The sequence below is a fragment of the Vibrio sp. 10N.222.55.B11 genome, assembly GCF_041473705.1.
Classification (GTDB): Bacteria; Pseudomonadota; Gammaproteobacteria; order Enterobacterales; family Vibrionaceae; genus Vibrio; species Vibrio crassostreae_C.
Genome location: NZ_JBFRST010000061.1, coordinates 1 through 57,671, shown reverse-complemented (window position 1 = coordinate 57,671; position 57,671 = coordinate 1). Strand labels below are relative to the sequence as shown.

At 44.5% G+C, this 57,671-nt stretch carries 56 protein-coding genes and 1 riboswitch (1 of these 57 running past the window's edge); of the genes, 30 read left to right on the top strand and 26 right to left on the bottom strand.

The features are described from left to right. Window positions 1–188 carry the 3' portion of a DUF2057 family protein gene (locus tag AB4503_RS20605; RefSeq protein WP_017060014.1) on the top strand. The gene continues 478 nt to the left of window position 1, outside the view, so only the last 188 of its 666 coding nucleotides appear in the window; its start codon lies beyond the left edge, outside the window; the stop codon is at window positions 186–188. A gap of 179 nt (window positions 189–367) precedes the next feature. Here the strand turns inward: AB4503_RS20605 and AB4503_RS20600 are convergent, their stop codons facing one another. The 3 genes from AB4503_RS20600 to AB4503_RS20590 all read right to left on the bottom strand — a co-directional run bounded on the left by AB4503_RS20600 (window position 368) and on the right by AB4503_RS20590 (window position 3,300). Beyond that, window positions 368–1,390: an adenosine deaminase gene (locus AB4503_RS20600; protein ID WP_017069858.1), complete on the bottom strand. Its 1,023-nt coding sequence runs from the start codon at window positions 1,388–1,390 to the stop codon at window positions 368–370. Between the two features lie 90 nt (window positions 1,391–1,480). Further along, window positions 1,481–1,580: riboswitch (purine riboswitch) on the bottom strand. A gap of 75 nt (window positions 1,581–1,655) precedes the next feature. Beyond that, window positions 1,656–2,150 carry a GNAT family N-acetyltransferase gene (locus tag AB4503_RS20595; RefSeq protein ID WP_017060016.1) on the bottom strand — a complete coding sequence of 165 codons (495 nt, stop codon included), beginning with the start codon at window positions 2,148–2,150 and terminating at the stop codon, window positions 1,656–1,658. A 166-nt stretch (window positions 2,151–2,316) separates the two neighbouring features. Continuing rightward, window positions 2,317–3,300: a DUF2860 family protein gene (locus AB4503_RS20590; RefSeq protein ID WP_102320969.1), complete on the bottom strand. Its 984-nt coding sequence runs from the start codon at window positions 3,298–3,300 to the stop codon at window positions 2,317–2,319. Window positions 3,301–3,521: 221 nt separating this feature from the next. Here AB4503_RS20590 and AB4503_RS20585 point away from each other — a divergent pair, with 221 nt between their 5' ends. Continuing rightward, window positions 3,522–4,019, top strand: coding sequence for a fasciclin domain-containing protein (locus AB4503_RS20585; RefSeq protein ID WP_017060018.1), 498 nt, complete (start codon window positions 3,522–3,524; stop codon window positions 4,017–4,019). A 127-nt stretch (window positions 4,020–4,146) separates the two neighbouring features. Here the strand turns inward: AB4503_RS20585 and AB4503_RS20580 are convergent, their stop codons facing one another. The 6 genes from AB4503_RS20580 to AB4503_RS20555 form a co-directional block, all read right to left on the bottom strand. Then, a complete protein-coding gene (locus AB4503_RS20580; RefSeq protein WP_017064710.1) occupies window positions 4,147–4,443 on the bottom strand; it encodes a hypothetical protein in 297 nt (98 codons plus the stop codon). A 131-nt stretch (window positions 4,444–4,574) separates the two neighbouring features. After that, window positions 4,575–4,832, bottom strand: coding sequence for a hypothetical protein (locus AB4503_RS20575; RefSeq protein WP_048611086.1), 258 nt, complete (start codon window positions 4,830–4,832; stop codon window positions 4,575–4,577). A gap of 165 nt (window positions 4,833–4,997) precedes the next feature. Then, complete coding sequence (locus tag AB4503_RS20570; RefSeq protein ID WP_371725074.1) at window positions 4,998–5,480, bottom strand: GNAT family N-acetyltransferase; 483 nt, start codon at window positions 5,478–5,480, stop codon at window positions 4,998–5,000. Between the two features lie 98 nt (window positions 5,481–5,578). After that, window positions 5,579–5,893 (bottom strand): cupin domain-containing protein, encoded by a 315-nt coding sequence (locus AB4503_RS20565; protein WP_065584628.1) that lies wholly within the window; start codon window positions 5,891–5,893, stop codon window positions 5,579–5,581. A 60-nt stretch (window positions 5,894–5,953) separates the two neighbouring features. Continuing rightward, on the bottom strand, window positions 5,954–6,457 hold the full coding sequence (locus AB4503_RS20560) for a YgjV family protein (protein WP_017060023.1): 504 nt from the start codon (window positions 6,455–6,457) through the stop codon (window positions 5,954–5,956). Window positions 6,458–6,580: 123 nt separating this feature from the next. Further along, window positions 6,581–7,381 carry a PhzF family phenazine biosynthesis protein gene (locus AB4503_RS20555; RefSeq protein WP_065584627.1) on the bottom strand — a complete coding sequence of 267 codons (801 nt, stop codon included), beginning with the start codon at window positions 7,379–7,381 and terminating at the stop codon, window positions 6,581–6,583. Window positions 7,382–7,956: 575 nt separating this feature from the next. Between AB4503_RS20555 and AB4503_RS20550 the strand changes: the two genes are divergently transcribed. Together AB4503_RS20550 and AB4503_RS20545 are read left to right on the top strand one after the other, a co-directional pair. Next, window positions 7,957–8,988: a PotD/PotF family extracellular solute-binding protein gene (locus AB4503_RS20550; RefSeq protein WP_372115669.1), complete on the top strand. Its 1,032-nt coding sequence runs from the start codon at window positions 7,957–7,959 to the stop codon at window positions 8,986–8,988. A 3-nt stretch (window positions 8,989–8,991) separates the two neighbouring features. Beyond that, window positions 8,992–11,424, top strand: coding sequence for a putative bifunctional diguanylate cyclase/phosphodiesterase (locus tag AB4503_RS20545; RefSeq protein WP_372115668.1), 2,433 nt, complete (start codon window positions 8,992–8,994; stop codon window positions 11,422–11,424). Window positions 11,425–11,654: 230 nt separating this feature from the next. Here AB4503_RS20545 and AB4503_RS20540 read toward each other — a convergent pair whose 3' ends face one another. Both AB4503_RS20540 and AB4503_RS20535 read right to left on the bottom strand, forming a co-directional pair. Beyond that, window positions 11,655–12,680: a GGDEF domain-containing protein gene (locus AB4503_RS20540; RefSeq protein WP_372115667.1), complete on the bottom strand. Its 1,026-nt coding sequence runs from the start codon at window positions 12,678–12,680 to the stop codon at window positions 11,655–11,657. Window positions 12,681–12,689: 9 nt separating this feature from the next. Then, window positions 12,690–13,145 carry a hypothetical protein gene (locus tag AB4503_RS20535; RefSeq protein WP_017066460.1) on the bottom strand — a complete coding sequence of 152 codons (456 nt, stop codon included), beginning with the start codon at window positions 13,143–13,145 and terminating at the stop codon, window positions 12,690–12,692. Window positions 13,146–13,607: 462 nt separating this feature from the next. Between AB4503_RS20535 and AB4503_RS20530 the strand changes: the two genes are divergently transcribed. From AB4503_RS20530 to AB4503_RS20505, 6 genes are all read left to right on the top strand, one after another. Beyond that, window positions 13,608–13,982 carry a cytochrome c gene (locus AB4503_RS20530; RefSeq protein ID WP_029235248.1) on the top strand — a complete coding sequence of 125 codons (375 nt, stop codon included), beginning with the start codon at window positions 13,608–13,610 and terminating at the stop codon, window positions 13,980–13,982. 37 nt (window positions 13,983–14,019) lie between these two features. Continuing rightward, a complete protein-coding gene (gene ccoN / locus AB4503_RS20525; RefSeq protein WP_372115666.1) occupies window positions 14,020–15,444 on the top strand; it encodes a cytochrome-c oxidase, cbb3-type subunit I in 1,425 nt (474 codons plus the stop codon). Next, the gene (locus AB4503_RS20520; RefSeq protein WP_017064719.1) at window positions 15,445–16,059 is read left to right on the top strand and encodes a cbb3-type cytochrome c oxidase subunit II; all 615 of its coding nucleotides are present in this window, start codon (window positions 15,445–15,447) and stop codon (window positions 16,057–16,059) included. It begins immediately after the preceding gene. Further along, on the top strand, window positions 16,056–18,212 hold the full coding sequence (locus AB4503_RS20515; protein WP_372115665.1) for a c-type cytochrome: 2,157 nt from the start codon (window positions 16,056–16,058) through the stop codon (window positions 18,210–18,212). The genes AB4503_RS20520 and AB4503_RS20515 overlap by 4 nt, the downstream gene beginning before the upstream one ends. Window positions 18,213–18,478: 266 nt before the next feature. Next, the gene (locus AB4503_RS20510) at window positions 18,479–18,706 is read left to right on the top strand and encodes a PAS factor family protein (RefSeq protein WP_004730426.1); all 228 of its coding nucleotides are present in this window, start codon (window positions 18,479–18,481) and stop codon (window positions 18,704–18,706) included. Between the two features lie 263 nt (window positions 18,707–18,969). Continuing rightward, window positions 18,970–19,152, top strand: a complete 183-nt coding sequence (locus AB4503_RS20505) for a hypothetical protein (protein ID WP_004730424.1) — start codon at window positions 18,970–18,972, stop codon at window positions 19,150–19,152. Between the two features lie 172 nt (window positions 19,153–19,324). On the opposite strand, the gene AB4503_RS20500 is transcribed toward AB4503_RS20505, so the two are convergent. The 7 genes from AB4503_RS20500 to AB4503_RS20470 form a co-directional block, all read right to left on the bottom strand. Beyond that, on the bottom strand, window positions 19,325–20,617 hold the full coding sequence (locus tag AB4503_RS20500; RefSeq protein ID WP_017064721.1) for an alpha/beta fold hydrolase: 1,293 nt from the start codon (window positions 20,615–20,617) through the stop codon (window positions 19,325–19,327). 396 nt (window positions 20,618–21,013) lie between these two features. After that, the gene (locus AB4503_RS20495) at window positions 21,014–21,751 is read right to left on the bottom strand and encodes a DUF3726 domain-containing protein (RefSeq protein ID WP_017064722.1); all 738 of its coding nucleotides are present in this window, start codon (window positions 21,749–21,751) and stop codon (window positions 21,014–21,016) included. Beyond that, complete coding sequence (locus AB4503_RS20490; RefSeq protein ID WP_372115664.1) at window positions 21,748–23,559, bottom strand: hypothetical protein; 1,812 nt, start codon at window positions 23,557–23,559, stop codon at window positions 21,748–21,750. The genes AB4503_RS20495 and AB4503_RS20490 overlap by 4 nt, the downstream gene beginning before the upstream one ends. Before the next feature lie 238 nt (window positions 23,560–23,797). After that, on the bottom strand, window positions 23,798–25,405 hold the full coding sequence (locus AB4503_RS20485; RefSeq protein WP_372115663.1) for a BCCT family transporter: 1,608 nt from the start codon (window positions 25,403–25,405) through the stop codon (window positions 23,798–23,800). 231 nt (window positions 25,406–25,636) lie between these two features. Then, on the bottom strand, window positions 25,637–26,632 hold the full coding sequence (locus AB4503_RS20480) for a membrane dipeptidase (RefSeq protein ID WP_372115662.1): 996 nt from the start codon (window positions 26,630–26,632) through the stop codon (window positions 25,637–25,639). Between the two features lie 165 nt (window positions 26,633–26,797). Beyond that, complete coding sequence (locus AB4503_RS20475; protein WP_372115677.1) at window positions 26,798–28,258, bottom strand: aldehyde dehydrogenase family protein; 1,461 nt, start codon at window positions 28,256–28,258, stop codon at window positions 26,798–26,800. Window positions 28,259–28,445: 187 nt separating this feature from the next. Further along, window positions 28,446–28,844 (bottom strand): RidA family protein, encoded by a 399-nt coding sequence (locus AB4503_RS20470; RefSeq protein ID WP_004741170.1) that lies wholly within the window; start codon window positions 28,842–28,844, stop codon window positions 28,446–28,448. 157 nt (window positions 28,845–29,001) lie between these two features. Here AB4503_RS20470 and AB4503_RS20465 point away from each other — a divergent pair, with 157 nt between their 5' ends. From AB4503_RS20465 to AB4503_RS20420, 10 genes are all read left to right on the top strand, one after another. Further along, window positions 29,002–29,886, top strand: a complete 885-nt coding sequence (locus AB4503_RS20465) for a LysR family transcriptional regulator (RefSeq protein ID WP_136978936.1) — start codon at window positions 29,002–29,004, stop codon at window positions 29,884–29,886. A 717-nt stretch (window positions 29,887–30,603) separates the two neighbouring features. Continuing rightward, window positions 30,604–31,005 (top strand): hypothetical protein, encoded by a 402-nt coding sequence (locus AB4503_RS20460; RefSeq protein WP_017060837.1) that lies wholly within the window; start codon window positions 30,604–30,606, stop codon window positions 31,003–31,005. A 1-nt stretch (window position 31,006) separates the two neighbouring features. Beyond that, on the top strand, window positions 31,007–31,777 hold the full coding sequence (gene atpB / locus AB4503_RS20455; RefSeq protein WP_017060838.1) for a F0F1 ATP synthase subunit A: 771 nt from the start codon (window positions 31,007–31,009) through the stop codon (window positions 31,775–31,777). Window positions 31,778–31,824: 47 nt separating this feature from the next. Beyond that, on the top strand, window positions 31,825–32,061 hold the full coding sequence (gene atpE, locus AB4503_RS20450) for a F0F1 ATP synthase subunit C (protein ID WP_004730405.1): 237 nt from the start codon (window positions 31,825–31,827) through the stop codon (window positions 32,059–32,061). Between the two features lie 54 nt (window positions 32,062–32,115). Then, window positions 32,116–32,586 (top strand): F0F1 ATP synthase subunit B, encoded by a 471-nt coding sequence (locus tag AB4503_RS20445; protein ID WP_017060839.1) that lies wholly within the window; start codon window positions 32,116–32,118, stop codon window positions 32,584–32,586. Window positions 32,587–32,597: 11 nt separating this feature from the next. Next, a complete protein-coding gene (locus tag AB4503_RS20440; RefSeq protein ID WP_017060840.1) occupies window positions 32,598–33,149 on the top strand; it encodes a F0F1 ATP synthase subunit delta in 552 nt (183 codons plus the stop codon). A 9-nt stretch (window positions 33,150–33,158) separates the two neighbouring features. Further along, window positions 33,159–34,700, top strand: coding sequence for a F0F1 ATP synthase subunit alpha (gene atpA, locus AB4503_RS20435; protein ID WP_104216112.1), 1,542 nt, complete (start codon window positions 33,159–33,161; stop codon window positions 34,698–34,700). 46 nt (window positions 34,701–34,746) lie between these two features. Continuing rightward, window positions 34,747–35,616: a F0F1 ATP synthase subunit gamma gene (gene atpG / locus AB4503_RS20430; protein ID WP_017064727.1), complete on the top strand. Its 870-nt coding sequence runs from the start codon at window positions 34,747–34,749 to the stop codon at window positions 35,614–35,616. Window positions 35,617–35,660: 44 nt separating this feature from the next. After that, entirely contained in the window at window positions 35,661–37,046 is a 1,386-nt protein-coding gene (gene atpD, locus AB4503_RS20425) for a F0F1 ATP synthase subunit beta (protein ID WP_017060843.1), read from the top strand. Window positions 37,047–37,060: 14 nt separating this feature from the next. Continuing rightward, entirely contained in the window at window positions 37,061–37,504 is a 444-nt protein-coding gene (locus AB4503_RS20420) for a F0F1 ATP synthase subunit epsilon (protein WP_017060844.1), read from the top strand. 184 nt (window positions 37,505–37,688) lie between these two features. Here the strand turns inward: AB4503_RS20420 and AB4503_RS20415 are convergent, their stop codons facing one another. The 5 genes from AB4503_RS20415 to AB4503_RS20395 all read right to left on the bottom strand — a co-directional run bounded on the left by AB4503_RS20415 (window position 37,689) and on the right by AB4503_RS20395 (window position 44,055). Continuing rightward, window positions 37,689–38,225 (bottom strand): RNA-binding S4 domain-containing protein, encoded by a 537-nt coding sequence (locus AB4503_RS20415; RefSeq protein ID WP_372115661.1) that lies wholly within the window; start codon window positions 38,223–38,225, stop codon window positions 37,689–37,691. A 117-nt stretch (window positions 38,226–38,342) separates the two neighbouring features. Then, entirely contained in the window at window positions 38,343–39,995 is a 1,653-nt protein-coding gene (gene yejF, locus AB4503_RS20410) for a microcin C ABC transporter ATP-binding protein YejF (RefSeq protein WP_372115660.1), read from the bottom strand. A 9-nt stretch (window positions 39,996–40,004) separates the two neighbouring features. Continuing rightward, complete coding sequence (locus tag AB4503_RS20405) at window positions 40,005–41,027, bottom strand: ABC transporter permease (protein WP_017068487.1); 1,023 nt, start codon at window positions 41,025–41,027, stop codon at window positions 40,005–40,007. A gap of 31 nt (window positions 41,028–41,058) precedes the next feature. After that, window positions 41,059–42,147 (bottom strand): microcin C ABC transporter permease YejB, encoded by a 1,089-nt coding sequence (locus AB4503_RS20400; RefSeq protein WP_004730359.1) that lies wholly within the window; start codon window positions 42,145–42,147, stop codon window positions 41,059–41,061. A gap of 12 nt (window positions 42,148–42,159) precedes the next feature. Continuing rightward, window positions 42,160–44,055, bottom strand: a complete 1,896-nt coding sequence (locus tag AB4503_RS20395; protein WP_372115659.1) for an extracellular solute-binding protein — start codon at window positions 44,053–44,055, stop codon at window positions 42,160–42,162. 412 nt (window positions 44,056–44,467) lie between these two features. Here AB4503_RS20395 and AB4503_RS20390 point away from each other — a divergent pair, with 412 nt between their 5' ends. Beyond that, on the top strand, window positions 44,468–45,511 hold the full coding sequence (locus AB4503_RS20390; RefSeq protein ID WP_372115658.1) for an endonuclease/exonuclease/phosphatase family protein: 1,044 nt from the start codon (window positions 44,468–44,470) through the stop codon (window positions 45,509–45,511). A 115-nt stretch (window positions 45,512–45,626) separates the two neighbouring features. On the opposite strand, the gene AB4503_RS20385 is transcribed toward AB4503_RS20390, so the two are convergent. Further along, entirely contained in the window at window positions 45,627–46,139 is a 513-nt protein-coding gene (locus AB4503_RS20385; protein WP_372115657.1) for an outer membrane beta-barrel protein, read from the bottom strand. A gap of 85 nt (window positions 46,140–46,224) precedes the next feature. Here AB4503_RS20385 and AB4503_RS20380 point away from each other — a divergent pair, with 85 nt between their 5' ends. The 7 genes from AB4503_RS20380 to AB4503_RS20350 all read left to right on the top strand — a co-directional run bounded on the left by AB4503_RS20380 (window position 46,225) and on the right by AB4503_RS20350 (window position 53,044). Beyond that, the gene (locus tag AB4503_RS20380; RefSeq protein WP_372115656.1) at window positions 46,225–46,539 is read left to right on the top strand and encodes a transcriptional regulator; all 315 of its coding nucleotides are present in this window, start codon (window positions 46,225–46,227) and stop codon (window positions 46,537–46,539) included. A 200-nt stretch (window positions 46,540–46,739) separates the two neighbouring features. Continuing rightward, window positions 46,740–47,159 (top strand): D-ribose pyranase, encoded by a 420-nt coding sequence (gene rbsD, locus AB4503_RS20375; protein ID WP_017060853.1) that lies wholly within the window; start codon window positions 46,740–46,742, stop codon window positions 47,157–47,159. A gap of 100 nt (window positions 47,160–47,259) precedes the next feature. Then, a complete protein-coding gene (gene rbsA / locus AB4503_RS20370; protein ID WP_017060854.1) occupies window positions 47,260–48,765 on the top strand; it encodes a ribose ABC transporter ATP-binding protein RbsA in 1,506 nt (501 codons plus the stop codon). Further along, on the top strand, window positions 48,762–49,748 hold the full coding sequence (rbsC, locus tag AB4503_RS20365) for a ribose ABC transporter permease (protein ID WP_017060855.1): 987 nt from the start codon (window positions 48,762–48,764) through the stop codon (window positions 49,746–49,748). The genes rbsA and rbsC overlap by 4 nt, the downstream gene beginning before the upstream one ends. 127 nt (window positions 49,749–49,875) lie before the next feature. Then, complete coding sequence (gene rbsB / locus AB4503_RS20360) at window positions 49,876–50,754, top strand: ribose ABC transporter substrate-binding protein RbsB (protein ID WP_017060856.1); 879 nt, start codon at window positions 49,876–49,878, stop codon at window positions 50,752–50,754. 191 nt (window positions 50,755–50,945) lie between these two features. After that, window positions 50,946–51,890, top strand: a complete 945-nt coding sequence (rbsK, locus tag AB4503_RS20355) for a ribokinase (protein ID WP_372104335.1) — start codon at window positions 50,946–50,948, stop codon at window positions 51,888–51,890. Between the two features lie 152 nt (window positions 51,891–52,042). Further along, the gene (locus tag AB4503_RS20350; protein ID WP_372115655.1) at window positions 52,043–53,044 is read left to right on the top strand and encodes a substrate-binding domain-containing protein; all 1,002 of its coding nucleotides are present in this window, start codon (window positions 52,043–52,045) and stop codon (window positions 53,042–53,044) included. 84 nt (window positions 53,045–53,128) lie between these two features. On the opposite strand, the gene AB4503_RS20345 is transcribed toward AB4503_RS20350, so the two are convergent. Both AB4503_RS20345 and AB4503_RS20340 read right to left on the bottom strand, forming a co-directional pair. Continuing rightward, window positions 53,129–53,920, bottom strand: a complete 792-nt coding sequence (locus AB4503_RS20345) for a carbon-nitrogen hydrolase family protein (protein ID WP_371725055.1) — start codon at window positions 53,918–53,920, stop codon at window positions 53,129–53,131. Window positions 53,921–54,094: 174 nt separating this feature from the next. After that, the gene (locus AB4503_RS20340) at window positions 54,095–54,505 is read right to left on the bottom strand and encodes a lysozyme inhibitor LprI family protein (RefSeq protein WP_372115654.1); all 411 of its coding nucleotides are present in this window, start codon (window positions 54,503–54,505) and stop codon (window positions 54,095–54,097) included. 354 nt (window positions 54,506–54,859) lie between these two features. On the opposite strand from AB4503_RS20340, the gene AB4503_RS20335 reads away from it, so the two are divergent. Beyond that, a complete protein-coding gene (locus AB4503_RS20335) occupies window positions 54,860–56,431 on the top strand; it encodes an EAL domain-containing protein (protein ID WP_372115653.1) in 1,572 nt (523 codons plus the stop codon). Between the two features lie 96 nt (window positions 56,432–56,527). Beyond that, window positions 56,528–56,926, top strand: coding sequence for a hypothetical protein (locus AB4503_RS20330; protein WP_372115652.1), 399 nt, complete (start codon window positions 56,528–56,530; stop codon window positions 56,924–56,926). Window positions 56,927–57,671: the final 745 nt, after the last annotated feature.

The window sequence follows — 57,671 nt, the reverse complement described above, 5'->3', positions numbered from 1 at the left end:
AAGGCGGCATCGCTGCACTTACAGTAGGTGCTAGCGCGGGCGTAGCAGCTGCTGTCGCACAACCGGTAACGCTTCCAGCAAAGATTGACGGAAATGCAGCAAATACAGCTGAAGAGATGCTCTATTTCTGGTACGAAAAAGCGGATGCTGAAACCAAGCAGAAATTCAAAGACTACGTGAACAAGTAGCTCAATGAGCTTAATTTAAAAATGAAAGAAGCTGGCAAACTGCCAGCTTCTTTTTTGTCTTCATCTAGATGATTTAGGCTTATAGAGATTAAGCAGACTCAGTCGATAACACTTTACCATCCACTTTAGTTGGCCATCCTAGCGCTTTATACTCAGCTGCTAGTAAATGGGCACAGCGGCTAGAAATTCTGGTCAAAATCAGCTTTAGCTAAGTAACCTTGAACAAGCTCTCGATATTGCTGCTTCAATGGCGCTTCAATAAAGCTCGCGTCTATCGCATTCAAACTAAACTGCGCTAACTCCTGATGCGTCATCTCATGAGCTTGGCTCACCGCATTAAAGTTATCCGACATGTAACCACCAAAATAAGCAGGGTCATCCGAGTTAATCGTTACAGCCACGCCCTTTCTGAGCAGCTCGACAATGTTGTGGTCTTCCATCACATCGAATACACGCAATTTAATATTCGACAGTGGGCACACCGTCAGTGGCATTTTGGTTTCAATCAGCTCTTCGATTAGAGCTTCGTCTGTCATGCACTGGACACCATGATCCACTCGACTCACGCTGAGCATTTCAATCGCATCGACAATGTTTTGAGCCGGCCCTTCTTCTCCTGCATGCGCCACCGTCAAGAAGCCCGCTTGTTTTGCTTGTTGGAATACACGCTTGAACTTCTCTGGTGGGTGTCCTAATTCAGAAGAGTCCAGTCCAACCCCGACGATCTTATCTTGATGCTTCAATACCTCTGCGAACGTTTGAATGGCGCTCTCTTCAGATAAATGGCGCAGAAAACATGCGATGATTTGAGAGGTAATGCCCAACTCTTTATGACCCTGTTCAAGCGCACGATGAATGCCGTTAATAGCGGTGTCGAATGCAATGCCACGATCGGTATGTGTCTGAGGATCAAAGAAAATCTCAGTATGGATAACATTGTCGGCTTTACAGCGTTCTAGATAAGCCCATGTTAAGTCGTAGAAATCCTGTTCTGTGCGCAGTGCATCAGCACCTTGATAATAGATATCCAGAAATGACTGTAAATCATCAAATTCGTATGCGCGTCTTAGTTGCTCTGGGGATGAATAAGGCAGCTCAATGCCATTGCGTTGAGCAAGCTGGAAAAGTAACTCAGGTTCGAGCGAACCTTCAATGTGTAAATGCAACTCTACTTTTGGGAGCCCTTGAATAAATGCGTTCATATTTCACCTACTATGGATTTTAGGTGTGCACTTACTCTGAATAATAGACAGGAGGTTTTCTTGAACGCCATTACAAAGAGTAAGAACACAATTGTGATCTAAACCCTTCGTAATCAGCACTTTGCGGGAGCTGGTAGAGACCCCCAAACCATATCATTGGGGTTATACGAAGCAAACGGTTGCTACTATACAGAGTTTAATGGGAATTTCACTAATCAATTGCTCATTAACCGATTTCTAAAGCCGGAACCTGTTTGGTTCGATCTCAACGGTAATCTGGTCGTATTCTCGACATCAGCAACATATCGATGTACTTACCCGCTTTGAACGTACTGAGTCTTTTTGTGCCTTCTAACTGAAAGCCTACACGTTCATACAAAGCAATAGCGGCGTGGTTATCGGCATGAACCTCTAACTCAAGACGCACGAGATTAAGCCAGTTATCCGCCTGATTGATCGCTTCTTGCATTAACGCCTTACCGACCCCTTTACCATGCATATCTGGGTGAATAGCAATACCAAGACCAGCGCAGTGCCTGTCTCTTACCTTGGTGGTCATGAATAAAGTAATGTGACCCACTACTTTGCCGGAGACTTCCGCAACCAGAGTGAAATGGTCTGAATGACCAAACAGTCGCTCCACTTGTTCAGAACTAAGATAAGGCTTTTGTGAGGTGTTTTCTGAAACTGAAGGGCGGCGATAAATATCGAAAATATCTTGGCTATCCGTTGCTTCTAAATGTCTAATTTGTATTTCCAAAGCGCTTCCTTATCCTATTATTTCTATCCATAAGCTAATTTTCATATTACGGATAGCAACGGGAACCTACAACCTTTAAAGGTGTAAGTGCCCGAAATAATTAAACAAATAGTAAGACTGAACTTAAACTTCTGCTTTGATGAGTATTTTTAAAATAGTGTGAATATCAGAATTTATAATCCACACCCACACTCGCTAATACTTGCTCGGAGTTATAGAAATCGATATTAGAATCTATGCTTCTTAAACCCAGTAAAGTAATGAACGCCCAATCTTTATAGCCCATCAAACCACCAAACTCATAAGCTAAGAATGCACCGAATTCATTCTCTTCACGTACTTGCCCGTAAATTGGATTCGACTCATCATATTCACGATCACTTGCATCTAGGGTGACAACAAAACCATGACGACCGATTCTCTTCGCGTAGTTTAATTCAATACCATAACTATCGAAGCTGAGTGCTCCTCCTTCTGCGTCTGAGTGGAAATACACCATTGAAGGAACAAATAGACCTGCGTGGTTTGGTAAGATAAAGCGGTATCCTGCTTTGGCGTACACATAGGTTCTTTCCCTATCCAGCAGCACAGTATCTTCCGGAGATAAGCCTTGGCTACCAGATAGCTCTTCATCAACATCTGATTGCCCAAATGCGAGATCCGTTCGAAAACCAGTTCCACCGATATTAGTGAGCTGCAGTCGTCCTACATTACCTTTCACATCCGTTTCATTTCGATTAACGCCAACAGCATACGGATCCGTCCAAGCCTTACCCGAGATAAGCGTAGGAAGAACAGAAAAATCCAATATGGTGCCACCAGAAAGTTGATATCGATAACCGATCTCAAACGCAATGGTACCTGTTGCAATATCCTCTCGTGTCGTACCCGCATACACTTGGTGAGTCAGCGATTCGCCAAAAGTATATTGAACAGTACCCAAAAAGCCGAGTAGCCCTTGGTTTTCACTCTCCCCTTCCTGGGTGTTGGTGGCTTGATTCGAATCTTGTTCAGTACTCAAATTACTACTGTCAGAGTAGAAACCGGCCAATACACTGAAGTTACCGCTGAAGCCTTCACTTGGAGCAAGGCCACTGTATGCAGGCATTGAAGCCAATGCAGAAAAGACTACTGGTAAAACAAACCTCATGTTCACATCCATTACTTGAATAATCACCAAATAACTATAAGCATCAAATAACTATAAGCATCAAAATGGAATTATAACAAGCATTTAACAATATAAATTTATTCGCTTGGCGCTGTCGATATCGCTAACCATTCACTCAAAGACACAACAAATTGATCTATCACGATTGGGCTTTCGTAATACCTCTCGAAAATAACGGACAAAACTCAAAGGAAGACAATATGTTTAATAAATTAATCAAAACCATGTCAGTGCTAGTTGCGACGCTTCTTTTTACGGCTTTTGCTCACGCTGATCACCACGGAATGAAGAAAGACATCGTTGACGTGGCGGCTGAAAACGGCTCTTTCAACACCTTGGTAGCAGCGGTAAAAGCGGCAGGCTTAGTTGAAACATTGAAAGGTGACGGTCCCTTCACTGTGTTTGCGCCAACGGATGAAGCGTTCGCTGCGCTACCAGAAGGAACGGTTGATATGCTGTTGAAGCCAGAAAACAAAGACAAGCTGATCGCAGTACTGACCTATCATGTGGTGCCAGGGAAAATAATGGCGTCTGAAGTGATGAAACTTGATAGTGCCGTAACAGTGCAAGGCGAAGCGGTAATGGTAGGAATTGATCACGGCAACGTGATGATCAACAAAGCGCAGGTCGTGATGGCAGATGTTGAAGCAAGCAATGGTGTTATCCATGTGATTGATGCTGTATTACTGCCTAAATAATAAAGATGAACACAAATCAAAGGTTCTTAGAGGGTGTGACAGGTTCACACCCTTTTGACGTTTAAATACCAAGTTAAGATCGGTATCAAACTAGCCAAGCCTGCCTTGATATAAGCAAGAACCCGGATTACATAAACAAGCGCCCGAATATCAGAAAGGCCGCCATCGATACCACCTTCGTGAAGACCACTACCCAGATGCAGTCACCAATACTAGAGTGCGTCGCTTTCCCGAGTAAGAACACAAACAGAATCAACCCTAACACCCAGCCCACTGTCGGAATCAATGACACCAGAGCAACAATTACAGCAATAGTAAGAAGGGATTTAAAATCTGCGACCACGAATGACATTTTAGAGGCGATATACATACAACATGCGGTGATTAATGCGTCCATCACAAACGCTAAAGCTTCAATACCCACTTTTCTTCCTTCACTGAAATTAGTTGAAGTGGATATTATCTCTAAAGTGATGATTTTTCTTGAAGAAGAGAACCAAAAACAGGTGAAAACTGTATCAAAAATGAGATTACCGTTCGCCTGAAGGCATAGGTTTATTTGCTCGAGTCTTCTAAGCCTTTGACCAGTGCTTCAGACCGAGTCTGATTTGCTTTTTGATAGGCATCAAAGCCATCTTCGCGTTTACCTCCGAACAAACAAAGAAACGAGTTAATGACGAATGAAAAAAATGAGATGACGACAACAAAGAGAGGAAATAACCCCGACACCCCAGCATCTAAGGCAAGAACGCCAACAGCGAAGGACAACATCGACACCAATGTATATAGTTTAGATCTACTCACATGACTCATGAACAACACTCCTTGTATTCATTCAATGTTTAGATTAGACAAATTATCTTGCACACAATTTGAACTCATCGACAATATCAATAGATCAGGAAAAGTTATCCTTAAAAAGGTTCATTAATATTTCAAACTCGGTTTCTGTATCCCTACGAACACTAGCCCGCCTATTCAACTGACTGTTCTATCTTCAACTACCTTTTCCATCACGTAATTGGTCAGCTTTACACCACGCATTTCGACTTCCTGTTCATTCACCACCTTAAAACCAAGATGCTCATAGAAAGGCCTTGCGGTAATACTTACTTCAGAGAAATATCTCGATATACCACGAACTCGACCCACAGTGAAAACATGTTCCATCAACGCTTTCCCTACCCCCTTCCCTTGATATTCGTGGTGACAGAAAAAGTGATCAATCAAGCCACTTGGTTGCAGGTCAGTATAGCCAACTACGCAACCATCGAGTTCAGCCACAAAGGGTTGTAACCCATTCATACGCTTTTGCCATAACGCAAAGTCAAAGCTACTGGGTGCCCAAGCTTCGACTTGCTGTTGAGAATAATCTCGAACATTCACGTTACGTACCGTATGAAAGAAGATCTCCCACAGTGCTTTGTCATCATTCGCTTGATAGTTTCGAATTCTAATCACAACATACTCCTTTTTGTCTTAAGTCCTTTCTGAGGTGAAAATAAACAGCTGAATCAGCAAGCTTTATAACCTAACAGCCTCAGCTTTAGAGCAAGATATCAACGATAAAACACAGCGAGCCAGATCGTCACCGCATCTTTATCCGTCCTCAGCACCTTGTGTTTTTCACCTGCGGAAATATTGAGATAATCCCCTTTAGACAAGGTAACAATGCGACCATCTTCAAACTCAATCACCCCTTGCCCATCGATCACCATTACCCATTCATTCTCATCTTGATCATACCAACCCTCGTCTGGTGAACTGTGACCATATGAGAGTATTCTCTCGATTCGAATGTTGTCGTTGGCAATCAGGTCATTGAATATTTCATTGGGTATTGATGAAGGAACATCATTGTAAATGTTTGGCATCAAGCTCTCCTAGCTAGCATTGAATTGATTAACAACTTGGGCCTTAGCTGTACTGTAAACCTAAGCAGCGGCACTCTTTTTGAAGTAAAAACGGTAATAACCCACCAAGTTACTGCAGATAAACAGCGCCTCCATAACAACCGCTGTTGGCGAACCAACTAAATAATTGTGAACCAACCAAAAGCTGGTTCCGATGATCATCAATTCTCTTAATCGACGGTCATCTTTATTGAAGGCTGCAAAGGTCTGAAATACGGAGGCAAAGCAACTCAATATGCTGGTCAGCCCTGAGTAAGTCACTGCGGTTGCGACCACCGACATCGAAGAAAACAAATATTTAAACTTAGACGAGGTAGAAAATACGCTCGTCAAATAGCGAATCGTGGCAATCGTCATTAAGCTCGCCGCTGTCCATTGTTCAAGAAGGATAAAGTGACTCGAAATAAGAACGCCAGCAAAGAACAGACAAGTGACGATTTTCTTCCTTTCCTTGAATTGGAATGACAGAAGATCAAAACAAATGGCTATCGCGACTAATACTTGGGAAAGATAAAAGGCAGACACGGTGATTCCTTCAATAATAACATTCCGCCCTAGCCGCTTCTTTCACGGTGAATAATCGAATAAAACATACTAGGCGGTTACAACAAAACAGAGCAAACAGCGCTCTAAAGCTTCTATAAAAATCTAAAGCTTCAACACACCACTAATCACAGTGGTCGCAGAGCCGATTAACTTTATTCGCCCATTAGCCAATAATTCAGTCGACATATAGCCACCACGACGAGACGCCTGATAAGCACTGAAACTGCTTTTGTTGAGCTTTTCTGCCCAGTGTTGCGTCAATGCGCAATGTGCCGAGCCAGTCACAGGATCTTCATTAACCCCAACCCAAGGTGCAAAGTAGCGAGAAACAAAATCAAGTTCCGTATTTGCTGCCAATGCTGTCACCACTACACCTCGCCCTTGAATACCTTTTAACGCATCAAAGTTTGGTGAAAGCTCCAATAACACTTGTTCGTTGGAAACTTCGATTAACTGCTTAGAGTCAAATTCTCTGAATGAAACTACTTGATGCGGATCTAAACCTAGGTGTTCAAGCAGCGTGAGGTTGGGTTCAGAACGCAATGATAGCTGTGTACTAGGAAAATCAAGCTCGATAGACGATTCACAAACGGCGGCAGATAATTCCCCAGATAAGGTGTTAAACACGACCTTATCACCTGTCTCAAGCAGTCCTTGTTCTTTCATCACATGAACCGTTGCCAGTGTGCCATGTCCACACAGCTTCACTTCGACTTCGGGAGTGAACCATTTAAGCGTCATAGTGTTAAGCGCGAGAAAAGCCGTTTCAGATACCGCCATCTCTTCAGCGATTGAAAACATTAACGACTCATCCAACGGCTCTTTGGAGATACAGACCCCGGCAGGGTTCCCTTTAAACGCTTGAGTTGTAAACGAATCTACTTGATATATCTCTAAATCCACAATGGCTCCTAAATGCACAACATTTCCCAAACCGGCAATCATGGCTCGTTGGGACATAACCTAGATATTGCTGCCCACAATAAGCACAATCACCTTGTGCTACAAGTCTTTAGCAACAACTTTATCGATACTTATTGAGAAACGAAACAAATGATAAACAAAACGTTATAGAAGTGTTTTTAGGGATAAAAGAACATTGAACATAAGAGTAAATCGCGATGGCAAAACAAAGGAATAACGACGATTAATACGAGCGAAAACCCGAAAAAGGTAATCACCGCATCATTATTTAATGCTTAATATTTGCATAATAACTTGTAAGAATGGATATTATGATGAATATTAATTTAAATAATCCATTCACGGACAATAAACTGGAATACGTACTTGTGTTGAATACGATACGAAGGAGTCATCCTTGCCTCACACGATAAAGGTTCGGTATCAAGTAGGAGTAGCAAGTTGCTATTTGCATGAAATGCATGAAGTTGAAGTTAAATTAAGTGCCTAAATTTGAATCATGTCGCAAATTTTGGGCTACGATTTAGTTATCACGTACGAAAGGGAATCCGTCAGTGAAAGCGTTTTGCGTATCAATACTTGCGTCAACATCCTTTTTGGCTAGCCCTGTATTTGGCCAGCAGCATGATATTTATCTCTACAATTGGGATGAATTTTTATCTGACAGCGTCGTTACCCAGTTGAGTGATACCTACGGCATCTCACTAAAGCAGCAATATTTTTCTGACGAGTCCATTCGTGATGAAGTGCTATTGAGTGAACGACGAGGTGCGTTTGAATTGGTTGTCATTGAAAGTATTAAACTGAAAGCGCTGGCTAAACAGAACTTATTCCACAACCTGAGCGACTTGCAGCAATCCCTTTCAAGCAACTTTGACTCAAGATGGGTGGGTGGGTGTGGCGAATATGGAATCCCCTACGCTTGGGGGACATCCGGCATCTTATACCGAAGCGGAAAAGTTGAGACTCCCAAGTCTTGGGGCGCTCTTCTAGACCCTGAAACCAAAACCAGCGGCCGAATCAGCATGTATTATGAGCCTACGGATTTGGTGAGTGCTGCGCTTCTGATGAATCAATTTGAGCCGTTTACCAACAACGAACAAGAACTTCGAGTCGCTTACAAAACGCTACAAGCACAGAAGCCTCACCTTGAAAGTAATGAATACGTTGTCGATTATATTCGTCATCCCGAACACTTAGCCAACATCGACCTCGCCTACGGATACTCAGGTGACAGCTATGTGCTTAATGATGCCGAACCTGAGGCATCTTGGGCCTACACAGTGCCTCTAGAAGGAACAACCTTATGGTTAGAGTGTATGGCTGCAATTAACAACGGAGAGCGATCTCCACAGGCAACCACGATTCTCTCCTTCTTATCGCAACCCGAAATCGCCGCTCAAAACGCAATGGATTCATGGTTTGCAACGCCAAGTTCAAAAGCAAAAGCACTCACTTCTCAGGAGTATCAAAACGATCCCGAGCTTTTCCCGAATAAAGAAGTATTAGATCGCAGCTACCTTTATCAGCCGTTAGAACCGAGTAGCATTCAAATTCGCAATCGTATTGTCGACAGTTTGAGATAACTCATGCCAGTATTGAAGAAGCTCTATTTTGTACTTTTACCAACGCTGACATTTGTGCTCCTGATAGCAGGAATCGTGATGTACAACTTCGCATCAAATCATGCTAAGCACATGTATTTGGACAAGGTGCAATCTGATGTGAACACCGCTTTAGTCGCGGCGGAATACGAGCAGCTCGGCTTGTCCTTACTAGTTAAAGATATCGGTTCTTCGTTGCAGTTCCTCCGCTACATTCAAAATCCTGGCGACTACACGACTCTATCGCTATTGGAAAAACGAGTACTCCGAGTATTAAGCCAGAATCACGTCAATCAATTTGGGCAACGCAATGTTTATATCGTGGACCCTAAGTTCAAATTAACGCTTTCGACTCTCAGAGCCGATCCTTTCGAGGGGCTAAAGATCCCTGACAAGATTTACGAAAGAGTCTTCGATATATACACCTCGTTAATCAGCAAAAATGAACTCTCCTACGAAGGCTTCTCTTATATCTCGATCAGTGGAGAGCTCAGATACTCGTATGTTGCAGCAATTGACCCTTACCTCCTTCCTCAAGACAAACGTGCAAGTAACAGTTTAAATCGCTACATCTTGATTGCTGACGGGCCTCTGATGCAACTCTCTAGCCTGCTAATCAAATACAATGACGATGACAATATTCAGTTCTTAATCGAGCCATCCTCAGACGCTGCCAACATTGAAAATACCCAATTCGTTATCAAATCAATTGAGCAAACCCAAGATAATATCAATGTGCAGATGACCAGCCGACATCTCATCGCGCAAGTAAATATTCGAGAACAAAAGTTCAACCATGAGAAAGCCATCATCGCTAAACAAACCTTGTTAGGTGGCTTTGGTACTCTCTTTACGATCATGTTGATCGTACATTTAGTGGTACGTTACCAACTCGTGCGCCCGCTTAAAGACTTACTGCAAGAGATATCGATCGGCGGGCTCAAACTTAGATACTTCAAACGCTCATCAGGGCAAAGTGAAGTTGATGGTTTAAAGAACGCGTACATAGACTCATTAACAGAGTTGAAGTTCGAAGCCGAATTCGACCAACTCACCAAGCTAGCTAACCGACGCTCTTTCATCAGACACCTTGATGTACGACTAAAAAGCTCGATGAGCCCACACTGCTATGTGGTTTGTTGGGACATCATCGATTTTCGTAAAATTAACGATCTCTACGGGGCAAAAGTTGGTGATAATGTACTGATAAGCTTAGCTAAAGCACTGAAAGAGACACTACAAAACCAACAAGCCTCTTTGGGCTTTAGTTGCAGTGATTACTCTTTAGCCAGACTGGGAGGGAATCAGTTTATCGCGATCTTGGAGATGGGTAAGAACCAAGTGATAAACGAAGAAATTGAGAACATCAACAATACGCTGACCGGCACCACCTTCCTTGACTACTATGGGTTTCGATTATCACTCGCAACAGGTGTTTTACCGCTCGACACGCCAAAGTTCGATGAGATTTGGCACCGATGCATCGATGAAATGTTAGCTAATGCGAAGTCTCATAGTGATGGCGAAAGTCGTATTGTTTATGGCGAAGAGTTGTTACATACCTTGGAACGCCATGACGTTGTAGAGAAAAGACTCTTAGAATGCTGCGAAAGTGACAACTTTGAACTTCGCTTTATGCCTATTTTTAACGCCAAGACACTTCAGATAGATGGCGCAGAGTGCCTGATTCGTTGCCGTGCCTTATTTGATATCGATGCAGGCCCTGAAGAATTTATCCCAGTTGCAGAAAAGAGTAACCTTATTGCCAGGCTCGATATGTGGGTCATTAGCACCGCTATCAAAAGCTATAAAGAGCTTTCAGAACTTCATAAGTACAATGGCACTCTGTCGATTAATATCTCGGCGATGGAGCTCTACAACCGTAATTTTGCCGACAACATCCGTAAAGTACTCGAACGTTATAAAGTGCCACCTGGCAATATTATTATAGAAATAACCGAAACCAGTTATGTGAAAAGTACCAAGCTTACAGTCCAGACAATCGAGAGCCTCAGAAGCTTAGGTTTAAAGGTTTCCCTTGACGATTTTGGTACGGGCTACACAGCGTTTAACCAACTTCTCCACTACCCTGTGGATGAGCTCAAAATTGATAAGAGCTTTATCGATAACATGGTAGACGACAAGGCCGACCGCAAGATGGTCGAATCTATGGTTAACTTAGGCCACTCTTGTGACACGCTAGTCGTCGGAGAAGGTGTTGAGTCGATAGAACAGTATCATTACCTCAGAAAAGCCAACTGTGACCTAATACAAGGCTACTTCTTCAGTCAGCCACTCACTTATCTGGAATTCATCGAGTTTGTTCGAAACCATAACCCGCAAGCAATTTTAAACCCGCAGTCTGTTAGCAGTTCGAGATCTAACGAGCGAATCGTTGCACTCACTCAAAAGCAGTAACCTTAAACCTAAACCTAAACCTCAAAGCCTCTCTTCCTATTCAAGCGCGGAAAGCCACTATAGCTATAACTAGTAGTAGAACTATCTTCATCAGAGCAGGAGCTCTCTATTGGCTGCACATTGAATGAGGAGGCAAATAAAGAATGGCAAAAGCCATGATAGTGAAGCGGGAGAATGGTGAGCGTACAGTCAACAAAACCTAATGATCTAACTTATCGCTGATGCGGGGATTAACTCTGCATTGTCGTTAGTAGCTCCATCATATCTTTAGAGCTGATGTTCTTCTTATGCCTGACTACAGCGTCAATCATCAATTCTAAATTCCCCGCAGAGATATAATCCTTAAGCACGCCATTGAATTTTTCCTGTATCTCATCACTTGTGTACAATTGCTCAGGAATGAAGAATAGAAACTGACTGCCACTACTACGAAACGAGATAGTACTTTCCGGTACCTTTGCCGTCAGGGACTTAGCAGCTGAACTCACCACCAAGTCTCCATATTCAAGTCCATACTTTTGGTTTATCTCACTAAGGTTTCTGATTCTTACAAAGTAAAGGTCGAAATTACCGTTTGTTGGATAGCTGTTCTTAACAAACTGCATGAGCGAGACTCGATTGCGAAAGCCAGTAATGAAGTCGGTAGAATGAAGTTTTCGTTTGATTGCAAAGTCGACGTAAAAAATCGCTCCTGTCACAAGCAGTAGCAACACCAGAAATACGCTGCTTATCTGATGCATCATCACCAACTTGTCGACCATTGTGGTGTTTTCTTCAATAACCGGGCTTTGAAGTCGAAACTTTTCGTTAATAAATTCGACCAGCGTGTTGTAACAAATATCAATTTTCTTCTGCAGTGATTCCTTAGGCAAAGCGCCTTGATTCACCAACTTAATTGAGGATTCTAGCGACTTAAATTTCTCAAACTCTCCGGTGAAATAAGGTTTGAAGTTGGCAGATTTAATGAAGTTAGAAGATTCGGTACTGTTGATCAGAATATCAAAGCGGCTCCACGTAATATCATAGGCTAACCACAAATCGTCGTAATTGAGATTATCCGAACGGCTCACCATCAAGAAATTCGCGTATTCCTTTACCAATTGGAAAACAAACCATGTTGCCTCATTTTGGCGATTAGAAAAGCTCTTGTTGATGTCATTAATTCGAGTAACGCTGTAGATATTGACGGATAGAACAACCACGGCCAAAGACAAAACAACGACTTTGATTGCGGCCATAGACAACAGCTTCTTCATAATTAGCCTCTACAGGTGAATATCACGAATCTGCCAAATCATCTTGGCATGGAAATCAGGGGTATTGGTTTCAGGGTTCGCAGAGATTGGGTAAATCAACCAAAACGGGCCTTTCTCTCTCACAGACATAAACTCCCCATTCTTTTTAATCGCAATGATGGGTTCATAGGTATCAAAATCTTCTTTGGGCACCGCAATTTTATAGTCATTCAATGCTACGAAAGTGACTTGTGATGATATCGGTAGATCCATATTTTCAAGCACCGTTTGTAACGTCACACCACTATAAACGGTCAGACCCTCGACCCAAGGCAAGGTGGTAGTAATTTCTGTCTGAGGAAGTGACAGGAGTTGCTCTCTACTAAAACCATGCTTTTGCCCGGAGTGGTCGAAAACCGTTAACTCTGAGGCTGCAAAAATCGAAAACGAGCAAAGCCAAAGCATCAACAAGAATACAGTTCTCATTCTAAACTCCATTTAAAAAGGTCACTAATTTGAGTCTAGTATAAATTGACCATTTAACTTGTACCGATACCACTCAGATTGATTGGTATCGCTTTATCCCTAATGCCCCTACACCTCGCTGTTTTTCAATAACTTCGCCGTTTCTCTGTCTCTTCCATCACCGCTCTCATTCAGCACTCCCTACCCGCTTGACGTATTCCTTCTCAACCGTCTAGTAACAAAAACTCGTATTTTACTCTGCGTAAGTAAACCAATAAGCCCTATGAATACGTATGAAACAACAAAATTAACAATAAATATGAGTAAGTCAGTAGCGAGAATGCTGGTTGCTGCATAACCTTTAATCGAACGTAAGCAGCTTTAAGAGACTTAATAACGAGTTCCAGTCGTTTCTACTTCACCAGTTGATCTCGTGTATTGATCTTAGAAAGCTTACTCATTTCATAATCAAGGGAATCTCGAATGAGTTTGAATATAAAAAAATTTAACCCCATGGCGACACTTTCTACCCTAGTAATGACGCTGGTCATGTTTCCTGTTTCTGCTGAAGTTAATCAAGAACAATTCGAATTAGGTAAACAAAAAGCTAAAGTGTGTATGACCTGTCATGGCGCTGATGGCATCTCAACACAAGATCCCTACCCGAACCTTCGCGGTCAAAAAGTGGGTTATCTCATCTCTTCATTGAAAGATTACCAGACTCGAGAAAGAACCAGTGGCTTAGCGATTCTCATGCAACAACAAGCCGACACGCTCTCAGACCAAGACATCCGTGACATTTCCTATTTCTATTCTGTGCTCGGCAACGAAGCAGGCTCGCTCAGCGATTCAAATTAAGTCAGCGATTCAAAACCTCTAGGCAAGGAGCCTTGTTATGGAACAAGTGACAACGCAATACAGCATTAAGGTCGTGAAGTACTTCATCATTGCATCCTTAGTGTGGGCGATTGTAGGTATGATCATCGGCGTGATTCTCGCCGCGCAATTATATTGGCCAGTCTTAAACTTTGATTCTCAGTATTTCCAATTTGGTCGACTGCGTCCGCTACATACCTCTGGAGTAATTTACGGCTTCGTCGTGAATATCTTGATGGGGACGTCTTTGTACATTGCCCAGCGAACAGGCCATTGTGACTTGTTCAACAAAAGCCTTTCATGGATGGTATTTTGGGGCTGGCAATTCATCCTGTTACTTGCGGTCATTTCCTTACCCACAGGCCACACTACCTCAAAAGAGTATGCGGAGCTTGAATGGCCAATCGACTTGATGATTGTGTTGGTTTGGGTGCTGTACGCGGTGTTGTTCTTTGGCACCCTTGCTAAACGAAAGGTCAGCCATATCTTTGTGGCTAACTGGTTCTTTGCTGCATTCATTATCGTCGTTGCAATGATTTTCATCGTGAACAACCTCGCGATGCCTGTGTTGGCGATGAAGTCCTACTCTGTGTTTGCAGGCGCTCAAGATGCGATTGTTCAATGGTGGTGGGGACATAATGCCGTCGGTTTCTTGCTGACCGCTGGTGTGATTGGTATGAACTACTATTTCATACCCAAAGCGGCGGATCGACCTATCTACTCGTACCGTTTGTCTGTGATCCATTTCTGGGGCTTGGTCGGCTTTTACACGTGGGCCGGAACGCACCATTTGGTTTATTCTTCTGTTCCCATCTGGATTCAGAATATCGGCATCGTTATGTCTTTGATCCTGTGGCTCCCTTCTTGGGCAGGCGCGTTCAATAGCGCAATGACCCTCCTACAAAATAAAGAAAAGCTGAAGTCCGACTACATTCTTTTATTCTTTTTCTCAGCGATTCTTTACTACTGCTTGGCAACATTCGAAGGTCCGCTACTCGCTATTCGCTGGTTCAACATGGTGGCACACAACACCGAATGGATCATCGGGCACGTACATTCCGCGGCTCTCGGATGGGTTGGGATGTCAGGGATAGCGGTTTTTTACTACTTCATTCCACGCTTATGGGGCCAAACCGATCTATGGTCACGACGACTGATTAAATGGCACTTTTGGCTTGCTCATGCTGGCGTCGCCATCTATGCAATAGCACTTTGGATCGCAGGCATCGGCGAGGGATATATGTGGCTCGCTCAAAATGAAAATGGCGAACTGATTTACAGTTTTGTAGAAGCTATGGACTTTAAAGCACCTTGGCTATTCATGCGTTTCTTTGGTGGCGCGCTGTTTGTACTTGGATTGTTCTTAATGGCTTTCAACTTGTACAAAACGGTTCGTATGCCCGTAACAAATGATGCTAAACACACTGTTAATGAAGGAGCTTAAATGATGAGTAAAGACTTTACACATTCAATCGTCATTTTAATTTTGACCACTGTTGTCGTGGCCTCCTTCTCTTTATTGGTCTGGGTAGTGCCAAGCATTGTCCGTGGCGATGATATTGCCAAAGGCAGCTTAGCGATGCCTCTCACACCGATTGAGTTAGCAGGCCGAGACATATACATCAGTGAAGGCTGCCATGTTTGTCACACACAAATGGTTCGCCCTCTAGAGCCAGAAGTGAAGCGTAATGGTCGCCCGAACCAAGAAGCAGACGATATCTATGAGTTTCCTAACTTGTGGGGCTCTAAACGTACTGGTCCTGACCTCACTAACTTAGGTAGAAAGTATTCTGACCAATGGCATGCTATTCACTTAATTGACCCTCGAAAAGTCGTACCGACCTCGATCATGCCCTCTTACCCGTGGCTATTTGAGCAGACTCTGACTGGCGATGATATTAGCGCCAAAATGGAAGTGTTACGTACCTTAGGTGTGCCTTATACCGATCAAGAAATTGGTGATGCCCGTTTGCAAGTAAGAGGCAAAACCAAAGGTGAAGCTCTGATTCGCTATTTACAAAGCCTGGGTAAAGATACGTCACAGGAGGTATCACAATGAGCACATTCTGGAATCTATGGGCGGTACTCTTAACCTTAATATTCTTTGTTCTGATGGTGTCTGTTGTCGTTAAATACTGGCGTAGCAATCACAAGGCCGATCACGACCACACCATTGGCACCTTTGATGGTATTGAAGAGAAAGATGCGCCTCCACCTAAGCTGTTATTTATCAGTTATGCAGTGGCATTTCTTTTGTCTGCGGGTTATTTGGTGCTCTACCCCGGGCTTGGAGAATGGGAAGGGTTAGTCGATTGGGAACAAAGCGACGATAAGCTCAGTTCACCATCCACCACTCTCAATGAGCAATTTGCACAAACCAGCGAAACCACGTTAGAGGGATTAGCTGCTGTCCCAGAGATCGTGAACAGCGGTAGGATTCTATTCCAAACTCACTGTGCCGCTTGTCACCGAGATAATGCACAAGGTCAGAAACACTTCCCTAATCTTATCGACCAAGAATGGTTATACGGCGGCAGTGATGAAGCTGTGATCCATTCGATTGCCAAAGGGCGAAATGGAGCGATGCCGGGTTGGAGTGAAATCATGCGCCCAGACGAGGTGGCAAAAGTCTCCTACTATCTAGCCTCCCTCAACCAACGTCATACCGATGTGCCGAAGATTAAAGTCGAGCTCGGTAAAACCTTGTTCGTCCAATACTGTTCGTCTTGTCATGCCGATGGTGCTGTCGCTAACCCAGCGATTGGCGTACCTGATCTTTCCGATGATATCTGGCTTCACGGAGGGAGTATTGAAGAGATTCAGCACACCATCAATTACGGTTTGAACAACCTAATGCCTGCGTTTGATGAGCAGCTCAGTGAGAACGAGATACTCGCGCTTGGGGCTTATATCCGACACGCTGGTGACGTAGAGCAACAACGGCTCGCGAGTTTGAAAGCATCATCTGTTGAGCGCGGAGAATATCTCGCTTATGCCGGTGACTGTGTGGCTTGTCATAGTGCAGAAGGTGGCGAACCCTTTGCTGGCGGCCTACCCTTTGTCACCCCCTTCGGCACCGTGTATTCAACCAACATAACGCCACACACTACCGAAGGTATTGGGACTTATGACTTCGATGATTTCCGAGCGGCGTTAGTCGCAGGTAAAGGCAAGAATGGTTACCTGTACCCTGCAATGCCTTACACCTCCTATCAATACCTCACCGACCAAGACATGGTGGATTTATGGGAATACATGCAGTCAATCACCGCCGTGCCGCGACGCAATGATGACAACAGCATGATGTTTCCATCCAATATTCGCTTAGGTTTGCTTGGCTGGAACATCGTATTCATGGATACCGACCCTATTGATTATGAAGTGCCAGAGGAACTCAAAGGAGAAATTGAGAATGTCGATAAGTGGCAACAAGGCAAATATTGGGTCGCAGGACTTGGTCACTGTTCGGAGTGCCATACACCTCGAAATATTGCTCAAGCACTGATACCAGAACGTATTTTCCAAGGTAACTTGATCGACGGTTGGAACGCGCCTGATATCACAGCTAATGAGCTCTACGTCGATGGTTGGGATGAAGCAACACTCACCGACTTTTTACACACCGGACATTCAGACAAAGGCACCGCTTTTGCGGGTATGGCTGATGTAGTGAAAAACAGCCTAAGCTTGATGACGCGTGAAGATATCGAGTCGATGTCCTATTACCTACTCAGTGGGGACATCAACAACACCATTGCCAGTGATGCCGTTCAGTTACAGCCTAAAGGGTTTGATGAAGCTGCGTATGCCAGTGAAATCTACACCACGTATCGTCAAACTTGTGGGGCGTGTCATGGTGACGATGGTAAAGGTCGCGACCCAATCGCCCCTACTCTGTTGAATAATGGCATTATCATGCACAGCGACCCATTCAACACCATTGCGGTAACCGTTCGCGGCTTGCAACCTACCTATCTCGACAAAGATCGAAACTTCATGCCGATGGCAAGTTTCGAGGATGTATTGTCGGATCAACGCTTAGCTGAGTTAATCACGTTTGTGCGTTTAAACCTTGGCGACCGAAATGAACCAGTCACGGCTGAACATGTTCGAGAGGTAAGAGAAACACTTGAAGCAGCGGGTTATGCGGGTGGATTACACACCACGCCTGAAATGTACGAAAATCGAGATAAGAACATTAACATACGATAGGCGCTGTAGCTGTGCGTAGCCGATTGGCTCAATAAACAGCGAACAGCACGTAACTTTTATCTTTGCTAACAAGCCAAAAGGAGACCACTGTGTCTCCTTTTCTTTTGCCCAAACCCAAGTTTTCGATACTTTGCCGTACAACACAATTGTAACTAACTGATTACACAATTAAGCAGAGCTGCACATAATGCGATCAATCTCGCAGAACAAAGATGACACCAAGTGCATAATATGCAAAATTTTCTAAAGATGTACTAAGGACAGTTATGGATACAACTACACTCATCTACGATACGTTGGAAGGCCTGTCGAGCGCAAAGCCTCAGCAACACGCTCAAATCCGCCAAAATCTATATAACCAATTAGATTTATCATTTGAGAAGCAGTTGGCTTTGTATTCATCAGTTCTTGGTCCAGCAAGTGCTGGTAGATTGACCGATTTGGATAGTGCAGTGATGTCTGCACGCAAGATTGTTGGCTTAGAAAACAGCTAAGCAATCTTCAACCTATCTCAACTTTAACGCTGCCATTGTGCAGCGTTTTTTTATGGACGCTATTTACGATAAGTAAGGTTGGTTACGATAAATGCTGTTAGTTGCGATAAACGCGGTTAAGAAGATAAGTGCAGTTGGGTCTGTTTTTCAAGTTACACGCATTCTCATTTGGTTAATCTTATGTTCCATTTTTAACAGGTGTGTAACCACAATAATGGCGCTAATGTTAGTAGCACGTTAACCACACATCGGATGGAAGAATCATGAGAGTACTTATTGAATATACACAGACAGGCAAATACCGTGATCATGCGTGGGAAGCATTAACGATTCGTTCAAAAGGCGAAATTCAAGCTGTGACTCCCTCTTATGCGGCTCAACTTATCGAACAGAACCGCGCAAGCTTATCGACCACTGAAAATCAAGATATCGTCATCCAACCTTAATGGCTTCAAGGGCTACCCCTCCTAGTTCCTTAAATCGAATAGTTCGATGACATAAAAAAAACGCTGCACGGATGCAGCGTTTTCTTGTTTCTGGCGTATCGTATTTCTAACGTAGATAGTTTCTAAAGTAGAAAGCTTCTAACGCATCTTGTTTCTAGTGCAAATAGCTTGATTACTTTGGCAGATTTTCTAACGCTTCAACCATCGTCATCAATTTATCGACAATCCTTTCGCCGTCTACTCGCAAGCCATTGTGTTCATATTCATTGGTGATCCACGCTTTCGAGTTAGGAATGTTCGCCAATGTTTCACGGCTGTAATCCAACTCAACGTACATGTCATCGGCGTAAACGGCACACGCCATTGGCACTGTATTCTTGCTCAACTGCTCTGCGTTGTACAAAGTGCCCCAGTCCGACTTTTCAGCCAACATGTTCGCGGCTTCACGCAGTGGCTTCAGCGTTTCAAGTTGGTCGAACATCCATGGGTACACCATTTCACCAGTAAACCAGAACTCACTGCCCGATTGGTAGTTGAAGTGTGGGTACTGCTCACGAACACGATGTGCAGACCAGTTAGACGCTGTACCTTGACAGTAAATCGATTCATGCAAGATTGCGTAAATTGGGTTAGTTAAGTAACCCTGCTCTTGCTGCATTTGATTTAGGAAGCTGTAGCTCAGCTGTCTGTTACCGTTCACTTCAACAAACGCACTCTCCAGTGTGAAATACATTGGAAGGTTTGCTTCGCCGCCACCAAGATTAATACCTATTAGCTGGAACTGTTCAACTGTGAACACCTGACCGTTTGGCAGTCTCACATCGTTGTTGAGCAGGTAATCAGAGATCTCGCGACACATAGCTTGTGCTTGTGGGAACTGAGCAAAGAAAGCTCTGTTTTTGTCTTCTACACGCTTGTAAGTCGCACGATAAACATCGTCAGCTTCTCGTTCAATAGAAGGAATGCCGCCCGTCACATAACAACGCTGCAAGCTCTGTGGGAACAGTGACAAATAGCTCAGTGTACAGAAGCCACCAAAGCTTTGACCAATCGTCGACCATTGCTTAATACCAAACTGTTCACGAATCGCTTCAGCGTCACGAACGATGTTATCCGCTCTGAAATGCGTTAAGTATTCGACTTGTTGTTCTGGAGACAAATGCGCCAAAGTTTCATGGCTGATAACCGTGCTGTTGCCAGTACCACGTTGGTCTAGAAGCAGAACACGGTAGTTTTGTAATGCACGCTTTAGCCAACCCGATTGACCACTCACCCGTGGAGAAGGAAAACCTGGGCCGCCTTGAAAGTAGATCAACCACGGCAGCTCTTGCTCATCTTTAGCGAGATCAACCAGCTCACGTGCGAAGACTTGGATCTGTTGTCCATCTTTGGCTTGATAATCAAGTGGCAACTCGAAAGAGTGCTGACGGTACAGGGTGGTTCCATCAATAAAGTTAGCTTGCACGCTTCATTCCTTTTTATCTGATTCTAAAGTCATTGGTACGAATAAAAATGGCACCCTTTGGCACCGTAGTTAGCAAGATACGCATACTAGCTTGTAAATGAAACCGTTTGTTGAACCTGAATGTGAAGGTACTTCATTAAATCGCCAAATTAGCTTTATACGCGTAACAACTTGTGTCAAAACAGAGAGTTTAAGATGTGATCTATTGAGAAGAAGAACAAAAGTGGGACACAAATAAAAAGAGCTTAACGAGGTGAGGATACGTTAAGCTCTTTGGTTTTATCTGTTGTAAATGAGGTTTTTAGGTTGAACAAGCTCAGGCTTTATAGGTTTAGTTTCTATAAGCCAAAGATCTATAAACTGAGCTTCTGTAACTTATAGCTCTATAAAACAAAGCTAAGAAGCCTCGAGCTCACCTGCACCTTGAATTGAACGTTGGCTGTTTTCAACAAGGATAGCCGTCGCCGTTTCTTTCAACGCGCCCCACTCTCCATCGTCAACTTCAATGCCCTCGTTCCACGCCTTCTCTTGAGTTTTAAAAAGCGCTTCCGATTCAATGTGTGTTTGGTAGCCATCTGACAAACGTTCGATATCGAAATCCTGGACGGAAAGCTCGATGGTCATATTGTGGATATGATCGTCCGATGCCAGAGGCAAATCTGATAAAAACAGTTCTGGTGCAACGCAACCACGGTTAAGCACATACAAGGTGCTCTTAGGATTTGAGCCATTATCCCAACGTGCGGTACATGCGATGCCTTTCGCTGCCAGTTTTACAAGCTCACTGTACGCTAACCAACGGTTATGGCAGTTGTTTAGCTCGATTTTCAGCGTCTTTTTACCGACCATTTTTTCAATGGCGTAATCCATCACCACAGGAAGATGACACGCTAAGCTCGCCTTGTGCAGGTCCACTTCAACTGTGTTGTCGCTTGTCACTTGGATGTCTACAGGGCAATCGTCTTCTAGCCCCATAAAGTTGCTCGCATTGTTAAAATGACGAACACCATCCAAGCCAACCATTTGTAAATCTGCCACCATGTTCGCTATCACATCGGCTTCACCACATGTACGACGCATACCCAGAAAGGCTTTATTAACGGCCGCGACCAATTCATTGTGAGAAACGATCATAGCGATTTACCTCCATGTTGAGCATTGATATGTGTAGGAACGTTATGAGAGCCAGCAAGCTCCGCTTCACTTGGTAAGACTGGGAACACCCACTCGTCTTGATGAATTTCGTCAAGCAGCGGTGCGCCTTGGAAGAAGGTCACGCGAACCCAACGATCTGAGCGAGGATCAAACTTAGTAGCACCAAACATAGCTAGCTTGCAACGTAACAGATGCATCGGCAGCGACTCTTTATGAAGCACGTTCATTTGAATGTCGCCCATCGCTTTGTTGCCAAGCGTCCATACACGACGTGCTATCGCACGATGTTGCGGTTGTTTTACCAAGAACTCTGCTAGAGAAAGCTCTGGTGTGAACTGTAATAAGGAGTGGTACAGACGGTAAGCTTGACGACCAATATCTAATGGCAGCTCACGCTCTTCACCAATTTCTTCTCCTCGAACACCGAGCCTTGGCTCTTCTTTGTCCTGAGAGCGATACCAGAACCAGTAGTTGTTATCTGCTTTCGTAAAGTCGGTGGTGATTGCCCAACGGTACTTTTCTTCTAACACAACCAATAGGTCTTGGATCTTTTTGCCACTAGGAAGCGAGAGTGTTTCGCTACAATTCATATGCTCTTGATGGGCGTCCACTAATTCTGGGTACAATTCCATCAAGCATGAGATAAGGATTTCTTGGGCTTCCATACTCATGTGCTTAGATTGTTCAACTAACTGCGCCCATGTATCGCAATGGTTTACAGAAGCTTCTAGTGACTGTTCTGCGTGTTTTAACTCATCAACAGCGGTTTTGTTCAACTCTTGCTGGTTTTCATTGATGGTAACAACTTGTTCTAAATGACAAATCGCTTTTTTAACGTATCTACGTAGTGGCTCGATAAACGCCGTATCGGTCTGACTAGCCAACACGTCCGCCAATGCATGTTCACGGGTTGTCATCCATTGATCGACAATACTTGGGTGGTTAATAAGGTATGGCGCCATGCCTAAACCAGTCGCATTACCAACACCAAGGTAACGCTGTAATCCTCTATGCAAGGTAATCGCTTGTTCACCGCCTTGTTGCTCCGCTAGGTAATGAACCCAATCTAGGCTGAACTCACGCAGCATATAAACAGCACACATTTGAGCACTGAACGATTGATTAAAATCTGGATTCTTTTCCAAGATTTTAAAGTCAGCAATACCAAACTTACCATTACCATAAACCGCTGTGGTTCGTAGGATGTAGCCAACTTCCGCTAGCTCTTTTGGCGTTGGTTGAACACCTTTAGCCAAGTGACTAACAATATGTTCAAACACTCGTACACTTTTGTTGGCACGCGCTAAAACAAGCACATTGTTAGGGTTACGGCCTGCTTCTTGTAGCGGTACATTCGCACGAAGTCTCTCAAGTAGGGTGACATCAACATCACCAAGAACCAGAGCAAACGTTACGTCCCACTTTTCAGCAATTACACGGTCATTTCGTTCGTCGTCTGCAATCTCATCGCAGAAAACAACCAAATGATAAACATGATTTGGCGTCTCTAGCTTATAGATAACATGACCAAAACCTCGAGCGTCTAGTTGCCACTCATGCTTAGTCACTTTCCATTGCTGTTGCGCCATTTTACGAATCAGAGTTCTTACGAAGCTGATGCGTGTTTGGTGCATAGCACCCAGTCTTTCCGGTGCCATGACGACCGTTGCGTCACGTAGTGCTGATTCAGTGTAGGTAGAACGATGTGCATCCATTTTGCTCACCACCTTATAGTTATAGGATTTTGCTAGCCATTCAGAACCGATCGTTGCTGTCTTTTGAAGCATATATAGCGACAGTATGTTGGTTAGCTTTCACGTTTTTAATCGTTATTGATATTATCGAGGCAAGCGAGCTCACCCCTTATTATTTGTCCTGACTAGATCGATTGACCTAGATACGTGCCGCCCGATGTATCTTCACCAGTACGGTTTTTCTGTTCCTTTCGGAATCTTGCATCAGCCTTCTTTCAAAGGCTGATTCGTTCTTGTTTTACAGAGCCCTTTTGTTTAATAACCCTGCTCTCTAAAAACCTTGCTCTTTTGCCATCTTGATTGCGATTTGAGGCGCATTCCAAAGTGATGGCAACAAGATTAAGGACACCGGTACCGCGGTGATAACAATGAAGGATTGCAGCGCTGAAATACCGCCAGAGCCTAGGGAAATCAGAATTAACGCTGTTACCCCCATCATCACACCCCAGAAGGTACGAATAATTGCATTCGGTTCTGTCTCACCACTGATCACCACACTGATGGTGTAAGTCATTGAGTCACCTGTCGTTACGATGAAGATCGTCGTCAAGATCAAGAACAGAATAGAGATAAGCATTGGCATTGGTAGTTGCTGAGTTACTGCCAGTAGCGCGCCAGGTAAATTAAAGCCTTCGAACGCTTTACTTACGCTGCCTGGGTCTGCAATTTCAAACGCAAGGCCAGAACCGCCAACAATGGTGAACCAGAAACATGTTACGAACGGTGCAATAAGACTGATGGTTGATACCAATTGGCGAATACTACGACCGCGTGAAATACGTGCGATGAAGATTGCCATCATTGGGCCGTAACCTAAGAACCAACCCCAGAAGAATACTGTCCACCAGCTCAACCAACCTTCGTCACCACGGTATGTTGCCATTGGGATGAAGTTGTCTATCATGCTGCCTACACCTTGGATGTAGCCATTGAAAATGAAGTTTGTTGGGCCGAAGATCAGAATGTAGACCATCAATGACATTGCTAAAATTACGTTGTAACGGCTTAGCATTTGCATTCCGCGGTTAAGACCACTTAATGCCGACAATGTGTATAGAACGATAGCGAACAGGATGATGATAAGCTGCGTCGTGAAGCCATCAGGGATATCAAACAGTGCATTCAGTGCATAGCTCACTTGCAAGCCCAAGAAGCCGATAGGACCGATGGTGCCCGCCGCTACAGCGACAATACAACATGCATCAATTAAAGCGCCGGTGTGACCTTTCAGTGCACGTTCGCCTAATACTGGGTAAAGCAAAATACGCGGTTTAAGTGGCAAGCCTTTGTCGTAGTGAAGGTGCATAACCACGATAGACGTTAAGCTGCCGACGATTGCCCATGCAAGGAAACCCCAGTGCATGAAAGATTGTGATAACGCATTCACCGCGCCTTGCTGTGCGTTTTCTTGTGCACCGTACAATGGTGGTGGGCTAACGTAGTGAGCAATCGGCTCCGCTGCAGCCCAAAATACGCCGCCACCCGCAAGTAGCGTACAGAAGATGATCGCCATCCAACGGAAACCATCCATTTCAGGTTTCGCGATGCCGCCTAAGATAACCTTGCCTGTTCGCCCTGCCGCCAGGCCAAGACCAATAAGAAAAGTCAGAAGAAGTAGCATTTGCCAGTAAGGACCGAATACTTTGACCGACCACGCAAAGCCCGTGTTAACCAGAGTTGATAGCAATTCGCCATCAAATAGGGCCAGTGTCACGAACAGAGCGATAAAACCGCCGCTGTACCAAAGTGCCGGGTTGGATAACCCTAATTTGTCTGAGGTAGATTCAGACTGGTTGGTGTTGCTTGTTGCATTACTTGCTGTGTGTGCTTGACCCGCATTTAAGCTTGAAGATTTCACGCTATTGGTTAAATCAGACATACTCTGACTCCAGAGGTTTCTTTGCAGCTGTCATAAAAATGATGACTACAAGGGTGTATTTAACACCTGCCCTATTATTTTTGTGTTGAGCAGGCTAATCCATGTTTGGGTTACCGCGTTGCGAAATAGACCGTTGTTCCTTTTGAATAGTGAATTTTGTTAAAGCAGTACTCGCTAAATGAACGTATTTAGAAGACTGCTCATTAGATGCTGACTACTGAGAAAAACGACTTAGCCTTGGCTTTGAGGCTCTAGGCCATCTTTCAAAAAGTTAAACCAGTTTTCTCCTAAGACTTGTCCAGCTTCAGACTCGCTAAAACCATGACGCATCAATCCGTTATAAATATTTTCCATACCCGAACTACCACAGAACCAAGGCAACGCATCAGGCCAACCTGAGTTATTCGCAGAGCCTTCGCCGTAGTCCATCGCTTTAGACCAACGACCATTTCTCATCCATTCAAGAACGGCTTGAGGTTGGTTTAAGCATAGGTCACTACCAATACCGAGGTGTTCGACGCCAACCATGTCAGCAGTGGTCGCAACCATCTGACAGAAGTCTTCCAAGGTACATTGGCTGCCGTTTGGTAGGTGGAATGGGTATAAGCTGAATCCGATTAAGCCACCGCGTGCAGTGAGCGCTTTAATCACATCGTTTGATTTGTTACGAAGTGCATCATGAGCAAACGTCGGATTCGCGTGGCTGATACAAATAGAACGAGAAGACAAATCAATCGCTTCAAGTGTTGAGCGCTCGGCACTGTGAGACATATCGATGATCATGCCCACTCGGTTCATCTCTTCGATGGCTTGCTTACCAAAGCGAGTAATACCGGTATCGTTCTTCTCGTAACAACCTGTCGCCAATAAACTTTGGTTGTTGTACGTCAGTTGCATGATCAAAAGACCCTGCTTACGCATCACTTCGATAAGACCGATCTCATCATCGATTGGAGAACAGTTCTGAGCGCCTAAGAAAATGCCGACTTTGCCAGTTGCTTTTGCAGTCTCAACATCAGCCATTGAGTGAATCGGCATGATAAGGTCTGCATTCTGCTCGAATCTTAAGTTCCATTCTGCAAAGCGAGATAAGGTTTCACGAGCTGTCTCGTGGTAAACCGCGGTAGCGTGAACTGCTGTAATGCCGCTCGCCTTTAGTGTTTGGAAATATTCTCTGTTCCAATTGCAGTATTGCAATCCATCTATAACAATCCGTTGCTGGTACATAACCACTCCTATTGAAAGCTCAGTGTTCTAGCTCGGTTTTGAAAACACGCTCAAGTAGCATGTTTTCAAAAATGGGTTAAATCACTTATCTAAGTTTGTTTTCTGTTTTGGTTTGAATGTTGGCCTGACTCTGTGAATCAGGCCAATTCTTATATAGAAAGCAGATTAGTAAGGACGCTGGTAAGCCGTCTTAACCACTGTGTAGAACTCTTTCGCGTATTGACCTTGCTCACGAGGACCGAAGCTAGACTCTTTACGACCACCAAACGGTACGTGGTAATCCGTGCCTGCTGTTGGTAGGTTGACCATCACACAACCGGTCTGCGCTTGTTGCTTGAACATTGCGCTAGTACGTAGGCTCTGAGTAATGATGCCGCCTGTTAGACCGAAGCGAGTGTCGTTGGTTGTCGCAATCGCTTCTTCTAGGTCAGCGACACGAATCACACTTGCCATTGGTGCGAACACTTCTTCTTGGTTCACTTCCCAATCGTTCTTAGTGTTCAAGAACAACGTTGGAGACATATAGAAACCTTCGTGTTGCATGCTCAAGCGTTCGCCGCCGAATGCTAGCTCACCGCCACTTTGACGCGCTTTCTCAACCCAACCTAGGTTTGCTTCAAGCTGGTTTCCGTCAACAACTGGGCCCATGAAAACGCCTTCCTCTAATGCGTGACCCACTTTCAGCTCGCTCATACGTTTAATCAGTGCTTCAACGTACTGGTCGTGGATGCTATCCATAACAACAAGACGAGAAGACGCTGTACATTTTTGACCTGCACCAGAGAAAGAGCCGGCAATAGTTGCTTCAACTGCGGTTTGGATATCTGCATCATCAGCGATAACCAGCGCGTTCTTACTGCCCATTTCCAGTTGGCAACGAACGAAGTTTGGTGCGGTAGCCGCTGCCACTTTACGACCCGTGTCAACAGAACCGGTAAAGCTCACACCGTTCACTTCTTTAGAGTTGATCAGTGCATCACCTACCGTTGAACCGCTACCCAATACAAGGTTAAACGTACCTGCAGGGATACCTTGGCGATGGATGATCTCAGTAAGCGCAACCGCACTTGCTGGTGTTAGGTTTGCTGGTTTCCAGATAACACTGTTACCGAAAGCCAATGCTGGAGCAATTTTCCAAGCTGCTGTTGCTGTCGGGAAGTTCCAAGGAGAGATAATGCCGATAACGCCTACCGCTTCGCGAGTCACTTCAACAGAAACACCCGGGCGTACAGAATCTGCGTTGTCACCAATTTGGCGAAGCACTTCAGCCGCAAAGTATTGGAAGAACTGACCTGCACGGTAAATCTCACCGCGACCTTCAGCAAACGGCTTACCTTCTTCACGAGATAGCAAAGTGCCCAGCTCATCACAACGGGCAATCAGCTCATCACCAATCGCTTGAAGCACCGCTTGTTTGCGTTCAATCGGCGTTTTTTCCCACTCTGGTTGAGCGTGTTTCGCCGCTGAAATCGCTTGTTGAACTTGCTCAGCACTTGCTTGTGCAAAGTTACCGATGTTTTCAGAAATATCTGATGGGTTAATGTTCGCTACGGTGCTTACACCCGCTTGCCATTCGCCGCCAATGTAAAGTGCGTTTTCTGCTTGAACATTCTGTAAGTGAGTCATCATTCTATCCTTGTAACGTTAGGTTGCGGTTGAGTCTGGCAACCATCGGATTAATTAATAAATTGTTAATTTATATAGAGAATAAGTATTAATTTTGTATCTAGACGTAAAACTATTCGCTTGTATCAGTAAAGATCTGCGTAGACAAACAGCTTTGATTGGCAAATTGCCTCAGTTCACAGTCCATTTATTCAGGTTGAGACGCCGATGCATAAACCACGAACTCAACCAACATCTCTTCTCTAGCTAGCCCTGCAACAACGACTGCTGCACGATTTGGATAAGGTGCGTTGAAGTATTCCCCGTATACGCTGTTTACCGTTTTCAGGTATTCACGGTCAGTCACGTAAATCAGAACCTGCAGCACAGAATCCATCGATTCGCCTGCACACTCCAAGGTATGAACAAGGTTGTTAAAAGTTTGACGCGTTTGCGCTTCAATACCGCCTTCTACTACTGCGCCCGTTTCATCGATTGGAATCTGAGCAGTGTATAGAGTGCCGTTATTAACGATTGCCCACTCTAGTGGTGCTTTTGAAGCAAAAAGAGCGGTTTTTACTGGGTGTTTTTTAGTTTGTGCGTTCACGATTCCATCCAACTTTGTAACAACTATGTTTCAAGATGGTTAAATACTGCACCTTGACGCCTGATAAATCTAACGGTAAATTTTGTGCATTTGATAAATAAAATCTATCACCTTTCAAAAAGTAAGGTATAGCAAGGGCTAGAGAAGGATCGGAGTCATGAGTATTAAGCTACAACAGTTAAAACATTTTGTTTTAGTGGTCGAAGAAGGTGGATTTCGTGCCGCCTCTCACCGAGCAAATCGCTCTCAAGCGGCACTGTCTACTTCAATAAAAGAGCTTGAGAAAATACTTGGTCAGCCACTGTTTGAAACAGGCAACAAATCTACACTGACACCTTTTGGAGAAATATGCCTACCAAAAATCATTCAATTCTTGAATGTTTACAAAGCATTAGACAACGACTTACGTGCAGCGGCGGCTGGGCAACAAGGAAGAGTTCGAATAGCGAGCGTGCCTTCGGTGGCAGCCAAATTGATCCCTAGTGTGTTAGGGGCCTTTTGTGAGCAATACCCGAATGTAGAAGTGAGTTTGATTGATGATAATGCGGCAGGTGTAGAAGCACGATTACTCTCTGGAGAAGTAGATGTCGCCCTAGGCAACACCTCCCATTTAGAAGAAGAGAGTATCGACTTCACCCCACTTCTTTCCGATCCTATCGGTGTGGTCTGCTTAAAGGACAACCCTATCGCCGCTCAACCTGAAGGGATCGAATGGCAAACTCTGTTAAAACATCCCTTCATTCGTAACGGGACTTGCACCCTACTGGACCCAACACCTGCGCGCATGCTCAGCGAACAAGCCCTGTACTCTGTCGAGAACATTACCTCGCTTTTTTCGGTGTTAGAGCTCGGGATAGGCGTGACCACGCTACCTAAGCTGGCTTTCCCAACCAATGAAACCCGCTTGGTGTGGATTCCGCTAATTGACCCACCCTTGCAACGACAAATCGGCATTTTCAGACTGTCTGATCGTACGATCTCGCCACAAGCACAGGCTTTCCATGACTTATGTATTCAATACCTCAGTTATGAAGAGTCATAAGAGAGCCTAGATTAAGTAAATTAGGCAGCGCTCTGCTGCCATTTACTTCCTCAAAACTCGGTGTTTCTTCTCCGCACCATGCTTCTCGCACACCCAGTCCCCCATTTCACTCCTATATCATCAACATTTAGGCGCTGAATTTTCACTCTCGCGCACGCAAATAGTGACAAGCTGACGACAATATAAAAAATATTCGCTTATTGATAAGGAGCGACGTACGTTTAACTTACCAGAAAAACCAGATCTTCCATCATTGCCTCAAACAAGCTTAACCCCTACCAAAATCACACTTCACAACTCAGCTTGTAAATGAACCTAAGTGTTTGAATAGTCGTAATTGATAAGATCATAAGTTGAAAATTTAGCTCGCTACTCCCTTCTAAAAAGACCCTCTTTTTCACAAGGATAAAGCATCTTAAATATTCATGAATAAAGTGATAGAACTATTACTTTCATAAATGAAAAACATTCATTTCAAAAATGGAATTATTGATATCAATATTTGTCGTTTTGATCACATAATTTTAGGCGTAGTTTATATTTTGTCGAAACGAGAGCGAACTAGTTTATATCGTTCTATTTCGTCAGGAGATATAAAACCAGCAAGATTATCTCTTTGTTAACAAGCAAAGTTTTATTAACAAGTAAATGCGAGTAGCAAGACATATTCAAACTGTGTTTTATATGAGCTTACACTGTTAAATATAAGGTTTTATTATGAGGCTTAATGGGATAAGTGGTGACATTCTTGTTGCTGCTAAAAGAGTTGTTCTCTGCCAAGTAGTATTGGCCGTCGGTGTAGTTTTATATGAAGTGTTTTTTGGTAATAAAGTAGATATGGAATCGTCGGCTTTGGGTATCGGAATTGCGATGCTACCTCCGCTGTTTGGTTTTATATATGCAAGCCTAAAGGTGCGCAAGAATCCTAATTATAGTTTACGTGACTTAATGCAAATGAGTCGTGTCGTTAAAATAACTTATACGTTCTTAATGTTTATCTTGGCGTTCCAGTTTTTCAAATTGGATAACCCAGTAATATTGTACGCATATATTCTCACTATGGTTGGGTACTTCTTAACACCATTTATTACTGCCTCTACAAGATCGGAGTACGTGTAGTATGGATCAAGTAACTACCGCTCACGAATACATAGAGCATCACTTAACCTTCTTAACTACAGGTGATGGTTTCTGGGCGTTCAACATCGACTCGATGTTGGTATCTTGGATTACGGGTTTACTGTTTATTGGAGCTTTTCGATACGTAGTGACTAAGGGCACCAGCGGTGTTCCAGGTCGATTTCAATGTTTTATCGAACTGATATTTGATTTTGTAAACAACCTAGTAAAAGAGATTTTTCAAGCGGAGGATAAATTAATAGGGCCACTGGCATTAACCACTTTTGTTTGGGTGTTGTTAATGAACGCGGTCGATTTATTACCAATAGATTTCATACCAGCATTAAGTCGTGCAATGGGTCTAGAACACTTTAGAGATCTACCAACGGCGGACGTAAATATTCCAATGTCGATGGCACTCGGTGTATTTATCTTACTGTTGACTTATACATTTAAAAATAAAGGATTGAAAGGCTTTATCAAAGAGCTTACTACGCAGCCATTTGATAACCCTCTTTTATACCCTGTTAACTTAGTTCTTGAATTAATAACATTAATTTCAAAACCTATATCACTAGGCTTACGATTATTTGGAAACATGTATGCAGGTGAGATGATATTTATTCTGATCGCATTAATGCCATGGTGGATGCAATGGGCACTGAGTGTTCCTTGGGCACTATTCCACATATTAATCGTATTCTTGCAAGCATTTATATTTATGGTACTGACCGTTGTTTATTTAGGTATGGCAACAGAAGAACACCACTAATTAATAACTAAAAAATTTAACTAACAAATTATTTATCGGAGATACAAATGGATATCGTAAGCGCAGTTTTATATGTAGCAGGTGCATTACTGATCGGTTTAGGTGCAGCAGGTGCAGCATCTGGTATTGGTAACTTAGCAGGTAAATACCTTGAAGGTGTTGCGCGTCAACCAGACCTTACTCCAATGCTTCGTACTCAATTCTTCATCATGATGGGTCTTGTGGATGCAGTACCGATGATCGGTGTTGGTATCGGTCTATACATCATCTTCGCCGTGGCTTAATCAAACCGCTTTGAAAGATCGATTTGTAAATAATCAAGATTTAGTGAGGAAGGTATGAACTTAAATGCAAGCATGTTTGGACAAGCAATCTCATTCGTGATTTTTGTTTGGCTCTGCATGAAATATGTATGGCCCCCTCTCACCGCGATGTTAGACGAGCGCCAAAAAGAAATCGCTGATGGTTTACGCCACTCAGAGAACGCTGCGAAAGAGCTAGAACTAGCAAAATCAAATGGCGCGCAACTCATCGAAGATGCAAGAAAAGATGTGACTGAACTGGTTGAACAGGGCCGAAAACGCCGCAATGAAATCATCAGCTTAGCGCAACAAGAAGCCGAGCAAGAAAAGGCACGCATCTTAGAACAAGGTAGAGCTGAGCTAGAAGGCGAACGCCAAAAGATACGCCGTGAACTTCAGGCAGATATGGCAGACGCAGTAATTCAAAGTGCACAGAAACTGATTAGCAAAAACCTAGATTCCGCAACGAACCGAGCGCTAGTTGACCAAATGATTAGCGAACTCTAAGGAGAGGCAATATGTCAGATTACACCAATATTGCTCATCCCTACGCCAAAGCATCGTTTGAATTTGCTTTAGGTGAAAACCAGTTACAAGAGTGGCACTCAATGCTGTCCATTCTTGTGGCTGTCGCGGAAGAAGAAACGATCGCTAGTCAGATTTCTTCAGCAGAAGGTGCTTCTACACACCAAACAGAAGAGCTGGCAAACCTCATCATTCATATTTGCCAAGGACTCGTTGATGACCACGTCATTAATCTTATTCGAGTCTTGGCCGAGAACGGCCGCCTTTCTGTTGTAAGAGACCTGTTTGAATTGTACTGCGAGCTAAAGGACGAACATGAACGTGTAGTGCCTGTCACTGTCACCAGTTCAGAAATGCTGACACAAGATCAAGTTACGTCACTAACAGCTGCACTTGAGAAGAAATTAGAGCGTCAGGTTGAAATGAAGCAGGTTATTGATGACACGTTAGTAGGTGGAATGGTCATCAAGGCGGGTGAAACCGTTATCGATGGTTCTTTAAACACATCAATTGACCGATTGGCTCATCAACTTCACGCGAGATAGGTAACAATTATGCAATTAAATTCAAATGAAATCAGCGATCTAATCAAAGAACGCATCTCGAAATTTAATGTGAGCACCGAGGCTCGCAATGAAGGCACTATCGTATCGGTTCGTGATGGCATCATCACAATCAATGGCCTTGCTGATGTTATGCAAGGCGAGATGATTGAGCTACCAGGTGGCAAATACGCACTCGCACTTAACCTCGATACGCACTCAGTAGGTGCGGTGGTTATGGGCCCCTACACTGACCTATCTGAAGGTATGAAAGTGAAAGGTACAGGTCGTATCTTGGAAGTCCCCGTCGGTAACGGTCTTCTTGGCCGTGTTGTGAACACATTAGGCGAGCCAATCGATGGCAAAGGCCCAGTAAGTTGTGACCGACTCGACCCTGTAGAAGTGATTGCACCCGGTGTAATCGAACGTAAGTCTGTTGATCAGCCAATTCAAACTGGCTATAAAGCGGTTGATACCATGGTGCCAATCGGTCGTGGTCAACGTGAACTTATCATCGGTGACCGTCAGACGGGTAAAACAGCGTTAGCTATCGATGCGATCATCAATCAGAAAGATTCTGGCATCAAATGTGTGTATGTAGCGATTGGCCAAAAAGCCTCCACTATCGCTAATGTGGTTCGTAAACTCGAAGACCACGATGCGCTAAAAAACACCATCGTAGTCGTGGCATCAGCATCAGAGTCTGCAGCGCTTCAATACCTAGCCCCTTATGCGGGTTGCACCATGGGTGAATACTTCCGTGACCGCGGTGAAGATGCGCTGATCATCTATGATGACCTATCAAAACAAGCCGTTGCTTACCGTCAAATCTCATTGCTATTGAAACGCCCACCGGGTCGTGAAGCCTTCCCTGGCGACGTATTCTACCTTCACTCACGCCTACTAGAACGTGCAGCACGAGTGAATGCAGAGTATGTAGAGAAGTTCACTAACGGTGAAGTGAAAGGCCAAACAGGCTCATTAACGGCGCTTCCTATTATTGAAACTCAGGCGGGTGATGTATCAGCGTTTGTACCAACCAACGTAATCTCAATCACTGATGGTCAGGTTTTCCTTCAAACCCAACTGTTTAACTCAGGCTTACGTCCTGCAGTAGACCCAGGTATCTCGGTATCTCGTGTGGGTGGCGCTGCGCAATGCAAGATCATCAAGAAACTGTCTGGTGGTATCCGTACTTCATTAGCTCAATATCGCGAGCTAGCGGCCTTTGCTCAATTCTCTTCTGACTTAGATGAGATGACGCGCAAACAGCTAGACCATGGTGAGCGTGTTACCGAATTAATGAAGCAAAAACAATACTCTCCAATGTCAGTCGCTGAGCAAGCAACGGTTATCTACGCAGCAGAGAAAGGCTACTTGGCCGGTGTTGAGCTAAACAACATTGCCCGTTTTGAAGAAGAGCTGATTGCTTATGCCAAAGGTCAGAACCCTGCGTTGTTCGAAAAAATCAACGCGACAGGCGATTACAATGACGAAATCGACGGTGCTCTTAAAGAGATCCTAGAAGGTTTTGTTGGGATGAAAGCTTGGTAAGTGCTCCGGTTTGTTAGCTGGAAATCAAAACAAATAGGAGCAGATTATGGCAAGTACTAAAGAAATTCGCACCAAGATAGCCAGTGTTAGTAACACTCAGAAAATCACTAGCGCAATGGAAATGGTTGCAGCAAGTAAGATGCGCAAGGTTCAAGACAACATGACGCTAACTCGCCCCTACGCCGAGAACATGCGAAAAGTTATCTCTCATGTTGCATCGGGTTCCCTGGAGTACCAGCACCCTTACCTGCAACAGCGTGAACCTAAGCGTGTCGCTTACATCATTATCTCGTCCGATCGCGGCTTGTGTGGTGGCTTGAACTCAAACTTGTTCAAGAAAGTGTTAGAAGAAATGGAGCAATGGCGCACCAAGGGAGTCGAGGTAGAAACAACCTTAGTGGGATCTAAGGCTATCTCGTTCTTCCAACGCGGCGGCAACGTTATTGCACAAACGTCAGGTCTTGGCGATACACCTAAGTTAGAAGACATCTTAGGTACGGTGAATGCGATGCTCGGGCATTACGACGAAGGTAAAATCGATAGCTTGTATCTCGTTTACAACCAGTTCGTCAACACCATGGTTCAAGCGCCAACGACCTTGCAGTTGCTCCCCCACCCTTCGGATTCTGAGGAAGGTGGTGAGCCTAAAAAAGCGCGTCGTTGGGACTACATCTATGAGCAAGCACCCAAAGACATACTCTCAGAACTGTTACATCGATACATCGAATCGCAAGTGTATCAAGGCATTGTTGAGAGCATTGCCTGTGAGCAAGCAGCCCGAATGGTCGCTATGAAAGCGGCGACTGATAACGCAGGCCAACTCATTGATGACTTGCAGTTGGTCTACAACAAGGCGCGTCAGGCTGCCATTACCCAAGAGCTGAGTGAAATAGTCTCAGGTGCCCAAGCTGTCTAGGGCTAGAAAAGACTGGGTCAAGAACAGAATTTGAGGATTTAAGAATGAGTGTTGGAAAAATAGTTAAAGTAATCGGCGCGGTGGTTGACGTCGAGTTCAGCGGCGGCAACAGCCCACGCGTTTATGATGCATTGAAAGTGACTAGCGACGAAGCAAGCTCGTTAGTATTGGAAGTACAACAACAACTGGGTAGCAATATCGTTCGTTGTATTGCAATGGGTACGTCAGATGGCTTACGTCGTGGCCTAACGGTTGAAAACACAGGCTCTCCAATCACGGTTCCTGTCGGCGAAGAAACGCTAGGCCGTATCATGAACGTGCTTGGTCAACCTATCGATGAGTGTGGTGAAATCGGTCAGAAAGAAAACTACGAGATTCACCGTGAAGCCCCTTCTTATGAAGAACAAGCAAACAGCACTGAGCTTCTAGAAACAGGCGTTAAGGTTATCGACCTTATCTGTCCATTCGCTAAGGGTGGTAAAATTGGTCTGTTCGGTGGTGCTGGTGTAGGTAAAACCGTCAACATGATGGAGCTTATCAACAACATCGCCAAAGCCCACTCAGGTCTTTCTGTGTTTACCGGTGTAGGTGAGCGTACTCGTGAAGGTAACGACTTCTACTACGAGATGAAAGAAGCAGGTGTACTAGACAAAGTAGCCATGGTTTACGGTCAAATGAACGAGCCACCGGGAAACCGTCTACGTGTAGCACTTACAGGCCTAACTATGGCTGAGCGCTTCCGTGATGAAGGTCGTGACGTACTGTTGTTCATTGATAACATTTACCGTTACACGCTTGCGGGAACAGAAGTATCAGCTCTGCTAGGTCGTATGCCTTCAGCAGTAGGTTACCAACCAACACTGGCTGAAGAGATGGGCGTACTTCAAGAGCGTATCACGTCAACAAAACAAGGCTCTATCACCTCTATCCAAGCAGTATACGTACCTGCGGATGACTTGACTGACCCATCGCCAGCAACAACCTTTGCTCACTTAGATGCGACCGTTGTACTGTCTCGTAACATCGCGGCACTGGGTCTATACCCTGCGATTGACCCGTTAGATTCAACGTCACGTCAGTTAGATCCGCTGATCGTAGGCCAAGAGCACTACGACATTGCACAAAAAGTACAAACAACGCTGCAACGCTACAAAGAGCTAAAAGACATCATCGCGATTCTTGGTATGGATGAGCTGTCTACTGAAGACAAACAGACCGTATCTCGCGCTCGTAAGATTGAACGTTTCTTAACGCAGCCTTACCACGTAGCCGAAGTGTTTACCGGTCAGAAAGGTGTCTTTGTACCGCTAAGCGAAACACTAAGAGGCTTTAAAGGTCTATTGAGCGGTGAATATGACGATATCCCAGAGCAAGCGTTCTTGTACTGTGGCTCTATCGACGAAGTGCTTAACAAAGCAAAATCACTCTAAGAGGCAGGTGCACCATGGCTATCGGAATTACAGATAATACATTTCAACTTAATATTGTAAGTGCGGAAGGTACGCTGTTTTCAGGTCCAGCGTATGCCCTAGCCGTTTCTGGCGCTGACGGTGAACTGGGGATCCGCCCCGGTCACTCCCCGCTTCTCAGTAAGATCAAACCGGGCGTAACCGTGTTTGTTACAGACCCTAAATCAGAAGGCCAAGTGCTGTATGTCTCTGGTGGGATGCTGGAAGTTCAGCCGGATGTGGTTACGTTATTAGCCGACACGGCCTTGCATGGTAAAGACATTGACCGCGCTCGCGCAGAAGAAGCGAAATATGCCGCTCTAGAGAACATCAACAAGGGCAACATAGACATTAACTTTGCACAAGCTCAGCTAGAACTAGCGAAAGCCGTTGCTCAGTTACGTGCATCAGAGCTAACTTCTTCTCACACAAGACACTGAGAATAAGCGTTATTGGCCGTTAGCTGTGCTAGCAAACAAATACAAAAAAGGCTCACTAACTAGTGAGCCTTTTGATATCTGCGTAACGTAAAACCTAGGTCTAACGTTGCTTGATGTTCAAACGAATAGTTTTAAAAGATTCGTTTTAGAAAAGCAGTTTAGAGCAGTCGTTTAGAACTGTAGTTTAAAAGAACTCAATCGAATTACGGCCGCTTTTGTCATCACGTGTTGGCTTTGGCGTATCCGCTTTCTTTTTCGGTTTCTTCTCTTTTTTCTCTTTCTTTGGTTCAGCCTTTGCGCTTAGCATTTCTGCTTTGCTTTTCTTAGATTCCTTCTTCTTAGAATCCTTTTTAGACTGACCTTTCTTCGCCTTGCTCTCTTTTTTAGGCGTTTCTTTCTTTTTCGGCTTTTCTGATTCTTCTTGTACTGGCTGATCACACACCACTACATAGTATTCTTGGTTGAATTCAAAGAAGTCGCCATCGTACATTTTACGACGCTTACGGGTTTCTAGCTCACCATTTACCGCTACGTAGCCTTCAGAGATGATGTGCTTAGCTTCACCGCCACCACTCACTAGGTTAGCAATTTTAAACACTTTGTAGAGCTCGATTGGCTGTGATGAAACATCAATACCAATTGCTTCAATTTCAATCTCTTCGCCTTCTTCGCTCAGCTCTTGGCCTTCGTAATCAGCGTCTTCGTAATGTTCTTGGTCCATGGTGACCTCTACCTAAATATGTACTTCTGAAATATTGGGCGCAGTGTAATCTTAAAACAACGAAATGACCATGTTGAATTCAACCAGAGCCCATTTGTTTTAAACAAACCCTCTGCGTTATAAAACACCACCAACATTCGAAAGACTCACCAACTGCTTAGTATATTCATGCTGCGGATTACCAAACAAAGTCTCAGTGTCGCCCTTCTCTATTACCTCGCCAGCTTTCATGACGATGGTGTAATGACACAAGGATTTCACGACATTCAGATCATGACTGATAAACAAATAGGTCAGGCCATACTTTTCTTGAAGTGACTTCAGCAAATCCAATACTTGAGCTTGAACGGTTCTGTCCAATGACGATGTTGGTTCATCGAGCAGGATAAACTCTGGCTTTAAAATCAAAGCACGAGCAATCGCAATACGCTGCCTTTGACCGCCAGAAAACTCATTTGGGTAACGGTGACGCGTTTCAGGATCGAGGTCAACCTCTTTCATTACGTCACAGATGCGTTGGTCGAGTTCGTGCTCATCCAATTGTTGATGCACTAACAAACCTTCGCCAATCACCTGAGCGACCGACATTCTCGGGTTTAGCGCAGAAAACGGGTCTTGAAAGACTACTTGCATACGGCTTCTAAACGGAAGCATCTGTTTTCGATCTAAACCTTGAAGCTGTTCACTCGAGTAGGTGATTGACCCTTCACTATCTACCAGCTTAAGTATCGCCATACCGGTCGTCGATTTACCAGAACCACTTTCGCCAACCAAACCGATTGAGTGCCCTTTCTTCAAAGTGAACTCCATGTCGGTCACAGCTTTAACATGAGAAATGGTGCGCTTGAATAAACCGCCCGTGATCGGGAACCAAACACGAAGTTGATTTACATCGAGTAGCGGTTTGCTTTCGGGTGACACAGGAACGGGCAAACCTTTCGGATCAGAGTTAATAAGTTTTTGAGTGTAAGGGTGAGCAGGCGCGTTAAACAGGGTATGACAGTCGTTACTTTCGACCAAGCGACCATCTTTCATTACTGCTACTCTGTCGGCAACCTTACGAACGATACTCAAGTCATGAGTAATGAAAAGCATTGCCATACCCAGCTCTTGCTGCAGGTCTTTTAGAAGGTCGAGGATCTGCGCTTGCACCGATACATCCAAAGCCGTTGTCGGCTCATCAGCAATAAGCAGCTCTGGTTCGTTGATCAATGCCATTGCGATCATCACGCGTTGGCGTTCTCCACCAGATAGCTCGTGCGGATAGGCTGATATCTTTTGTTCTGGGTAACGAATCCCCACCTTGGATAGCCACTCTATCGCTAAGGCTTGCGCTTTGTTGGTTCTCATACCTCGGTGAATCGCGAGGGTTTCAACAAGCTGTTTTCCGACTCTATGAAGCGGATTCAGCGACACCATGGGCTCTTGAAAGATCATGCCGATGCGACCACCACGAATCCCACGTAGCTGTCTTTCAGAACAACTCAGAATATCGGTGCCAGAGAAATTGATCTTACCGTTTAAGTAATGAGACGAGCCTTTTGGTAACAGCTTTAAAATCGAGTTAGCCGTGACCGATTTTCCGGAACCACTCTCACCCACCAGCGCTAATGTCTCACCTTTGTATATTTCTAAAGAGACATCTTGCGTCACTTGTTCTATCGAGTCTTTACGCCCGAAACCGACAGACAATTTATCGATGGTCAGAACTGGAGATGCATTAGAAGCCTCTGCTGTTGACCCTGAAGTAGGAGCTGTATTTGAAGTCATAACCTATCCTTACTTCTGTTGATGCGGGTCGAAAGCATCACGCACCGCTTCACCAACGAAGACCAGTAACGTAAGCATCAGTGAAAGCACGACGAAGGCAGAAATGCCAAGCCAAGGCGCTTGTAAGTTAGCTTTACCTTGCGCCAACAACTCGCCTAACGAAGGCGAACCCGCAGGAAGACCAAAGCCCAAGAAGTCTAACGAAGTCAGTGTGGTCACCGAGCCTGAAAGAATAAACGGCATCATGGTTAACGATGCAACCATCGCGTTAGGTAACATGTGACGAAGCATAATACGTTTGTCATCAACACCCATGGCTTGCGCGGCTCGCACATAATCGAAGTTTCGGCAGCGTAAAAATTCCGCTCGCACGATGCCGACTAAACTCATCCAACTAAACAGCACCATAATCCCGAGCAACCACCAGAAATTCGGCTCAATAAAACTCGACAAAATAATCAGCAAGAACAGGGTCGGCATACCAGACCAGACTTCAATGAAGCGTTGTCCGAATAGATCAACCCAGCCACCGTAGTAGCCTTGTGTTGCGCCAACCACGACACCAATTACACTTGAAACAATCGTCAGAACAAAACCAAAGAGTACCGAGATACGAAAGCCGTAAATAATTCTCGCCAACACATCTCGCCCTTTGTCATCTGTCCCTAACCAGTTAACCGAATCAGGCTCCGATGGTACCGCGCCTGCGATATCAAAGTTGATAGTGTCGTAGCTAAAAGGAATGATAGGCCAAACGATATAGCCACTCTCTTCAATGAGGTCGATTACATACGGGTCTTTATAGTCAGCCTCGGTTTCAAACTCCCCCCCGAATTCTGTCTCTGCGTATTCATTAATGACAGGCACAAACCATTGATTGTCATAAGAAACCAATAATGGCTTATCGTTCGCGATGATTTCAGCGAACAGGCTCAAGCCAAACAAGATGGTAAATATCCAAAGGGAGATAAAACCACGCTTATTTGCTTTAAAACGTAACCAACGAGCTTCAGCTAAAGGGTTGTTAAACATTTATTATCAATACCTTGTTATTCGTTCGCCATTAACGCGCTTCAAAATCAATTCGAGGATCAACCCAGGTATAAGTCAGGTCGGAGATAATGCTCAGCACCAAGCCAAGCAAGGTCATGATATAGAGAGAGCTGAACACCACGGGATAGTCACGTTGAATGGTTGATTCAAAGCCAAGCAAGCCAATGCCTTCGAGTGAAAACATCACTTCAATCAACATAGAACCCGTGAAGAAAATACTAATAAATGCGCTTGGGAAACCCGCAATAATGATCAGCATGGCGTTACGGAAAACGTGCTTATAAAGAATACTGCTCTCGTCCAAGCCTTTCGCTCTCGCAGTCACTACATATTGCTTATTGATTTCATCAAGGAAGGAGTTTTTGGTCAGCATGCTGAGCGTGGCGAATCCACCGATAACCATGGCGAAAATGGGCAACGCCAAGTGCCAGAAGTAGTCGCCAATTTGCTGATACCAGTTGAGCTGGTCGAAGTTACTCGACACAAGCCCTCGCAATGGGAACCAACTGAAGTAGTTACCGCTTGCAAACAAGATAATCAGAATAATCGCAAACAAGAAGCCCGGCACCGCGTAGCCGACAATCACCACCGCGCTCGACCAAATATCAAAGCGAGAGCCGTGATGTATCGCCTTCATGATGCCTAAAGGTATCGAGATCACGTAGATGATTAAGGTACTCCACAACCCTAAGGAAATGGAGACAGGTAAACGCTCGATGATTAAATCAATCACGTTACCACCCTTAAACAGGCTTTCACCAAAGTTAAAGGTCGCGTAGTTTTTCAACATATCGAAGTAGCGAACGTGAATCGGTTTATCAAACCCAAACTGCTTTTTGATCTCTTCAACCACTTCAGGATCAAGCCCGCGTGAGCCTTTATAGCCACTGGCAGACGCTTGATCACTTTCACTTAAATCAACTTCTTGTCCACCACCAGAAAAACGCTCCATAATGCCAGAGTTATGCCCTTCTAATTGAGCAACAGCTTGCTCTACCGGGCCTCCAGGCGCTATCTGGATGATGAAAAAATTGATGGTGATGATCGCCCACAGCGTGGGGATCACCAACAATAAACGTCGAAATATATACGCGGCCATGCTAACTAACTCCTAGCGACGTTTTTCAGGAAGCAAAGCCGCCTTCTCTTCTGAAATCCACCATGTATCGATACCTAAATCGTATTTAGGCAATACATCTGGACGCTCAAACTTGTCCCACATTGCTACGCGATACTCGCCAACGTGCCATTGTGGGATGTTGTAGAAATTCCACTGCAATACTCGGTCTAGTGAACGACCTAGTGTAAGAAGCTTTTCAGGGTGCTGTTGGTTACGCGCAATTTCTTCTGTTAACGCGTCAACCACTGGATCGATAACACCTGCAGTATTGTAAGTAGAATCAATGTAGTTAGAGTTCCAAACGATCATTAAGTTCGGGCTAGGATAAGGGTTTGCGGAAAATGACGACGAAACCATGTCGAAATCACGATCACGCAAGCGCTTGATGTATTGAGTGGTATCGATGGTACGGATCTTCATCTCAATACCCATGCGCTTAAGGTTTTTTTGAACCGGCGTTGCGATACGTTCCGTGGTTGGGCTGTAAATCAACAACTCAAATGACATCGGCTTGCCAGTCTTTTCGTTGGTCATGACTTTGTCTTTCAGCACCCAACCCGCTTCTTTCAACAATTTGAAAGCGGTACGCATTTGGCTACGAATACGACCGCTACCATCGGTGACGGGTGGTTGGAATTCTTCGGTGAAAACTCGCGGTGGAATCTGATCTTTGTATTGAGACAACAACTCGACTTCAGCTTCGCTTGGTAAGCCTTTCGCTTCGTAGTCGGTATTTTGGAAGTAGCTACGAGTACGCTTGTACTGACCATAGAACATGTTCTTGTTCATCCACTCAAAGTCCATCGCGTAGGTTAACGCTTCACGAACTTTAGGATCAGAGAACACAGGTGATTGAATATTGAAGACGAAACCTTGAGTCGTTTCAGGCTTCTCGTAGTTAATCTCTTCTTTAATGATGTAGCCTTTATCGAAGTTCGCGCCTGTGTAGGAGTTGGCCCAGAACTTCGCCGAGTTCTCGGTTCGAAGATCAAACTCCCCGGCTTTAAAGGCTTCCAGCATTACCGTGTCGTCACGGTAGTAATCGTATTGCACTTGCTTAAAGTTATTACGGCCAACGTTAACAGGCAGATCCGCAGCCCAGTAATTTTCATCTAAACCGTAGGTCACACTTTGACCCGATTTATAACTGATGATCTTATAAGGGCCACTGCCCACAGGCGGTTCACTTAGCGGCTCAGACAGTTTTCTGTCTTTCCAGAAATGTTTTGGTAATACACGAGTACTTTGCGCAAAGCTAAACAGCTTCTCACGATTTGGCTTGTTCATCTCAATACGAACAACCAAATCAGATACCGCTTTTACTGACTTAATCTCTTTGTAATACACACGATATTGAGGCACGCCCTCGGTTGAGAACTTGTCAAAGGTGAAGGCAACATCATGCGCAGTGATAGGCTCGCCATCTTGGAATTTAGCATTTGGGTTGATGTCGATTTCCATCCAAGTGAAATCACTGGCGTAGCGAACCTTTGAAGCAATCAATGGATAGTACGCATCAATCTCGTCACTCGGAGAAAACATCAAGGTATCGTAAATCTCTCCGGTATAACTTGCAGCAACGCCGCGGGAACCGAATCGATTAAAGCTATCGTACGTACCTATGCTGCCATAGGTCACTTTGCCCTGCTTTGGCGCATCAGGATTAACGTAATCGAAGTGAGTGAAATCGGCTGGATATTTTGCTTCACCAAAACCAACCAGTTGTGTGGTTTCAATAACGGTGACAGCAGGAGTTGATTGGGTTTCAGAAGCGTAAGTAACGGAGGGTTGTAAAGCAATAAGCGGCAACATGATTGCACATGACTTCAAATTAAACCTGAAAAACTGAGTGCGTTGCGAGGCTTTGCGTCGAAAAACTGTTCCCATTTGACTCTCCCTTCAAATGTCATGAATTCTATATTCAAGTTGATTTATCGGCTTTGAATGCATGCCGTTAAATCAAGTATAGGTTCAAAACTAACATCATGTAATAACTAATAAAACCATCAGCACTCTATCTCTGACGGTTTATTTACAAATTACTCGTCACCACTCGAAGTTATTGGATGCAGTGAGCTTTGATTGCTTTGGTTCCTTTGATTGAGTTGATTAGCTTGGTGGCGTTGGAAAGCACGGGGGAAGGCAGAAGCACTAAGATTGCTCTAGCCTGAATGACACAAGCCTCAACGGCTAAGATTCCTTTGGTTGGCTTCTAAAGTGAAATTTAGGCTCTAAATAATCAACAAACTATACTTTTACTGGAGTATCCTTGCAGCCTAGGTCTAAATGGAATGACACTTTGAACAAACCAAACCAAATAACATTCGCAACGTTCAACCTTCTGAACTATCTCGAGCCACCGAATGCTTATTATGATTTTGAGAACATCTACAGCTTCGAAGAATGGCAGAAGAAGCAACATTGGATGGCTGAAGCGATTCGCTCATTAGATTGCGATGTGATTGGCTTCCAAGAGATATTTAGCCCGCAATCTTTAGAGCTATTGATGAACGAGCTAGGTTATCCATACTTTGCAGTGGTCGATAGCGCCAACGTTGAAGATGATTACCTATACACCTCACCAGTCGTTGGGATCGCTTCCCGTTACCCGATTGAAAACGTGCAGCCTGTTACGCCAGATTCGAAGTTACTGAAAGCATTCAACCTTGGCGACAAATTCTCATTCAACAGAACACCTGTTCACGCGACGATTACGTTACCCCATTTAGGTTCAACCGACTGTTATGTGGTGCACTTCAAATCACAACGTCCGACAGAACCAAAAGCAGAATCTGTCGATGCGGACAACACTCAGCAAGGTGCAAAACCACAAAGTGACACGCTCACTCGTTTTCACCAAGAACAGCTTGGCTCTTGGCTATCAAGTGTCCAACGCGGTCTAGAAGCTCAGATGCTGCATCAATACATCACCAACCAACGCTACCAAACCGAGCAACCTGTTGTGTTGATGGGTGACTTTAATAAGCCACTGTTTAATGATGAGTTTAAAGGGCTGTTGAATTACTCAATCAACCGAGACGAAAACAGCAAGCATTGGCTATCCCACTTTCGCTTGAAAGACAGCTGGGATCTTTACCATCAGCTACATGAAGAAGATTTGCTTGAACAGCGTAAGCCAACCCATTACTACGGCGCATCTGGGTCTGTACTGGACTACATTTTGATGTCGAACGAGTTTGATTGTCAGAACTCGTCTAGTTTGATGGAGATCTCTAGCTACACAGTGTTAGACCATCACCTCACCAATCCAAGCTTTGAACACGACCAATTCAGTACGGACCATGCCATCGTGTCTGTTACCGCTCATATTCGTGAAGCCTAGAGTTAAACATAAAAAAGCCGCAGTCAAAAACTGCGGCCTTCCACTTTAGCTAAACGGGTTGAGCTAACCGACGCCCCATTTAGAAACCGATTTACCGTTTAGCAAAGTATGAAACTTAGAATGTGTACATTGCGTCTAAGTAGAAAGAATCCAGAACAACAGTATCTTCTGTCTTGTGTCCGTTTTCGTAATCTTCGATATCAAAAGCATCGGCTTCGTACGCTAAGCGAAAGCTCAACGAAGACATTGTAGGTGGCGTATATCCAACACCAACACCCATACGGATGCCATCTCCCGAATCATCAAAACCATCTCCTGAAGGGCGAGAGCCATCAGCAAGCTTCATGTCTAGATCAATAGTCGACAGACCGATAGTGCCAAATGGACGAATGCCATTATCAAACGTGTAACCGAGGTTCGCCGTTACCGAAAAGATTTGAGGTGTCCAAGTGAAAACCTTATTACCAGATTTCGTTTTCAGGGCGATATCACCAAAATCTGTGTATTGAGCTTCAACCGAAACAATGCGGTTAAATTTGTAACCAGCAATTAATCGGTAAGTATTGTCTTCGGCTTTAAAAGTAATAGGCTCACTGATCGTGTCAGTTAACCCGCCCACTTCGACCATTAGCACACTTAAATAATTACCCGCTCCAACAGCAGGCCAATTTGCTCAATCTCCACAATTTAGAATAAGACGAACAGAAAACACGATGAACCACACAATAGACTTCAACGGCTTAATCATTGAAATCGACGCTCGAACGATTACCAACCAGCAAGGAAACAAAATCACTTTGCGCCCTCGCCTATTAGCAGTGCTCTGCTTGTTATTGGAAAATGTGGGAAGACCGATTTCAAGAGAGCATATTGTTGATGTGTGTTGGGACGGACAACTCTCGTCACCACATGTTCTTGCAAACGTAGTCTATAACCTACGCAATGTGTTCGCGCGATTAAGAGCATCCAACGTCCAGATCATTACCATTAGTAAGTTCGGATATGCGCTATCGATTGAACCCACGTAAAAGGATTTATGCAATCAATGGCGGTGACTAAGATCACCAAAAAACGCCCAATCGAAACGTTTCGATGATCATTATCACACTCTAAAACAATCAAACGTGCAAATGATAAATCAGACACTATTATCACTATCGAAACGTTTCGATGGCTTTTCTTGAGTTGTTCTCAACCCATCAAGCGTTATTTTTCGATAGGTCGTGATATGAAAAAAAGTACTTTAATAAACTCTGAACTCTCTTACCTAGTGGCGACTCTTGGCCACACAGATGAAATCACGATTTGTGACGCGGGCCTGCCGATTCCAGACCACGTAACTCGTATTGATCTTGCTTTGACTCACGGTGTCCCAAGCTTTCAGCAAACGGTAAAAACCATGCTGGATGAATCTCAAATCGAAGGCGTTGTGATTGCAGAAGAGTTTGCGAAAGTAAGCCCAGAGCACCACGCAGCGCTGATTGATTTAATCAAGACAGAAGAAGCACGTTGTGGCAAATCGCTTTCTATTACTTACATCACTCATGAAGAATTCAAACAGCGAACGCATGAAAGCCGCGCGGTAATTCGCACCGGTGAATGCACACCATACGCAAATGTTATTTTCCAAGCTGGCGTAACCTTTTAGCTCAAGCAAAACGCAACGACAGCTCAGTGTCATCACTGAACCAAAAACAATACATAGACAGAATAATCAAATACAACTGGCCCCGAGTAAAGGAACCGACATGACTCAAGCCATTTTAGAACTTAACTCAATTGAGAAAGCCTTCCCTGGTGTTAAAGCACTGGATAAGGCAAGCCTCAACGTTTATCCAGGACGCGTAATGGCGTTAATGGGTGAAAACGGTGCAGGTAAATCAACGCTCATGAAAGTGCTGACAGGTATTTATCACTTGGACGGCGGCACTATCGCCTACCAAGGAAAACCTGCTGCATTTAAAGGGCCACGTGATTCTCAACAAGCAGGCATTAGCATAATTCACCAAGAACTGAATCTAATTCCTGAGTTGACCATCGCCGAGAACATCTTCTTAGGTCGTGAAATCACTGGCACCATGGGTCGTATCTTGTGGAACGAGATGTACCAAGAAGCAGACAAGCTACTTAAACGCCTTAACGTGAAACACAGCTCGAAAACGCCTCTAGGTCAGTTGAGCCTTGGTGAGCAGCAAATGGTAGAGATTGCGAAAGCCCTATCGTTTGAATCTAAAGTCATCATCATGGATGAACCAACCGATGCGCTAACCGATACCGAAACTGAATCTCTGTTTAAGGTGATTAACGAATTGCGCGATGAAGGCTGTGGCATTGTTTACATCTCTCACCGTTTGAAAGAGATCTTCGAGATTTGTGATGACATCACCGTGCTGCGTGACGGTAAGTTCATTGGTCAGTGTGAAGTAAAAGACACCGACGAAGATGGCCTAATCGAAATGATGGTTGGTCGTAAGTTAGACGAACAATATCCACGTATCGGCCAGAGCCATGGTGAAACTTGTCTTGAAGTGATTGGCCTGACGGGTTCTGGTGTTCACGATGTGAGCTTTACGCTAAAACGCGGTGAAATCCTGGGTGTATCTGGCCTAATGGGTGCTGGCCGAACTGAACTGATGAAAGTGATTTACGGTGCCCTTCCAAGTGAACGCGGCGTCATCAACCTAGAAAACAAAACCATCAACCCTGTAAGCCCGAAAGACGGCTTGGCCAATGGCATTGCTTACATCTCTGAAGACCGTAAGGGCGATGGCTTAGTGCTCGGGCTTTCAGTGAAAGAGAACATGTCTCTGTGTTCACTGGATCTACTGACTAAGAGTGGCCAAATCCAACATAAAGACGAAGTAATCGCGGTTGATGACTTCATCAAGTTATTCAACATCAAGACCCCGACTCGCGAGCAAATCATCGGCAACCTTTCTGGTGGTAACCAACAGAAAGTAGCTATTGCTAAAGGCTTGATGACCAAACCAAAAGTACTGATTCTCGACGAGCCAACGCGTGGTGTCGATGTCGGTGCGAAGAAAGAAATTTACCAACTCATTAATAAATTTAAAGCCGACGGCATGAGCATCATTTTAGTCTCATCTGAAATGCCAGAAGTGTTAGGAATGAGTGACCGCATCATGGTGATGCATGAAGGCCGTGTAAGCGGTGAATTTGATGCTAAAGAAGCAAACCAAGAATTATTACTGGCGTGTGCGGTCGGTAAAAAGATCAACGAGGACGCAGCATGAGTACTAAAACCATGAGCAAAACAACTGAAGCTCCAAAGAAAAAACCGTTAATCAGCAAAGAGTGGCTGATTGATCAAAAGTCATTGATTGCTTTGCTCTTCCTGATTGTTGTCGTTTCTTTCTTAAACCCGAACTTCTTTACTGTCGACAACATCCTAAACATTCTGCGCCAAACCTCGGTTAACGCAATTATCGCTGTAGGTATGACGCTGGTTATCTTAACCGCGGGTATCGACTTGAGTGTTGGTTCTGTACTGGCGCTTTGTGGTGCGTTCGCAGCCAGCATGATTGGCATGGAAATCCCTGTGATGATCGCAGTACCAACCGCTCTTGTAGCAGGTGCAGCATTAGGTGCGATTAGTGGTGTGATTATCGCTAAGGGTAAGGTTCAAGCCTTCATCGCAACGCTTGTCACCATGACACTACTTCGCGGCGTAACCATGGTTTACACAGATGGTCGTCCTATTTCAACAGGCTTCACAGACACAGCAGACGCATTCGCTTGGTTCGGTACTGGCTACGCAATGGGTGTACCGGTTCCAGTATGGATCATGGTCGTGGTATTCGCAGCAGTATGGTACCTACTTAACCACACACGCTTTGGTCGCTACGTTTACGCACTGGGTGGCAACGAATCAGCAACTCGCCTATCAGGCATCGACGTAGACAAAGTAAAAATCGGTGTTTACGCAATCTGTGGTCTGCTAGCTGCAGTGGCAGGCATCATCGTGGCATCGCGTTTGTCATCTGCTCAACCAACTGCAGGTATGGGTTATGAGCTAGACGCTATCGCAGCCGTAGTTCTTGGCGGGACAAGCTTAGCTGGCGGTCGTGGCCGTATCATGGGCACATTGATTGGTGCTCTGATTATCGGCTTCCTAAACAACGCCCTAAACCTACTAGACGTATCTTCTTACTACCAGATGATTGCAAAAGCAGTGGTTATTCTTCTGGCAGTATTGGTCGACAACAAAAACAAATAAAACCTATTCACACTCTAGGTTAATACAAGTAACACCCTGTTTTACCTTAAAATATTAGAATCTATAAATAATGTAACAACGAGCTAGGACTCACCTCTTAGCTCCCCCTACACAAAGGACTTACACCATGAAAAAATTAGCGACTCTTATTTCTGCTGCTCTTCTTTCTACAACAGTATCTGTGTCTGCACAGGCGCAAGATACAATGGCAATCGTTCTGTCTACATTGAACAACCCATTCTTTGTAACCATGAAAGATGGCGCAGAAGCGAAAGCTGAAGAGCTAGGCTACAAGCTTATCGTTCTTGATTCTCAAAACGATCCAAGCAAAGAGCTTTCGAACATTGAAGATCTAACCATTCGTGGTGTTAAGGCAATCCTGATCAACCCAACAGATTCAGACGCCGTGTCTAACGCAATTCGCATGGCTAACCGTTCAAACATCCCAGTACTAACACTAGACCGTGGTGCAAGCCGTGGTGACGTAGTAAGCCACATCGCTTCTGATAACGTAATCGGTGGTGAAATGGCAGGTCACTTCATCATGGAAAAAGTGGGCGAAAAAGCGAAAGTAATCCAACTTGAAGGTATTGCTGGTACTTCTGCAGCTCGTGAACGTGGTGAAGGCTTCATGAATGCAGTAAACGGCAGCGACCTTGAGCTTCTTGCAAGCCAACCTGCTGATTTCGACCGTACTAAAGGTCTGAACGTAATGGAAAACTTGCTTGCAGCTAACCCAGATGTACAAGCAGTATTTGCTCAAAACGATGAAATGGCACTAGGTGCACTTCGCGCAGTTCAAGCGTCAGGTAAAGAAGTGATGATCGTTGGCTTTGATGGCACAGACGACGGCATCGCTGCTGTTAACCGCGGCCTACTAGGCGCTACAGTTGCACAACAACCTGACCTAATCGGTTCTCTAGGTATCGAAATGGCAGACAAAGTACTGAAAGGCGAAACAGTAGACGAGTACGTACCAGTACCTCTAAAAATCATCGCTAAGTAATCGTTACTAGGTAACGCGATATAAAGCAGGGAGTTCCCTATCTCCCTGCTTTGATTGGCTCGCTGACTCAAACAAAAGCAAACCCCGACAGTGCATCGCTGTTTCTCATTCCGCTCACAAAAGAGAGCGCACTTAACACCATGAGAAAGACCCATGCATTTTCAAATACGATATATCATAAGGCTCGTATCATGACTCAACTGATTGTTTTAGGTAGCGTTAACGCTGACCACGTACTGCAAGTTCCTTCGTTCCCTCGTCCGGGTGAAACCTTGATTGGCGGTAACTATCAGGTCATTCCTGGCGGCAAAGGCGCAAACCAAGCCGTAGCGGCAGCAAGATTAAACGCAGACATTGGCTTCATCGCCTGTGTTGGTGACGACCCATTTGGCGTCAACATTCGTCAAGATTTTGCTAAAGATGGTATCAACATCGACAGTGTGATCGTTGCGGACAACACGCCGACTGGCATTGCGATGATCCAAGTATCCGCAACGGGTGAAAACAGCATCTGTCTTTCTGCAGAAGCTAATGACAAGCTGACTTGCGACCAAATCGAACCACATCTAGAGAAGATTCGCGGAGCCAAATACCTGCTAACTCAACTTGAAACGCCAATTGAAGGTATTGAGTACGCTGCGAAAGTAGCAAAAGAGAGTGGCACGCAAGTCATTCTAAACCCGGCTCCTGCTCGTCCATTATCGGATTCACTGCTTGCTTGTGTTGACGTGATTACACCGAACGAAACTGAAGCAGAAGTGCTGACAGGCATTACCGTGACGGACAACGCGTCTGCTCATCAGGCTGCGTTGGCTCTGCATGCTAAAGGCATAGAAACGGTAATGATCACGCTAGGCGCGAAAGGCGTGTGGGTGAGTCATCGCGGTCAAGGCAATGAAGCCAGCGAAGGTGAATTAATCGCAGGTTTCCGTGTTGAAGCAACAGATACAACTGCCGCAGGTGACACCTTTAACGGCGCGTTGGTGACAGGCTTGCTTGAAGATATGCCACTTGAGCGTGCGATTAAATTTGCTCATGCTGCAGCTGCTATCTCTGTGACACGCTTTGGTGCTCAAACGTCGATTCCAAGCCGTGCTGAAACCGATGCGTTTTTGGCAGAGCAACTGTCTGCTTAGTTTGATACCTATTTGAAGGCCTAACTTCTGAGCTAAACCGTGGTTAACGGATGTTAGCCTTCAAATTCGGTAACAACAAATAACAAGAATAAGCCCCTGTTTTCAGGCAGAATATCGCCCAACGTGGAAGGTTATTCCCACAAGGATTTTTTATGGCAACAATGAAAGACATCGCACGGCTCGCAAAGGTTTCGACTTCTACCGTGAGCCACGTGATCAACAAATCACGCTTTGTCAGTGAAGAGATTGCTGAGCGTGTTAACAGTGCGGCTAAAGAACTCAACTATGCGCCTTCTGCATTGGCTCGCAGCTTGAAAATGAAGCAAACCAAAACCTTGGGAATGCTAGTGACCACATCCACCAACCCATTCTTTGGCGAAGTGGTAAAAGGTGTGGAACGTCGTTGCTACGAAAAAGGCTACAACCTTATCTTGTGTAACACCGAAGGCGATAGCGAACGCATGAAATCCTCTATCGATACCTTGCTGCAAAAGCGAGTCGATGGCCTGATGCTAATGTGTTCTACCCTTGAAGGCGAACATATCGATGTATTCGAGCGCTACCCAGAACTGCCTGTTGTAGTCATGGATTGGGGCCCTATGTTGTTTGCGAGCGATAAGATCCAAGACAACTCGCACCAAGGTGGCTACATGGCAACTAAGCACTTGATAGATAACGGTCATTCTCAAATTGGTTGTATCACTGGCCCACTGCACCGCAATCAAGCTTCGTCTCGTTATCAAGGCTTCAAGCAAGCAATGGAAGAAGCCAATTTAGAGATCAACCCTAAGTGGATTGTTGAATCCAACTTTGAATGTGACGGTGGTTTTGACTCTTATCAGACATTAAAAACTCGTGGCAAAATGCCGTCTGCCTTGTTCGTCAGTAACGATATGATGGCGATGGGCGTGATTCACGCTGCGGCGCAAGATGGCACATCGATTCCGAATGATCTGTCTATCATTGGCTACGATGACATCCACCTGTCGAAGTACATGACACCCGCGTTAAGCACTGTCCACCAGCCAAAACATCGTTTAGGTAAAGCCGCAGTGGATACGCTTTTGAGCAGATTACAAACTCCAGATGCTTATCCGCAAGTCGTTGAACTTGAACCTACTCTTGTTGAGCGAAGCAGCGTAAAAGCCATTTAAAGCGCCTTCTTAGAGATCTAAACAACAAAGGGCAAGGTTAAAATAACTTGCCCTTTTCGCTCCTAATGCACTTCACTTATCTTCTTAGCGATTCAACACAGATGCGATTTGCTGTATTTCGTCTAACACATCGACGCCATTGTATTGCGGCGCAATCGAGGGATCTTGAATACTCACGGTTTCTACCGATTGCTTGTCGTTAAGTTTAGTCACTAACTCCCCTTTGGGTGAGTAGGCTCGGCTTCCACCACAATAAGTCGCGGTAAACGCATTAACCACATCTTGCCCGACGCGATTACAAGTAACCATGTGACACCCTTCCTCCAAGGCTCTCGCTTGAGCAATGGCAAAACTATGATGCCCACCGAAGTTGGCAGGGTGAAGAATAACGTCGACCGACTGATACCCTCTCATGATCTCCGGGAACCAAATATCAAAGCAAATCGCGACACCAAACTTTAAGCCTTTGTGCTCAAACGAGAGGCGTTCCTCCCCTCTCGAGAAATACTGCTTATCGAATTTGGTTTGACTGATTTTTCTATATTTGTGTCGTAAACCGGAAGCATCCACAACCACGACGCTGTTGTAATATTGGCCGCTATCTTTCTCGGCAATACCAGCAACAATCAAGGTGTGATGCTTCGCTGCAAGCTGCGTTAATGAATCAATAGTACTGCTGTCGGCGAAGTCTTCAGCCAATTCATGAATTTCTTCAGCCTCGTTAAAAATATACCCAGTCGTGAACAGTTCAGGCAGTAAAGTAATATCACCGACTGACGGCTCCGCTTGCAAAAGATCAGAGACCGAATCTATATTCTTTTGTTTGTTTTTGTATTCAACTTCAAGCTGAATAAGCGTGATACTGACATTATTCAAAATCGATTCCTTACTAGGTAATACTTAAAGCTGTAATGCTTCAAGCTAGAGACTAAGAACTAAGAACTAAGAACGAAAGAGTAAGGCAATCCCCTATCGCTTTCTTATTCGCCCGCCAAAGGTTGAAGCAGGTGCACAGTCCTGTACGTATTTTAAACCTGCCTACGGCGCTAATTAAGGCTCTGGTAAAACGGGAGGCGTGCTGTCCATGTAGGTTAAGAAATTCGCCCACACCTCATGCGTGCGCTGCTTGGTTAACGTCGTCTTACAGGAAAGCGCCATAACCCCTCGAATAGAACCATCACGCCATTGGGTGTAAACAGAGTCACAATGTGCTGTCATGTACGCCTGCCAGCTCTCCTGAGCCTTCTTAATTGACGCCACCAGCTGAGCATCATAAGCATTGTGCTCAAAGCTGGCTGCAAGGTATTTATCGAGCTCCGCTTGTGCAGATTCCAACTCAATTGCCGCACAGTGATTGATCTCGATGGTATTCATCGCATTCTCGCAATCAACAACACCTTCGTAGGCCAACGCAGAGAATGAGAAGCACACCGCTATGAGTGCTGATATCAGTTTTGTCATAATCATCCTTTATGCTGCCACCACCAAAACGAATCGTGTCGTGACTTTATTTATTTAAACGTGGCTCAATATTTAGCTCATTCAGCTCATTCAGCTCATTCAGCCAGAGCAAATAACAATAAAATTTATCAGGATATAAGCATTTGTTATCCGCATAAATCATCAAAAATGACGCCTCGCCAACTCAAATAAATGAGATAACGCTCAGATTTTGCTGGTAAAACTAGAAAACATATTATTTATATCAATAATTCGTGCCTGCATTCACAATATTAATTATTTATATTGCTACGTAATCGTTAACTTTATAAATTAAATCGAATGCTCACATAAATCGGTAACGCTTCTCCAACTATGGATATCAAGTACCAAAACATTGCCAAGACTTCATTTTACTTTGCCATCTCTTTCTTTTTTTCCATGGCAATGCTCATTCCTTTTACACCGTATCACTACCAAACATTAACCGAAGACACATCAAGGTTAGTCGAAACTAGGTTAGAAAGGATCCAATCAAGGTTCGACCGTTTTTTATCTGAAGTTAGACCTGAACAGTCTTGCGACGCGATCGTTAGACAGCTTCGACAAAACGTTTTTGAAGCCGATTGGGTAAAAGAAGCAGCGGTATTCAATAAACAGAACCGATTTTACTGTTCAACCACCGATGGTGACGTTTCATTTCGCCTATACAGCACCATCAGGCAGCGACTCAATGACGACCCGAATTTAACAACCCTGTCGTATTCCAACTCGGCCATCACGCAAGTTCAGTCCATCATGCTCATTTTCTCGAACAAAGAAGATGCCGGAGTGAGCCTGATGATTCCGCCACACTTCATCTATGACCTTGTTGAAACAAACCTGAGCAGCCATGGAATACAGGCCAAAGTTGAAGTGATCAAAAGAGATATCCACCCTACCGATATTGACTCATCAATCGCCAAGGTGCGGATACAATCAAACACCTACCCATTGACCATCACCTCATACATTGGGTATCAGTTTTATCTTCACTTCATGTTGAGTTATTTATGGTTTGGCTTTTTGATGGCCGGAATCACCACCATTATTCTCCTTTCCATCAAGCATAAAAAGCAGAGCCAACGCAGCTTAGAATATTCGCTTTCAAGTGCGCTAAAAAACCAACACCTTCATGTTCACATGCAGCCTATCGTTAACCAAAACACCAATGAGATCGTCGGCTGTGAGTCACTATTACGATGGAACGACCCAATTGAAGGTAACGTCTCCCCGGCTATTTTCATTCCGCTTGCTGAAAGCTTAGGCTTAATTGAGGAGCTCACCTACTTCGTGCTGCGCAAAGTATTAATGACGTTGAAAAGCAATCAAGATGTGTTCGACTCAAAGTACATCAGCGTCAACATCAGCCGCAACGTAGTGTCTAACAGTAACTTCTCTAACAAAGTGATCAGCATCTTTAAAAGACACCCTGAGATCCTCAAGCAGGTGGTTTTTGAAGTAACCGAAGATGGTGAATGTTCTGATGCCGACATGGTCAAAATTAGAGACAACCTAACCAAGCTATCGAACAGGGGCGTCAGAGTCGCGATTGATGATTTTGGTACAGGCTACGCAGGGTTAGATTTCGTAAGACAGTTCCCGTTCAGCATTCTCAAAATCGATCGCGTGTTTGTGAAAAACATATCCGACGAATCCAGCTTTGGTCTCCCTTTGCTAGAGTCCATGCTTCAACTATCACGCACCTTAGGGATGCAAGTGATCGTAGAAGGTGTCGAGTACGAATCCCAAGTGAAAATCTTATCTAAGCTTGGTGTCGACTATATCCAAGGCTTCTATTTTTATAAGCCGATGCCGATAAACCTGACTATCAGCTTACTCAAGCAACAGCATTTTGAGTCAGATAACGTTGAGGAACAAACCAACCAGACATTCCTTGTTACATAAGGCACTAAAAAACAACGAAAGAAAATGCGAAGGCTATGGGTCTCCTTTGATGAACATTTAAACCATCGCATCATTGAATGCATCACAAGGGATATCATGGAAAAGACACTTCAAACCAAACTGGCGACTAGCCTACTACTGCTGAGAATCGGCATTTTTATCGTCTTCTTATTCTGGGGCTTAGATAAGATCCTTGTCCCTGAGCACGCGACAAAAGTACTGTCTGGCTTTTACGGCATCGACATCTCGAACAATGCGATGATGGCTCTGGGTGTCGCGCAGCTCGGATTTTTAGGCGCATTCGTTGTAGGCATGTGGAAAAAGTACACCTACGGAGCCATTTTAGTCCTTCATGCAGGCTCAGCCTTTTCCTCTTTTGGAAAATACATGGACCCGTTCAACAACCTACTGTTCTTCGCCTCTTGGCCAATGCTCGCAGCCTGTATCGCGATCTTCTTACTTCGCGACTACGACACTTATAGCGTTTCCAACTAACACAAAGGGCGCCGTTATTGGCGCCCTTTGTGTTTTGCTTGGTTCTTATCAACCTAAGATACTCTGTTAGCTGTATGACCCTATTTTACATTTCTATAAGTTACTAGAAACCCTGTCAAACCTATTGAGAGAGCAGCAATACATACTCCCCTCAGTATTGCATCATTGAGATAAGCTGAGTAGAAAAGCATTGCAATAAATGCACTACATGACACCAAAAAAGGTGCAATTGAACGATGGGTAAAACGTGAAGTATCAACCACACTATAACGATCTAGAACCAAATCCAAGAGCAAGAGCATGTGCATAACAAACAAAACATTTAGTACTGGAAGTACCCAGTAAAACCAACTATCTACAGGAAAGCTAAATAGTTGAACAAAGGTAAGGTGAGCCAATATAGAAAATAAAATACTTTTCCAACCATTCGAACTACTTTGTACTCTAATGCGGTATGTTCGTCGGGCGACAGAAGCAAGTGGCTTGACTGAAGAAACCCAAATAGCCAACCAAACTATAAGTAATACCATGGTTCAAGAGCCTCTAAATTAAGGTTTACGCAGCTATTCTGAATTAGGTATCTAGAACTATTATCCCAAGATATCGACACTTTACGCCTTGCTAAGGTGTGAGCAAACCAATACCTTAGCCTCCGCATAATACCTTAAACACATAAACCAACGCATAGTAAAAATGCCACGTGTTGCGAATCACTCTTAAGCAACTTGTTGAACGAAGCCGCTAC

What these genes read in the sequence shown, in the direction of transcription:
- AB4503_RS20600 (WP_017069858.1), bottom strand. Translation starts at nt 1,390, where the DNA reads ATGAACGCATTTATTCAAGGGCTCCCAAAAGTAGAGTTGCATTTACAC.
- AB4503_RS20590 (WP_102320969.1), bottom strand. Translation starts at nt 3,300, where the DNA reads ATGAGGTTTGTTTTACCAGTAGTCTTTTCTGCATTGGCTTCAATGCCT.
- AB4503_RS20585 (WP_017060018.1), top strand. Translation starts at nt 3,522, where the DNA reads ATGTTTAATAAATTAATCAAAACCATGTCAGTGCTAGTTGCGACGCTT.
- AB4503_RS20575 (WP_048611086.1), bottom strand. Translation starts at nt 4,832, where the DNA reads ATGAGTCATGTGAGTAGATCTAAACTATATACATTGGTGTCGATGTTG.
- AB4503_RS20565 (WP_065584628.1), bottom strand. Translation starts at nt 5,893, where the DNA reads ATGCCAAACATTTACAATGATGTTCCTTCATCAATACCCAATGAAATA.
- AB4503_RS20545 (WP_372115668.1), top strand. Translation starts at nt 8,992, where the DNA reads ATGCCAGTATTGAAGAAGCTCTATTTTGTACTTTTACCAACGCTGACA.
- AB4503_RS20540 (WP_372115667.1), bottom strand. Translation starts at nt 12,680, where the DNA reads ATGAAGAAGCTGTTGTCTATGGCCGCAATCAAAGTCGTTGTTTTGTCT.
- AB4503_RS20535 (WP_017066460.1), bottom strand. Translation starts at nt 13,145, where the DNA reads ATGAGAACTGTATTCTTGTTGATGCTTTGGCTTTGCTCGTTTTCGATT.
- AB4503_RS20530 (WP_029235248.1), top strand. Translation starts at nt 13,608, where the DNA reads ATGAGTTTGAATATAAAAAAATTTAACCCCATGGCGACACTTTCTACC.
- ccoN (WP_372115666.1), top strand. Translation starts at nt 14,020, where the DNA reads ATGGAACAAGTGACAACGCAATACAGCATTAAGGTCGTGAAGTACTTC.
- AB4503_RS20520 (WP_017064719.1), top strand. Translation starts at nt 15,445, where the DNA reads ATGATGAGTAAAGACTTTACACATTCAATCGTCATTTTAATTTTGACC.
- AB4503_RS20515 (WP_372115665.1), top strand. Translation starts at nt 16,056, where the DNA reads ATGAGCACATTCTGGAATCTATGGGCGGTACTCTTAACCTTAATATTC.
- AB4503_RS20510 (WP_004730426.1), top strand. Translation starts at nt 18,479, where the DNA reads ATGGATACAACTACACTCATCTACGATACGTTGGAAGGCCTGTCGAGC.
- AB4503_RS20505 (WP_004730424.1), top strand. Translation starts at nt 18,970, where the DNA reads ATGAGAGTACTTATTGAATATACACAGACAGGCAAATACCGTGATCAT.
- AB4503_RS20495 (WP_017064722.1), bottom strand. Translation starts at nt 21,751, where the DNA reads ATGATCGTTTCTCACAATGAATTGGTCGCGGCCGTTAATAAAGCCTTT.
- AB4503_RS20490 (WP_372115664.1), bottom strand. Translation starts at nt 23,559, where the DNA reads ATGCTTCAAAAGACAGCAACGATCGGTTCTGAATGGCTAGCAAAATCC.
- AB4503_RS20485 (WP_372115663.1), bottom strand. Translation starts at nt 25,405, where the DNA reads ATGTCTGATTTAACCAATAGCGTGAAATCTTCAAGCTTAAATGCGGGT.
- AB4503_RS20480 (WP_372115662.1), bottom strand. Translation starts at nt 26,632, where the DNA reads ATGTACCAGCAACGGATTGTTATAGATGGATTGCAATACTGCAATTGG.
- AB4503_RS20475 (WP_372115677.1), bottom strand. Translation starts at nt 28,258, where the DNA reads ATGACTCACTTACAGAATGTTCAAGCAGAAAACGCACTTTACATTGGC.
- AB4503_RS20465 (WP_136978936.1), top strand. Translation starts at nt 29,002, where the DNA reads ATGAGTATTAAGCTACAACAGTTAAAACATTTTGTTTTAGTGGTCGAA.
- AB4503_RS20460 (WP_017060837.1), top strand. Translation starts at nt 30,604, where the DNA reads ATGAGGCTTAATGGGATAAGTGGTGACATTCTTGTTGCTGCTAAAAGA.
- atpB (WP_017060838.1), top strand. Translation starts at nt 31,007, where the DNA reads ATGGATCAAGTAACTACCGCTCACGAATACATAGAGCATCACTTAACC.
- atpE (WP_004730405.1), top strand. Translation starts at nt 31,825, where the DNA reads ATGGATATCGTAAGCGCAGTTTTATATGTAGCAGGTGCATTACTGATC.
- AB4503_RS20445 (WP_017060839.1), top strand. Translation starts at nt 32,116, where the DNA reads ATGAACTTAAATGCAAGCATGTTTGGACAAGCAATCTCATTCGTGATT.
- AB4503_RS20440 (WP_017060840.1), top strand. Translation starts at nt 32,598, where the DNA reads ATGTCAGATTACACCAATATTGCTCATCCCTACGCCAAAGCATCGTTT.
- atpA (WP_104216112.1), top strand. Translation starts at nt 33,159, where the DNA reads ATGCAATTAAATTCAAATGAAATCAGCGATCTAATCAAAGAACGCATC.
- atpG (WP_017064727.1), top strand. Translation starts at nt 34,747, where the DNA reads ATGGCAAGTACTAAAGAAATTCGCACCAAGATAGCCAGTGTTAGTAAC.
- atpD (WP_017060843.1), top strand. Translation starts at nt 35,661, where the DNA reads ATGAGTGTTGGAAAAATAGTTAAAGTAATCGGCGCGGTGGTTGACGTC.
- AB4503_RS20420 (WP_017060844.1), top strand. Translation starts at nt 37,061, where the DNA reads ATGGCTATCGGAATTACAGATAATACATTTCAACTTAATATTGTAAGT.
- AB4503_RS20415 (WP_372115661.1), bottom strand. Translation starts at nt 38,225, where the DNA reads ATGGACCAAGAACATTACGAAGACGCTGATTACGAAGGCCAAGAGCTG.
- yejF (WP_372115660.1), bottom strand. Translation starts at nt 39,995, where the DNA reads ATGACTTCAAATACAGCTCCTACTTCAGGGTCAACAGCAGAGGCTTCT.
- AB4503_RS20405 (WP_017068487.1), bottom strand. Translation starts at nt 41,027, where the DNA reads ATGTTTAACAACCCTTTAGCTGAAGCTCGTTGGTTACGTTTTAAAGCA.
- AB4503_RS20400 (WP_004730359.1), bottom strand. Translation starts at nt 42,147, where the DNA reads ATGGCCGCGTATATATTTCGACGTTTATTGTTGGTGATCCCCACGCTG.
- AB4503_RS20395 (WP_372115659.1), bottom strand. Translation starts at nt 44,055, where the DNA reads ATGGGAACAGTTTTTCGACGCAAAGCCTCGCAACGCACTCAGTTTTTC.
- AB4503_RS20385 (WP_372115657.1), bottom strand. Translation starts at nt 46,139, where the DNA reads ATGGTCGAAGTGGGCGGGTTAACTGACACGATCAGTGAGCCTATTACT.
- AB4503_RS20380 (WP_372115656.1), top strand. Translation starts at nt 46,225, where the DNA reads ATGAACCACACAATAGACTTCAACGGCTTAATCATTGAAATCGACGCT.
- rbsD (WP_017060853.1), top strand. Translation starts at nt 46,740, where the DNA reads ATGAAAAAAAGTACTTTAATAAACTCTGAACTCTCTTACCTAGTGGCG.
- rbsA (WP_017060854.1), top strand. Translation starts at nt 47,260, where the DNA reads ATGACTCAAGCCATTTTAGAACTTAACTCAATTGAGAAAGCCTTCCCT.
- rbsC (WP_017060855.1), top strand. Translation starts at nt 48,762, where the DNA reads ATGAGTACTAAAACCATGAGCAAAACAACTGAAGCTCCAAAGAAAAAA.
- rbsB (WP_017060856.1), top strand. Translation starts at nt 49,876, where the DNA reads ATGAAAAAATTAGCGACTCTTATTTCTGCTGCTCTTCTTTCTACAACA.
- rbsK (WP_372104335.1), top strand. Translation starts at nt 50,946, where the DNA reads ATGACTCAACTGATTGTTTTAGGTAGCGTTAACGCTGACCACGTACTG.
- AB4503_RS20350 (WP_372115655.1), top strand. Translation starts at nt 52,043, where the DNA reads ATGGCAACAATGAAAGACATCGCACGGCTCGCAAAGGTTTCGACTTCT.
- AB4503_RS20340 (WP_372115654.1), bottom strand. Translation starts at nt 54,505, where the DNA reads ATGACAAAACTGATATCAGCACTCATAGCGGTGTGCTTCTCATTCTCT.
- AB4503_RS20335 (WP_372115653.1), top strand. Translation starts at nt 54,860, where the DNA reads ATGGATATCAAGTACCAAAACATTGCCAAGACTTCATTTTACTTTGCC.
- AB4503_RS20330 (WP_372115652.1), top strand. Translation starts at nt 56,528, where the DNA reads ATGGAAAAGACACTTCAAACCAAACTGGCGACTAGCCTACTACTGCTG.